We start from the raw sequence: 57671 nt of genomic DNA, 5'->3' as shown, positions 1-57671 counted from the left end.
GTTAAGTTTTGCGATCGCCCATAGTCATCCAGCAAAACCCTGGCGTAACGTGTGGACAGCCTGGATTAAAGCTTGGCTTCAAGCCTGGATTCAGCAGTTCACCCAGCATTCACCCAAGCATTTGAGGCAATTGCCCTATGCCCCGCCCCTCTGTGGTTTTGCCTTGCGATGACGGCGATCGCCATTTAACCAGGGCGATCGCCCCCGTGCATCAGCCAGCCGCCCCCGATTTTGAACGGCTGGTGCGGGATGACAGATCGACCGGCATCTCGCTGGAGAGCGCCCAGGGGTGTGCAGCACAGGCTCAGCAGGGACGTAGGACGGCGGTCTACGGCGGCGCGGCGGCAGCTAGAACCGCAGCGGCAACGCTGGCCACGCTCTTGCTGGTGGGGTCAGGTATTAACCAGGTCGTGCTAGCCCAATCAGTCTCCCAGTCCGTGCAGCCTGCTCGGAACACCCGCGTCACGCGCCAGGGCAATCGGCTGGATATCTCCGGCGGGCGGCGATCGCGCGATGGTCGCAACCTGTTCCACACCTTCCGCCAGTTTGGGCTGAGCCAGGGCGAAATTGCCAATTTCCTCTCTACGCGGGAGGTTCGCAACATCCTCGCCCGCGTCAATGGCGGCAGCGCCTCGCTGATCGACGGCATTTTGCGCGTATCGGGCAGCAATGCCAACCTGTACCTGATGAATCCGGCAGGCGTAATTTTTGGACGCAATGCGCGGCTGGATCTGGCGGGTTCCTTTACCGCCACTACCGCCAGCGGCATTGGCTTTGCCAACGGCTGGTTTAGCGCTGTGGGCGACGCGAACTACGATGCGCTAGTGGGGAGTCCACAAAACTTTGCCTTTGCCATGGCCCAGCCGGGGGCCATTGTGAATGCAGGCGACCTGGCCGTTGCACCGGGCAACCACCTGACTCTGCTGGGCGGCACTGTGGTCAATACAGGCACCGCCTCCGCGCCGGGGGGCATGGTAACGCTCTCCAGCGTACCTGGCCAAAACCGCGTGCGGATTAGTCAAGCGGGCAGCCTGCTCAGCCTGGAGATTCAGCCCAGTGCCTTTCGCAACGGCCCCAACCCGCTGCCCTTGACCCCCGCCAGCCTGCCTGCGCTGCTGACGGGCGGCAACGTGACCCACGCCACCGGGCTAACGGTCAACCCAGACGGCACGGTGTCGCTGACGGGTTCGGGGCTAGCGCTGCCCGCCGATCCGGGCACAACGATCGCCAGCGGGCGACTAGATGCCAGTTCCCCCCGTGGCACGGGCGGCGCGGTGAATGTGCTGGGCGATCGCCTCGCGGTCGTCAATGCCGAAATCAACACCAGCGGCGCGACGGGCGGCGGGCCAATCCAGGTGGGCGGCGGCTATCAGGGACGGGGAAGCGTGCCCAACGCCCGCCGCACCTATGTCAGCGCAGACTCCAGCCTGAATGCCGATGCGATCGCCACAGGCAACGGCGGCCCGGTCGTCATCTGGTCAGACGAGGCCACCGCCTTTTCAGGAACCATCCGCAGTAGAGGCGGCAGTCAGAGCGGCAACGGCGGTTTGGTAGAAGTGTCGGGCAAGCTCAGCCTGGGATTTGACGGCACGGTGGATGCCAGTGCGCCCAACGGGCGAGCGGGGACGCTGCTGCTCGATCCCTTGAACATCATCATCAGCGACCTGCCCAACTCTCCGGGGGTCGACGCTGCCCTGCCAGACATTTTTGCCAACGAGTTTCCAAACCAAACCATCAACGTCTCAGCCGATTCTCTGCTTAGTTTTGGCGGCGATATTATCCTGCAAGCCACCAACGATATCACCCTCATCGACGGGCTGGATTTGTTCCTCGACGATACGCCGGGCACCGGCACGATTCAGTTTGTTGCCGATGCAGATAACAATGGCGCAGGCAGCTTTAGCATGGGCACCAGCAATACCCTGACAACAGGGGGACGCAACTTGCTGATTTCTGGTGCATCGATTCGGGCCGGAAATCTCGACACGGGCGGATTTCTCTTTGAGACTACAGGTCAAATCAGCCTCCGGGCATCAGGCGACATTACCGTAGCACGGCTGAGTACGCAGAACTCGCTGGGCTTTGGCGCGGGCCCAGTAAACGTCATCAGCGAGTTGGGCAATGTCACGGTCGAGTCGATTGATACTCGCAGCATCCCAGGGCCCGAAATTCCGTCTGCGGAGGGCGCAGGCGGGAATGTCACGCTGAGGGGCGATCGCGTCCAGGTGACAGGCATTATTGCAGACGAGAGCCTGTCCGAAGCAACCAGTATCGCCACCCAGGGCAGCAACCCGCTGAATAACGGCACGATCACAATCACCCACGCAGGCGGCCCCGACAATTTCGATTTTGTGGTGGGCGTGGCGGGAACCCCCAACGGCACTCGCGGTAGCCTCTCGACCGGGAACAGCAGCATCAGCAGCAGCCAGTTTCCAGTCGAGTTCAACGGCAGCATCAACACAACCACGCCTGGAATCACTATTAATTCTGTCAACAGCGCCCCCAACCTTGACATTATCAATTCCAACCAAGGGGCGGGGCAGCAAGGGCAAACGATTCAGATTTTGGTCAGTAACTTAGGATTGTCGGGGAGCGATGCTGACCGAGATACGATTGGTTTTCAAATTGCGGCGATCGCCCCCGGAGTCAGCATCACCCGCGACGGGTCGCCCGTTGGCGTGGGAACCGTGATCAGCCCCAGCGACAGTCTAGACGTGACGCTGCCCAACACGGGCACGGATCTGACTTTTTTGCTAGATGTGTTTAGCGTCGTCGCAACCGACCCCAATGGCCAGGGCGGTGTCCTCAGTCGCTCCCCCGCTCGCCCGGTGCAGGTTAGTGTCCAACCCAGGCCGAATAATGGCGGTAATGGTGGTGGTAACGGCGGCGGTAACGGCGGCGGTAATGGCGGCGGTACGGTACGTCCGCCTCAGCGCAACAGCACTGACAATGAATTCAACGAGGGCGAGGACGACTTTGGGGACGGCTTTGAGGACATCGGCGTGATTGGGGAACCCTGGTTTCCTAGCATCGAACCCGATATCTACTACTTTGAGGATGAATTCAGCAGCGAGTTTATTGAATTTCTGGGACTAGAGGCGACGCGGCCGCTGTCGCTGGCCGATGGACGGGCGATCGCCTATGCCATCGAACAGGCCACCGGAGTCCGCCCTGGTTTCGTTTATATCAGCTTTGTGCCACCCCAGTCGGGGCTTTTGCGCGAAAGCGTGCCACCCCAAGACACCGATCAGCTTGAGCTAGTGGTCGTCACGTCCCAAAATAACCTGATTCGCAAGCGCGTCGAGGGCGCAACCCGGGCCCAAGTGATGGCGATCGCCCAGGAATTTCGCAACGAAGTCACCAATCCCGCAAACGTGCTGAACACCCGCTACCTGCGGTCGTCCCAGCAGCTATACCAATGGTTTGTCGCGCCCATCAAAGCCGAGCTAGACGAGCGCGAAGTCGAAAACCTCGTATTCTTGCCGCCGGCCGGTCTGAGAGCCTTGCCCTATGCCGCACTCCACGACGGCGAACAGTTCCTAGTGGAGCAATACAGCGTCGGCCTCATGCCCAGCCTCAGCCTCACCGACACACGCTACGTCGATATTCGCAACACCCAAATGCTGGCAATGGGCGTGTCCAAAAGCACGCAGGGTCAGGCCCCCCTGCCGTCGGTGCCAGTCGAGCTAAACGCGCTGGTGCTAAAGCTTTGGCGCGGGCAGATTTTTCTAGACGAGCGCAGCACCCTAGCCAACCTCCGCGCCGCCCGCCAGCAGCAGCCCTTCGGCATCATTCACCTCGCCACCCACGCCGACTTTGTGGCAGGCAACATCAGCGCGTCCTACATTCAGTTCTGGGATGAGCGGCTGGGGCTGGATCAGGTGAAACAACTTGGCTGGAACGACCCACCCGTCGAAATGCTGGTGCTGAGCGCCTGCCGCACCGCGTTGGGCAATGAACAAGCCGAACTGGGCTTTGCCGGACTGGCCGTGCAAACGGGCGTAAAGACCGTCGTCGCCAGCCTGTGGTACGTCAGCGATGCTGCCACGACTGCCCTGATGACCCGCTTTTATGAAAACCTGGCCACCTCGCCGATCAAGGCAGAGGCGCTACGCCAAGCCCAGGTCGCGATGGCGCGGGGCGAAGTGGGCATCGACGAAGCGGGTCGCCTGCGCGGACTGGGCAGAGTCGGCGACCTGATCTTACCCGCCAGCAGCATTAGCGAACTGCGTGGGCAAGCCCTGTCTCATCCCTACTATTGGGCCGCCTTTACGATGATCGGCAGTCCCTGGTAGCAAGGTAGATTTACGATTTGCAGCAGACTCCGGCTAGTTCTGCTTCAGGCTGCGCGGCATGGTCGATGTCGATTGCCAGACTCCGGCTAGTTCTGCTCTAAGCTGCGCGGCATGGTCGATGTCGATTTGCCGTTGCGGCGCACCACGGTAAATTGCTGCAAGGGCGCAAGCTCAATGCCGCGTTCATAGCACTTGCCTTGAATATTTCGCCGCAGATCGGACTCGATGATTTCGTCATCCCGAAAGTTGTTTGTGAACACGTTAATTTCGTAAATCACACACTGCTCTGCGAACTCAATGTTCCGCACAAACGGCTCTGGTTCGGGCAACACGTCCTTCGTCTCTTTGGCTGCCTCAACCAAAATTTCGTAGGCTATTTGCCAGGGCACATCATATCGGAAACCAACTTCTACAAACACCATTGGCGGCTCGTCTTCTTCGTTTCTCATCGAACCGCCTTGGCGAAAATTGGTCACCGTCGTACCCAGAACTTCTGCATTGGGAATACTGGCGTAATAGTTTTTGTCAGTGAGGATTCGAGTCACCAATAGCCCCTTTTCAACCACTGTCCCCGCCACGTCACCAATTTCCACTTCATCACCGAGCTTGAAGGCGCGAGTATAGGTCAACAAGATGCCTGCGATGATGTTAGCAATTGCTGAACTAGAACCCAGCGAAATCAGAATACCCAAGAAGATTGAAATGCCCTGAAAGGCATCGCTGCCCGCTCCTGGCAAGTAGGGAAATGCAATGACTGCAAACAGCGCCAGAATCAGAATTTGGGCAATGCGCTCGGTGGGAATCGCCCAATCTCGATCAAAGCCTGGAATGCTGAGATCGCCCTTGTCTATTTCAGAGAAAACAAATCTGGAGAACCGCATTAAGTAGATAGCGGCATATCCTAAGATGACCAGAAAAATCAGCTTGGGCAGGTATCCCAGAAAGCCAAAAAATAGTTGACTGAAAACCGAAAAAATAGACGAGAAAATGCCGATCGAAACAGATTGCGTTGCCGGAAAAAACGAGAGAACCGTATTGACAAAAATCGAGATTAGCGTCAGCAGCACTATGATTTTAAGCAGCCCAGAGAACCGAATTAGATAGTTGGTTAACTGCTGTGCAGATAGAACTTCTCGCCTGCCCAAGTGCAGAGTGCGAATGCGAAATCGATCGGAAGATTCTATCTTTTGATCAATCCCCTTAAATAGACGATTAATCAGAGAGAACAGCAGCGCGAAGATGAGCGTGGCGATCGCCGTTTTGCCGAGTCCTGCTAATAGCTTTTGGGGCGATCGCGTGTTGCGATACTCAATCACGCCGTCTTTAATTTCTTCAAGATGCTGTCGCGCTAGGGCTTCTCGCGACATCTCAGCAACATTTGCATCTGCTTGGGTAACAGCTATCAGCAAATCTTCGCCTGCCAGAATTTGCGTCACTCCATTATTGGGTAGATCATTCAACCGAAAATCTTCTAGCGGAATCTGAGAATTCGTTGCCGCCGACCGAATTGCTCTGGAGGCTTCGGCGGCTCGTTCCGCGCGGGATTTTGTGCCGATCGAGGCTTCCACGTTAAACAGGGTTTTGCCGCCCAAGGTCACGGCTGCACCCTGAGGCACTCTAGACGCATCCTGTTGCCCAGTCTGCGGCTCGTCCGCAGGTTCCTCTGCTTTCGGCTCTGATCTGGGCGCAAAGATTTCTAGACCATCAATCTCCAGCGCATGGCTCGATGCATGAATCAGATGAACAGGCGCAACCTGACTATCAGCCAGCGGACTACTCGCCAGCGGACTACTAGTTAGCAAACTACCAGCCAGCAAACTGGGAGCAGCAGCCCAAAGCAGCGTTAGAAGCAAGATGCTAAGCGCTTGCATCCCAGTTTTGAGCCAAGAAGATCGGGCGTGCGATCGCCCGTTCCATGAACCCATTTTCCTAGAAGCGCTCCAGGGTTTCTTCCTTAAAGTCAGTTTTTGAAACAAACTTAAATTTCGCATCTGAATCGCATTTTGATGAAACAACCAGGCTGTAAATTCAAAAAAGTATTCTAAAAAGCCAGGGATAAAAACAACTTCAATACGGACTAGAACCATACAGACTAAAACTTTGACAAAATATCCTCTTTAGCCGCATCTTATGCAACATAATTCTGTGCAACATCTGCTGTAACATCTGCAACATCAAGTTAACCTTCAGAACCTTCCAAATCGCCCTGAAGTGTTACCTGGATTACATCAATCGCTCACAGATTGCGCGTTTAGGGATGCCCTGAGTCACGTCTGGGTTCAGTTTTTGTAGTGTATCAAGTTATTATGCTGCGCGATCGCCTCCTGCCAATTTTACTAACCGCGCTGACCAGTCTTTTGTTTGCAGGCAGCTTCATTGCTGGAAAATTTACAACAGTTGAACTCAGCCCCATCTTGACAACGTTGCTGCGTTACCTGATTGCCCTAGTCTTTCTCTCTAGCCTGCTGATTCACTACAAACAATCATCGCTGTTTGTGCAAAAAAAGGATGTTTTCCTACTGGCATTGCTGGGCTTATTCGGCGTGGTCGGCTATCACTTTTTCTTCTTTCTCAGCCTGCGCTATACGGCGATCGCCAACACTGCCATCATCAACGCCTTCAATCCTGTCATCACGGGCATCGCGGCGGCGCTGTTCCTTCGAGAAAGGCTGACGCTGCAAAACTACTTCGGCGGGGCGATCGCCCTGGTGGGCGTGCTGGCGCTGCTGTCCAAAGGCGACCTCGGCAACTTGGTCAAGATGCAAATCAACCGGGGCGACGGGCTGATGCTGTGCGCGGTGCTGAGTTGGGTTGTGTACTCACTGCTGATCAAGGTGCTGAGTCAGCGCTATTCCGGCTTCACAGTCAGCTTCTATGCAGCCGGGTTTGGCGTGATCTGGCTATTGCTGCTGAGCCTGCGCGAAGACTGGGCCACGGTGGCGCGGCTCTCTCCAGCGGCGATCGCCTCCCTCAGCTACATGGGCGTGGGCGCATCGGGCCTGGGCTATTTTCTCTACAACCTCAGCGTCAAAGCCATCGGCCCCACCCGCGCCTCCAGTTCGGTCTACAGCCTCGTTCCCATCTTCGTAACGCTGCTGGCCTTTGCCTTCTTTCGGCAGCCCATGACCGTCCTGATGCTGTTCAGCATGAGCCTGATTATCCTGGGGCTGCATTTTGCCCTGAAGTCTCAATCACGCAGCTGACTGGCGAAACTGCCCCGTGCCCCGGAGCGCGTCCAGAAACACAAACACAGCGGGCGGATGCAGCACGTTTGCCAAGACCGCAGCACCGATCACCCGCTCCAGCGGCACCGGGAGCGATCGCACCTGCACGCCATCTGGAATCGGCAGCGCCGCTAGTCGGGGCAAAATCGCTGCGCCCAAACCCTGCGCCACCATGCTGACAATTGTGGAATCTTCTTTGACCTCGTAGGCGACCCGCAGCGTCTGCCCCCAGCGCTCCCAGTGATCGCGCACGGCAGAGGTACATTCGGCGTAGTTGTACAAAATAAACGACATCCGCGACAGCACCTCCCAGGTGATCGGCTCCGGCACAGATCTGCGGCCAGGCGGCAGCAGCACCACAAACTCATCTCGCCCGATTTCCCAGGTGTCGAACTCCTCAGACCGGGGCAGTGGCACCAGCCCAATATCCACCGCACCTTCTCGGAGGGCCTGCTCCACCGCCAGCGGGTCGTCTTCCGTCAGCGTCACTTCGATCTGAGGAAAGCGCTGGCAAAACTGGGCAATTCGCGGCGGCAGCAGGTGGGTCGCCGCACTGCGAAAAGAAGCCAGCCGAACGCGCCCGCCCTGCAACCCCCGCGCCAGGTTCACTTCATAGTCAATCCGTTCTCGCGCTTGCAAAATCTGCTGCGCCTGCACCAGCACCCGCTCACCAAGCTGCGTCGGGTGTGCCCCAAACCGTCCGCGGGTGAGCAGCGACACGCCCAATTCCTCCTCCAGCGCAGCGATCGCCCGACTCACAGAAGATTGCGACACATCCAGCTTGAGCGCTGCGGTCGAAAAGCTGCCCAGTTCGGCCACGGTCACAAACACGCGCAACTGGTCAATGTTCATAAAAATTCGTAAAAGTTCACGAAAACCGTCCACCGCTCTGCCCCTAATCTGACACACGGTGAAATGGTATAGCACGGGAAATTTGACACATCCATCCGCTTTTTGCATAGATGCAACCCGCCTTAAGTTTTGTATCTGTCAAAAGCCCTGCGTTAGGGTAGCCGAAACGCAGCGTTGCAATGCAACAGCCCTTCTTCATCGCTAACCCACCATGTTTGACCTGATTTCCTACCAAAAATTCCGCGATACGCCCAGCGTTCGGTTTTTCGACATCACCATCGCTAATTCCAACGCCCGCGACCTCGTGTTTCATGAGGGCCCCGCCGTCAGCCCCAACAACAGCGACGACGGACACTGGCAGTTTTACATGCATCCCAACCAGGAAGACAACTTGCTGGCGCTGTCGGGGGGGCGCACGTTCTATCTGGTGAACTTTTCCTGGGATTACCCATTCCATATCGTGCGGCTAGAGGCCAACGGCGAGATTTTGCGGATTCCGCCGGGGACGTTTCACCGCTCGGTGTCCGATCCCAGTGGCTCCCTCGTGCTAAACCAGGCCGTGCGAACCGCCACTGCGACGGTGGAGAGCGAGTTTCGGGTCTACAACAGCGGCGATATTCCCCGGCTACTGCGCGTCACGTCACAGTCTGCACCACCCCCCAGAATGCACGGCTTTGACCGGGTGCAACTGCGGGTCGCCTAGCTCAAAAGGCGACTACGGCTACTGCTATGACCACTAAGGGCGATCGCGGCTGATGTGTTGCCCGTGGATATTGACCATGTAGGGCACGATGTAGGTAAACAGAGCCGCAGCCCAGCGATCGCCACTCATCCTCTGGTTCACAGTTGACTTTGATTGAACCAGCCTCAAGTCATCAGTTCACTATGCACCGATACCAAATGCTCAGCCAGCTTGCTGAGGCGCGACTCTAGGTCGTTCTTGCGGGTCACCAGTTGGCGCACCTTCTGGCAGCGGGCGATCGCCAGACTCACCTGGGGCACGCGCTCCGGCGGGCACTCCCGCGACCACACCTTACCGTCTGCATCCAGCCCACAGAGCCGATAGCCCGCTCGCGGAGACTTGTGAATCATGCCATCGGGCGCAGCGTCGCAAATCGTTTCCACATAGCCCATCAGCGCGTCGATTTCTGCATGGCGGATAAACTCGGCCTCTGGCGGCGGTGGGGTGGTGGGCTGCGACTCTAGCCAGCCGTCGATAATCGGTCCCTCCATATGCAATTCTTGAATTTCAAGCTGAAGCCGCTGGAGTTCTCGCTGCCAGCTCAGCAGCGTGCCCTCGATCTCCCGCAAAATGCCCAGCGCCAGAGCGGGGTCTGTGGCGTGGCGCGGCGCAGCTAGGGGCGCAAACGGAAAACCCGGCAGGTCAGGCGTAGCAGGCGCGGCGGGTGATGAACTGGTTTGAGCGCGGGTCGGGGAAATGGGCGCAGACCCGCTTGAGGAGGCATTTGGGGACACAGTGGGCGCAAGTCCCTGGGAAAGGCGGGAAGAAATGGTGTAAGAAACCGTCGGCGCAACAGGATGGGGGCTGGGGGCTACGGCGGGGCGATATGGCTCCGCAACGCCAGCGTGACCACCCTGTGATGTAGACGGAAGCTTGCCGCCAAACGGTAGTTCTAGCAGCACGGGCGCGGCGGGCTGGGTCGCAGGTTGCGCCACCGATTGCGCGACCGATTGCACTACAGACTGCGCCACCGATTCCGCTTCTGGGGAAACCGTGGACTGCGCCCCTGGCTGATCCGCTCGTGGTTCTGCCTCTGGCAGCGTGTCGAGCTGATTCAGCGTGGCTTCAATCCGTTGCAGTCCAGATTTCATAATGGGCGGGGGGAAAGCGGCTGTCGCCATTCTATCGAGGAATTTTGGCAACGGAATATGCTAGAAAGATTCTTCGCAACGTTTGCACCCTTTTTCTCGCGTTTTTCCGTCCTCTCATCGCAGAGAATATGCCCATTACGCTGATCACGGGCCCTTCTCGCTCCGGCAAGAGCGAATGGGCAGAGCATTTAGCGCGATCGCACGCCGGTTCCGTGATCTACGTTGCTACTGCCCAGCGCCGTGCAGACGATGCCGAGTGGCAGGCCCGCATCGATCAGCATCAGCAGCGTCGCCCCGCCGACTGGACGTGCCTTGAGGAACCCGTGGATCTGGCTGCCCTGCTGGCGACTGCCGCTGCTGGCGAGTGCTGGCTGGTGGATGCCCTGGGAACCTGGCTGGCAAATGTGTTGGAGCAAGACGAAGACACCTGGCAGAGTACGGTTGCCACGCTGCTGGCTGTGCTGCGATCCAGCCCTGCGGAGCTGATCTTGGTGGCGGAAGAGACGGGCTGGGGCGTGGTGCCGGCCTATCCGCTGGGGCGCATCTTCCGCGATCGCCTTGGTTCTCTGACCCGCCGCATCGGGGCGATCGCCCAGTCGGTCTATCTGGTCACGGGCGGCTACGCGCTAGATCTGACGCAGCTTGGGGTGCGGCTGCCGGAGCCTGATGGGGCAACCGAGTGATTGTTAGTAGGATCATCCCGAAAACCTTAAGGAACGCTTCGGTTTTACGACTCCTGTCGGCTGATGGATGCCGATAGGATGGACGTATAGAGACAATGGAATTCAGGCAACTAAGGTCAGGCCATTAAGGCCATTAGTGCATTAAGGCCATTAGTAACTAAGGCCATTAGAATCGCAGGCTACTTCATCCAGTCGGGGCGATCGCAGTTTCAAGGACTTTGCCCCAGGAGGGCGCTATGGCTTCTCTCGAGCAGGTTAGAGATTATTTGGGTTCCTGGTTTCAGCTTGGCAAGCGCGTAATTCTTCCGGGCAACGCAGAGCCGCTGCTGCCCAAAACCGTGTTGCAGGGCGATCGCTACAGCTACGACTTTGCCCTCGCCTGGAAGATCCTGATGCAGCATGACCTTTCTCAGTGCTATCTGGAAGGCACGACGCAGAGCATCGCTGACCTGCTCTCGCCCGCCTGGGTGATCGAGTCCTGCGCCCGCTGCAATATGCCCGTGCCGATGCTGGATCTGGGACAGCGCAAGGAACTTTCCTGCCCCTGCTCTGATCTGGAACTGTGGCCCAATACGGAACTGCCGTCGCCGCGATCGCCCGTCAGCAGCCAAGATCAGCTTGAGCAAATCCGCGATCGCCTACGGCAAAACACCCCCAAATCCCGCCGTTAGCGTTTCGTTGCTACTGAATAACACTACCAATTACCGATATTAGCGATTATTAGCAATTATTAGCGATTAAGAGATGCAGGCAAAATCCGATAGGATTGCCCGAAACCGATGTCTTCCCCTGCCGCCCCTCCCCCTGCTACATATTTTCCGTTCGCCGACGGGCGCTGGCAGATGCGGCTGGGGCTGCGATCGCTCTCCCTCGACCACTGGATAGAAATCGACGACCAGTACGAACGCTACTTGCAACGGAAGCGCGAACTGCTGAGTGAACGCCATGCAGAAGTCTTTGCCGCACTCCCCGGCAGCGAAGCAGCCCAGCAAGACGTGTTGAATTTACTAGCTGATCATTTACCGCGGCGATTTCCCCAATGGTTTACCCGGATGGGCGATCGCCTGATCAACCACCTCACAGGCGAAACCTGGACAGTGGGCGACGGAGGCGATACAGATCCGCAATCCTGGCGCGAGTGTCCGCTGGATCTGGCGGGGCGCTGGGTGCAGGAAGATCTGCTGGTGCTGCTGCCGTCGGCGGAGGGAACCTATCGCCTGGTGGCAGGATCGCTGTGCTTCCCGCTCTACTGGCGCTTGGCCGATAAGCTGGGGCGACCGCTGGGGCAGATTCATGCGCCCGTTCCTGGCTATGACAAAACGCTGGAGCAGCCGATGGATAACTTCTTTGCGCGGCTCCAGCCCAATCATCCCGGCTATCGGTTTAACTGGAGCATTGTCGATACGCCGGAGCTATTTCTGGGCGTTCAGCGGAGCCATCCGGTTCCAACCGACCTCACGCCAGACAACGCGGGCGATCGCCTGTGGATTCGGGTAGAGCGACAGACCGTGCGGCGCTTGCCCCAGAGCGGCGGCGTGCTGTTTACGGTACGCACCTATACCTATCCGCTGGCCATGTTGCAGCAATACCCAGAAGCAGCGGCGGGGCTGGTCAGGGCGATCGCCCAGATGCCGCCCGATATGCAGCGCTACAAGAGCCTCGCGCCGATCCGTCCAGCCATCGAGGGCTATCTACAGGGCAATCTCTGGGGATGGCAGATCCGCCCAGCACAGGCGACAGACATCGAGGCCCTGTTTGACATCCGCACCAGCGTTGTGGAAAATCACCAGTCCCGCGAGGAAATTGCCGCGCTGGGCATTACGCCAGCCTCCGTCGCGCACATGCTAGACACCGACTGCTGCGCTTGGGTTGCCGAGATGAATGCCGAAGTGAAGACCAAGATGAATCCTGGCAGCCCAAACCCGCCCGCGCACCGTCTAGCCGGGTTTGCCATTGCCAATGCCACCGAGAAAACGATCTTTGGGCTATTTGTGCTGCCAGCCTATGAAGGACACGGCATTGGGCGATCGCTCTTGCAGGCAGCCGAAGACTGGCTGTGGTCGGCAGGGTGCGCGGAAATCTGGCTAGTGACGGGCAACGACCCAACCCTGCGGGCCTACGGGTTTTACCTGCACCTGGGCTGGACGGCGGTGGGGGTTGAAACGGCGGGCGAGTTTCAGGGCGAAATGCGGTTCATCAAGCGCTCTCCGAAGCAGGCAGGCTGATTGGAGCCTGTTTCTTCGCTGGGAGTGCCTTTGTCATAAAAGCACTGTTGGGATCATCCGCATAGTCGGCAAAGGGTCCGCACGGCTCGAACCCGTAGCGGGCATAGAGCGATCGCGCCGCAGCAAATTCCGCCAGTGCCCCCGTTTCCAGATACAGACGGCCATAGCCCCGCCGCTCTGCTTCCGCGAGAATATGCTCCAGCAGCTTTGAGGCAACGCCCTTACGATGGTATGCCTGAACCGTCCGCATGGACTTGATTTCACCGCTGGTGGCATCCAGGTGCCTGAGTGCGCCACAGCCCACCAGTTCGTCTCCCTGCCACGCACTCCAGAAGGTGATGTCAGGCGATCGCAGCCGTTCCAGATCCAGCGCATGAACACTCCCTGGCGGCGTAATTTCGTGCATATTATCCAGATGCTCTTGCAGCAGCGCCGCAATCTTGTCGCTCATCAAATCATCTTCCCGAATTTGCACAATTTCCCTCTTCAGCACTGGTTTTATAGCAGGAGTCAGGAGTCAGGAGTCGGGAGTCAGGACACAACGTTAAGCTGCTCAGAGCCAACCAGATTTCTTGTTGACCTAACTTTTCCTTCGGCTGCTGCACAATAAATTTTTTCTAAGTCTAGCCAGCAGCAACGATAAAAGCGCAACGCGAAACCCCTTACGCTGTCTCAACTCTCCTAAATGCTGCCACCAATGAAATTGCTGGAAGCCTCGCAAACGCCCGACTTGCAATCCAAAATCGCCAATCCAAAATCCAAAATCAATATTAGGGATAGGATCGCAGCAGCAAGAGCATCTGGCTAGATTCCTAACCCCTGACCCCGAACCCCTCCCATGCGGCACACCCAGATTCAGCAGTTTGTCGTTTCGGCCAGCCAGATGGCGGCCATCGAGTCGCGGGTGTTTGCGGCGGGGATGCCCGTGGCGGCGCTGATGGAAAAGGTGGCGGGGCTAATTACCCGGCGCGTGTGTGAGCTGTATCCCGATGTGCGAACGACGTTTGGCATCCTGGTCGGGCCGGGGCACAATGGCGGCGATGCCCTGGTGGTGGCGCGGGAACTGCATTTTCGCGGCTATGGCGTGAAACTTTTTGCGCCCTTTGCCAGTCTCAAGGAGCTAACGGCTCACCATGCCCGCTACGCCGCCAGTTTGGGCATTCCCCAGGTGGCGCTGGCTAATTTAGCCGATTGCACCGTGCTGATTGACGGATTGTTTGGCTTTGGGCTGACGCGGCCGCTCTCTGGCGACATCGCCGCCGCCGTTGACCGGATTAACACCTGGCAGAAACCCGTGCTAAGTATTGACCTGCCCTCTGGACTGCACACCAACACTGGCGCGGTGCTGGGAACGGCCGTGCGGGCAACGCGCACCTTTTGTCTGGGGCTGTGGAAGCAGGCGTTTTTGCAAGACCAGGGGCAAGACTGGATCGGGCAGGCGGAACTGATCGACTTTGACCTGCCACTGGCGGATATCGTCGAGGTGCTGGGAACCCCGCCTGATCTTTGCCGTATTACGCCGCAACAGGCGATCGCCGCTCTACCCATTCCCCGTTCCGTCACCACCCATAAGTATCGCGAGGGGCACTTGCTGCTGGTCTGCGGATCGCGGCAGTATGCGGGGGCGGCCCTGCTGGCGGCCCAGGCGGCCCGGGCCAGCGGCGTGGGGATGCTGTCGGTGGCCGTGCCAGAATCGTTGCGGCTGATGGTGGTGGCGCAGGTGCCAGATGCGCTGGTGTGGGGCTGTGGGGAAACGGACGATGGGGCGATCGCCCAGTTGCCTGAAGACCTGAACCTGGCAGACTACGCGGCGATCGCCTGCGGTTGTGGGCTGACCCGCGAGCCAGTGAGCCTAGTCAAGCAACTGCTGGAAGCAGCCACGCCGCTGCTGCTGGATGCCGACGGGCTGAATATTTTGGCGACGCTCGACCCAGTTCCCACGCTACGGAATCGGCCCGCCCCAACCGTCCTCACGCCGCATCCGGGCGAGTTTCGCCGTCTGTTTCCCGATCTGGGGGCAGCGTCGGGCAGGGAGGAACAGAGCGATTCGCAAAACGATCCCTGCGGGAATCGCATCGACGCAGCACGCCGCGCCGCCCAGCAGTCTGGGGCGATCGTGCTGCTGAAGGGCGCAAAAGTGGCGATCGGCACAACCCAACATCCGGCTGTGTGGCTGAATCCAGACAGCACGCCTGCCCTGGCGCGGGGCGGCAGTGGTGATGTGTTGACAGGGCTTTTGGGGGGGCTGCTGGCCCAAGCAGCACGGCGGCATCTGCCCCTGGAGCCAGTCGTAGCCGCCGCTACCTGGTGGCACGCTGCCACTGGGCGACTCGCCGCCGCCGCCCACAGCGAACTGGGCGCAGATGCCAGCACGCAGATCCGCTATTTGCCGCGGGTATTGCAATCGAACGATTTTAACGATTCTAGCGATTTTGGATTTTAGGATTTTGGATTTTAGTTTGACAATTCCAGCGATTTTGGATTTTAGATTGGCGATTTTGGATTTTTGGCAAGCTTTTCAGTCCGCACGTCTCACGCCCGGCCGCCGGATACCTGCTGCGTACCCTGCGATCGCCCGCTCCGTTTAGATTCCTCAAGCGCCGTTCTGTCAAATGCTACACCCTCAAACTGGTTTGCTTCGGCTGTTCCAAAATGCGATGAGGCAGACGCGATTCGCAAAGCGATCCCTGCGGAAATCGCCGCACCCAACCCCACGACATCGAGCGATTCGCGAAGCAATCCCGACGGGAATTGCCCTGGCGCTGGCCCTCTTGGGCGGGCTGGCGATGCCGCTGAAGGGTTTGGCAACCCGCCTTGATGCAACCCATCTCGATGCCCGACCAGGGGCAGAACCCAGCACCCGCCAAGCGCCTGAACTGGCGCAGCGAATCCTCATCCGGCGGCGGGGCGATCGCCCTGATCACGATGAGCGCGCTCCCTACGACTGGCGCGACAATGCGGACTGGCGGGATGACTATCGGCACGATTCGCGAAGCAATCCCTACGGAAATCGCCTGCCCCGCTGCTATCCGGGCTACGACTGCCATCCCCGCTACGACTATCGCCCGCGTCGCCGACCAGAGCCGCCCAATCCTCTGCCGCTGGTGTCTACGCAAGACTGCACCGATCTGACCGTGATGGCGCGACTGTCCTATATGTGGGATGCAGGCAGTTCCCTCAGCGATGCCGTCACCGGAGCGCAACTGGCGGTATGCAGCAGCGGCGGCGTAGCCACCAGTCTTAGCCGCTGGGGAAATGGACAGGTTGCTCGCTTTGGCAACGGCTGGAACTATCCCAACGGCGTGGCGGGTCGGTTTGGCTCGTCCTGGCAATATCCCAATGGGCAACTGCTCATGTCTGGCTCGTCCTGGTTTTATCCCAACGGGCGATCGGCTCGGTTTGGCGCAAACTGGTTCACGCCCAGCGGCCGCCCAGTGTCGCAGCAGGAGTTGCTGAGCCTGGCCTGTGGTCAGTTGGGGACGCGGCAGTGTGGCGATCGCCTCCAGCAGGTTCCGGCAAGCTCCGGCTTTTGGTATGACCTGACGGTGGTTGAGCTAGCGTGGCTGTCGGGTCGATAATCTGGCTTGCCACACCAGCGCAAAACCCTCTAGAGTGAAGGGTGAAACCTTTGCTGGTTGAGCCGATCCCCCTAAATCCCCCTTGATAAGGGGGACTTTGAGCCTAACCCCTAATCCCCAACTTCTAACCCCTTGGATCTCACCGCTGGTTCCCAAGCTGACCGTGATCAGGAAAAGGCCATCCGACGGCGATCGCTGCTCAAGGCCCGTCAGACGATGCATCCTGATCTCTGGCGAGAAAAGAGCGATCGCCTCTGTGCCCGGTTGCAAAGCTGGGAGGGATTTGCTCAGGCGCGGACGGTTCTCGCCTATTTCAGCGTGCGCCAAGAGCCTGACCTCAGCCCGTTGTTTCATCTGCCCAAGCGCTGGGGCTTCCCCCGCTGTGTTGAAAAAGAGATGGTCTGGCATCGCTGGTCGCCCAATGGAGCCGGGATGCCCCGTGCCTACCCGCTGCAAACGGGCGCGTTTGGTATCCCAGAACCCCATCCCCTATCGCTCCAGCTCAGCCCAGCAGAGGTAGACCTGATCCTGGTTCCGGCGCTGGCCTGCGATGTGCAGGGCTATCGACTGGGCTACGGCGGCGGCTTCTACGACCGGATGCTGAGTGCGCCCCAGTGGCGGGGCAAACCCACAATCGGCATTGTGTTTGAGTATGCCCGTGTGCCCCGCCTGCCAAGAGATCCCTGGGATCGCCCGCTACACGGCATCTGCACCGAAACAGGGCTATTCCTGGCAGACGGCTAACGGAACGGGTTGCGTTGCATCAGAACGCTAGATCCCTTGGGCAGCAAGCTGCTGTTCCGGCAACTCGACCGACTCGCCCACAATCTTGCGGAACTGTTCCCCATCAATGGTTTCCTGCTCTAGCAAAATCTCTACCAGCTTGTCTACTAAGGCGCGGTTTTCGCGGATGAGGCGACGGGCCTCGCGGTGGCAGCGGGTGGCAATATCCCGCACCTGATGGTCGATCTTGACGGCAATTTCTTCAGAATATTCCGACCGCGACATCAGATCTCGCCCCAGAAACACCTCATTGTTGCCGCTTTCCAGCGCAAAGGGGCCCAGGTCAGACATGCCGTAGCGAGTCACCATTTCGCGGGCCAGGTCTGCCACCACGCGGATGTCGCCGCTCGCGCCGACTGTCACCTCCGGATCGCCAAACACTTCTTCCTCGGCGGCGCGGCCGCCCAGCGCAATGGTGATGCGGTCGAGCAGCCAAGCGCGGGTGTAGAGGCCGCTGTCGATCATCTCTTCGTTGAAGGTCTGCTGGGCAAAGCCGCCCACGCCGCCGGAGCGGGGGATGATGGTCACTTTGTTCAACGGATCGGAGTTTTTCAGCAGGGTCATCAGCAGCGCATGGCCGACCTCGTGATACGCAATCAGCCGCTTTTTCTTGCTGTCGAGCAGCGGCGTTAGCGTCATGCCCGTGGTGATGCGGTCGATGGCATCGTCGATTTCCAGCGCCGTGATTTCTTCCTTGCGGCGACGGGCGGTGAGGATGGCGGCTTCGTTCAGCAGGTTTGCCAGGTCGGCCCCAGAGAACCCTGGCGTGCGGCGGGCGATCGCCTCTAGCGATACCTCCGGCGACAGCTTCTTGTCGCGGGCGTGGACTTCCAGAATGCCTAACCGACCGTTGTATCCGGGCAAATCGACCTGCACCTGTCGGTCAAAGCGGCCCGGCCGCAGCAGCGCAGAATCCAGCACGTCAGGACGGTTTGTGGCGGCGATGATGATGATGCCCGTGTTGCCCTCAAAGCCATCCATCTCGGTGAGCAACTGGTTCAGGGTTTGCTCCCGCTCGTCGTTGCCGCCGCCGATGCCCGCGCCGCGCTGCCGACCTACTGCGTCGATCTCGTCGATAAAGATGATGCAGGGCGCGTTTTCCTTGGCTTTTTTGAACAAGTCGCGGACACGGGATGCACCCACCCCCACAAACATTTCCACAAATTCTGAGCCAGAAATGCTGAAGAAGGGAACGCCTGCTTCTCCGGCGATCGCCTTGGCCATCAGCGTTTTCCCAGTCCCCGGCGGCCCCACCAGCAGCACGCCCTTGGGAATCTTCGCCCCCACAGCGGTAAAGCGTTCCGGCTTCTTCAGGAAGGTCACCACTTCTTGCAGTTCTTCCTTGGCCTCTTCGATGCCCGCTACGTTGTCGAACGTCACGCCCGTCTTGGCTTCCATCATGAAGCGGGCGCGAGACTTGCCAAAATTCATTGCCTGACCAGAGGCATTGCCAGAGCGGCGCAAAATCATCAGCAGCCCCGCAATCAGCAGAAACGCCAGCAGCGCATTGGTAATAAACCAAGACACCGCATTGCTGTCTGCCGAAGACTGGGCCGCAACATCGACTTTGTTATCTCGCGCCGTTTCAAATAGCGCCTGGTTATCGCCTGGATTGCTGAAGAGAATGACTTCCTGTGGCGTATTGCTGCGATCCTTCAGGTAAACCTGCGCCACACCCCGCGCAGAATCGACCTCGATCCTAGACACCTGCCCTGCTTCAATTTTTTCTATCAGCCCCGTGTAGCTGAGGCGTTCCGGGGAACGGGCCGTGCTGGTTTGCGACAGAGCGGGCGGAGCGACCAGCACGGCTTGCAGCGCCAGCCAGACCGCTGCCACTGCACCTGTCGCCGCGGTACGGACAGTTCGAGTAGTGCGGGTGCGGGGTAGGGAAGTGTTTGGGGTCAGCGGGCGGGGTCGAGAATCACGCATACCTTAAGCTTTCAGTCGTGCCAGAACACAGGATCTTTGGATAGCACTAGTGTAACTTGCTGACTCAGCAGCGGGTGTGGTTTCAGCCTGCGGCCTTACAATTCGGAGCAGGCTGGACTGAAACTTTACGTCCAGTTCACAGGCTGCTGAACCTCTGATTTATCAGGGGATGGGTCGGGCTAGAGAGGAGAAAACCCGGATGAAAGCTGTACTGATGACTGCGCCAGGTGTGCCGGAGGTGCTGCAACTGCGCGACGTTCCTGAACCCCGCCTGACGAGCGATACTGCGCTGCTGGTGCGCCTGAAGGCGGCAGGCGTGAACCCGATTGACACAAAGCTGCGGAAGCGCGGCACGTTTTACCCGGATCAGATGCCTGCAATTTTAGGCTGCGACGGGGCGGGGGTCGTTGAGGCAGTTGGCGCTCAGGTGAAACAGTTTCATATTGGTGAGGCGGTGTATTTTTGCCAGGGCGGGCTGGGCGGAGCGCCGGGAACCTACGCAGAATTTGCCGTGGTAGAAGAACGCTGTGTTGCGCCCAAGCCCGCCACGCTGAGCTTTGCCGAAGCGGCTGCTGCGCCGTTGGTCTTGATTACCGCTTGGGAAGCCTTGTGCGATCGCGCTCGGCTCCAGGCGGGGCAGACGGTGATGGTGCAGGCGGGCGCGGGCGGCGTGGGGCATGTGGCGATTCAACTGGCGCGGCTGATGGGGGCGCAGGTTTACACCACCGTTAGCACTGAGGAAAAGTCGGCACTGGCGCGAGATCTGGGAGCCGCCGCCACGATCGATTATCGAACCACCGATCCTGTGGCTGAAGTGATGGCGCTGACCCAGGGCGCTGGGGTGGATGTTAGCTTTGATACGGTGGGCGGCGGTGTGCTGTCGCAGTGCTTCGCGATGACGCGGGTGTATGGCGATGTGGTATCGCTCCTTGCGCCCGATCCGCAGACGGATTGGAAGACGGCCCGCGATCGCAACTTGCGGGTCAGCTTTGAACTCATGCTCACCCCCATGCTCCAGGGCTTGGACTCTGCCCAAGCGCACCAGTCAGAGATTTTGCACCGCTGCGCCCAGTGGATTGACCAGGGCAAGCTCCGCATCATCCTCAGCCACACGGTTCCGCTGGCAGAGGCAGCAGCGGCGCATCGGCTGCTGGAAGCAGGTTCCTGCCTTGGAAAGATCGCGCTGGCGATCGCCGATTGAGGCCCCTGCCAAAACCCCGTGCCGCGATTCCAATCCCGCCTCCAAAATCCCCCATCCAAAGTCCCCCAGGACTGACCCGCCTGCAATGATTTTTCTGAATCTTGGAGGATTTCTCGCGGGCTGCGCCCAGAGCAATCCTCCAAATGCACAAGCCCCAATGCAAAATCTAAAAGTCCCAATCCAAAATCTTTTGCACAAGCCCCAATCCAAACTCTAAAAGTCCCAATCCAAAATCCTTCTACTGGGCGATCGCCCAATCCAAAAACCGCTCCACATGGTAGAGCGCAATCTGGCCACCAATGCCCCGAAAAATCACATCGAAGGCGTGTTCTGCCCAGGGCAGGCGGATCAGGGCGGCGGTGTTGCCATTGGCGCGGAGTGCTTGGTAAAGCTGCTGGCCGAATTCCGGCTTGACCACATGGTCGCGATCGCCGTAGATCAGCAGCACAGGCGGCAGACCGGGGCGCACATAAGTAATCGGCGAGGCGGCGCGATATTCGGCGGGTCGGGTGTCTGGCGTGCCGCTCAGGAAGTCTTCTAGCAAAGCGCGGGTGTTGATGGGGTCGGGGCGCGGCGGATTGCGATAACCCTCCGCTAGGTCTACCGGGCCGTAGTAGCCGACGATTCCCCGCACGGGCACGGCACCGGGCTGGAAGGCGACCAGGCTGGCCAGGTGTGCGCCTGCCGACCAGCCAAGCAGAGCAAGGCGATCGCCCGCAATTCCCCACGCTGCGGCCCGCTGGCGAATCAGTTGTAGCCCCTGCTGCACATCCTGAAGCTGCGCCGGGAAGGGATGCTCCGGCGCGTGGCGATAGTCCAGCGCGATCACCGTATAGCCCCGCGCCGCCAAGTATTGGTTGAAATGGGCATTATCGTCAGCATCCCCCGTGTGCCACGCACCGCCATAGAGCGCAACGATGGCCCCCATCGGCTCCGGTGGCCGCACCACAGGCTGATACTTCACCAGGCGCAGCGGCGTGCCATCCGCAGCAGCATACTCGATGGATTCAGCAGAAACGTCCGCCGGAATCGGAATGCCCAAGAGCAGGTCAGAAAACACAAATGGGCGCGATCGCCCGCGTCGGGATGCATTTGGGGACAGATCGTAGGAGTCTCCCAGGGCTGCTCGCATCGCCTGGTCTACCTGCTGCACCGTGCCCCGCAGTTGCAACAGCGGCAGGCTGCTGAGCAGGAGGGCAACTAGGCTGAGGGCGATCGCGCTGCGGGCCATGCGCCGAGCCGCAGGACGACGGCTGGCGGAAAAGAGAACGACTGCATCCAGCCCCACCTGCCCATTCACCAGCATCAAAAGCGGGCTGATTTCCGGCGCTCCCACCCCCAGCGGCAGCAGCGCAAAAGTCGGCGCAGGCACGACCGTCCACAGGCTGAGAAACAACCCCACCCCGCTGAGCAACAAGATCACCAAGCCTGCGACACGACTCATGGCGCAACGGGTTCCGGCGTAGAGACGGGAGCAGAACTGGCAGCAGACTCCAGCCAACGCCTAGCCCGCTGCGGCTGTCCCCAAATCACCCGCTCCTGTTTGTAGATCACTGTGCCGGGTCGTGCGCCCTTGGGTTTATACACATGACGCGGCTCCGTGTAGACGACGGGAACCTGCTCACTTTGGGCAGCGCGGCTGTGGTAAGCAGCCAAGTCAGCCGTAAATTGCAGGTCGGCATCCTCTGGCACTACGCCCGCCGGAAGCCGCAGCAGGACATGGCTCCCCGGAATTTCCTGACTGTGAAACCAGAGATCGTAGTCGGTCGCGGTGCGCGAGATTAGCTGGTCGTTCTGGTGATTGTTGCGCCCGATCAGCACCTCAAAGCCGCTGGGTGTGGTGTAGCGGCGGAAGTTCATGTTGGTTGCCGCAGTTCCTCGATAGCGCTGGTCGGGGTCATCGAGATAGCGCTGCTGGATGAGCTCATTGCGAATATCTTCGAGCGCGTCTAGGTCGTCTGGCAGGGTGTAGGTGTCTACTTGCAGGACGGCAACCTGCACCTGTTCCAGGTAGGTGATTTCTGCCTGCACCTCGGCCAGCAGCGGTTCAAGAGCCTGGCGTGATCGCCGCAATTTTTGGTGTCGCTTGTAAAGCGCCTGGGCATTCTGCACGGCGTTCTTTTCAGGATCAAGGGCAATGTTGACAGGTTCGCCCGTCTCAAAGTCCGCTAGCTCAATGGATTTTAGCCCCGGCTGCCATTCGTGCAGGTGCGCCATGAGCAAATCCGCCTGCGCCCGATAGCGATCGGCCTCGTTGGACTGGGCCAGCCGGGTCTGGAAATCTTCGGCTTTGGCGTAGAGCTTGTTGAGCAGATGGGTCAGCCGCTGGTTGAGCTGGTGGCGGAGTTGCGAGAAGACCTGGCGGTTTAGCTCGTCGGTGTAATAGCGGCTGAGCAGCGCTTGTACTGACTCAGCCGGAAGCGCATCGTCCCAGCCCAGCACGGTGTAGCCATCGGACAGCCAGCCGGGGGAAAACTGCTCGGTTCGCAGCGCCGTCAGCCACGCCCGCCAGCGATCGCCCAACCGTTCCCACTCCGCCAGACTCAGCGAATCTGTCTGGCGCTCCGGATCGAGTCCTGCCGCCGCAATCAGCCGCAGCACCAGCGCCGAACTCAGCCCGCGATAGGCCTTCAGCAAGTTGCGCTTGAGCGGGCCAGGAATCAGCGCCACCCGCTCCTGCCAGCGATCGAGCGGCTCCTCTAGGCTGGGCATCGATTCGGTCAAGCCGGGGGGAAACTCGTAGGGCTGTCCCGTCAGCACCGGGCGCACGCTGGACTGCTGAGCGCTGACCTGATGCGCCACGGTAACGATTTGATTGTCAGCATTTGTTAACACTACGTTGCTGTATTTGCCCATGATCTCCACATAGAGATGCCATAGAGCAGGGTCGCCGGGTCGTCGAGCAAACTGAAAATCTAGCACCCGCTCCCAGGGGGCGATCGCCTCTATCGCAACCAGCGCCAGTCCGCTAAGCTGATGCCGCAGTTGTTGACTAAAGGTGAAGGTGTCGGGGCCTTTGGGCGGCGGCGGGTCGATGCACACTCTGGCCGCTTGCGGATGCCAGGAGAGCGTAAGCCAGCCGCGCCGATCGAGCGTGCGGAGGCAGAGGGCAATCGTGTGGCGATCGCGCTGCACAACCTGCTCCAGCCGAGCCGGGAGCCAGGTCACTCGCAGTTCAGCGCAGGTCGCCATCAGAGTCGTGTAATCAACGGGTTGCACAGATTTTCTGGAGATCTACTTCTTTTCTTTCTATGAAGATCCGCATTCACCGAATTCCTGAAATCTATTTTTTATATGAAGAAATACTAGATTTTCTTAGCAATGGCGGATTTTCTTAGCATAGTTGGCGGATTTTTCTCTAACATTCACACTGTTGCAAAAAAACTCACCCAATTGGGTGAAGCAGGGTAAGTCAAGGTTCGTGCTACACAGAAATCACAGGTAGGCCCTGAGCTACAAAATTACGGAAAAGTACCACCAGATTTGGTTTTAACAAATTGAAAATATATACGTAAAACATCCTATTATTGGTCAGAATGATTACCATTGACTTTGAATCTGGGGTGACAACTGTAACCTCTAGAACCAAGCACTTTGAGGATTTCTACCGAGTGCATCACTAAAACCAAGAACTATTTGAAAGTCACTAGACGTACTGCTCTTTGCCAAGCGGCCAAGGTGCCGCCTGCTTTGGGGTGGTATCCAGATTTCACGCATCAGTTCTGCTCACTTTCTATTCCGCATGGATTTGTATGGACATCCGGCTCATCAATATCGGCTTCGGGAATATCGTGTCTGCAAATCGGGTGATTGCCATTGTCAGCCCCGAATCAGCCCCCATCAAGCGTATCATCAGCGATGCCCGCGATCGCGGACAGTTAATTGATGCCACCTATGGTCGTCGCACTCGTGCTGTCATTGTGACCGATTCTGGACATGTGGTGTTGTCAGCGATTCAGCCCGAAACAGTCGCCAACCGCTTCATGGTGAGCAAAGACAACAGTGATGACTAGCTCCACCCCGAGATGACTAGCTCCACCCCGAACAGACGCAGCGCAAGAGGCGGCTGATATCAAGACGGATCAGATCTTCAACTGCATATAGAATGAAGATCCTAAAGATTTTGGTTGCAGTTGTTATATGCAAGAGCGTTGGTCAAGTGGCAGGCTAATTGTCCTAACTGGGCCGAGCGGGGTTGGCAAGGGCACGCTCTTGAAAGCCTTGATGACACGGCATCCTGAGCTTTATCTCTCGATCTCAGCGACGACTCGTGCGCCGCGTCCCGGAGAGGTCGATGGTCAGCACTACCTTTTTCTGAGTCGTGCCGAGTTTCAGGCGCTAGTTGACCAGGGGGAACTGTTGGAGTGGGCTGAGTTTGCAGGCAACTGCTACGGCACGCCCCGTCGTCCTGTGGAGGCAGCAGTTCAAGAGGGGAAGTGGGTCATTTTAGAAATTGAGCTAGAAGGGGCACGGCAAATTCGGGACACCTTCCCGGAGGCGCTGCGGATTTTTGTGCTGCCGCCTTCGCTGCATGAGCTAGAGCATCGCCTGCGGGGTCGGGGGCAAGATTCGGAAGAGGCGATCGCCCGTCGGCTGGAGCGGGCCCGCGCCGAAATCAATGCGGCTGACGAGTTTGATGTGCAGGTCGTCAACGATGATCTGGGTCTAGCCCTAGACCGCATTGAGCGAATTCTATTCCCAGCCGCAGATACCCTGCCAGACCCAGCGATCGCCCTCAGCGAAAGGGTCAAAACGCCCTGAGGACTGGCGATCAGTGGCTCTGTCTGCCAAGCAAACCAGGAATTCTAGACAGGCTGAGACTCTTCTGAAGGGCTTTGCAATGAGGCATCTTTGCCCGCGCTGTGGTTGTGTTTTACAGGAGCAGCCGCAATAGTTTCTTCAGCATGAGAACCTGCGCTGGGGTCTGCATTGAGGCGTAGCGCATTTGCCATCATCTCAATCTGCTTTTTTTCGCGCTTTAGATTTTCCTCCAGCTCCTGGATCTGATCCCGCCAGGCCTCAACCTCTAGCGCCCGCCGTCCAATCTCCTGCTCTTTCATGGTGTAGGATTGCCGCCACTGCTCAGCCCTCTGCGCTTCTTCGTGGAGCAGCGCGGGTGAAACCCCGGCGGTCAGATAATCCTGCACAATTTCCAACACCCAATCTTTTGCATCTTGCAACTGCTTGATCTTCATCGAGCTGCTTAGCTCCACGAGAACCAACATGCCTGTTGCATAATGTTCGGATGCCTCGGCCCACACAATATCTCCAGACTCACAAACTGCCCATACGTAGTCAGCACGCTTTTGGGCAAGCAACTTTAGTCCCGCCTTCCCTTCAGAATCTCGCGTTGTCACCTGAGCCAGGTAGAGCATCAGAATCGAGCCGTGATTGAGAAGATTTGTGAATCCTTAAGAGTTAAGTATACCGCTGGCCCCGTTCAGAGTCTAAGGCGATCGCAGCCGAATTGCATGAAGATTCTGAACTGTCACAGTAGATAGTGTCAAAGACTACCAAAACTATCAACGTATGAGTCAACGTATGAGTCCACGGAGAGTGCATCTAGTAAATTGCGATAGCAAAGTCAACATCACCCCTAGATGCAAACCCATAGGCACCCCGTCAGGACTCTAGCCCAAACTCGGGAGAGTCCTAAAGTCGGGAGAGGCGATCGCGCAGAATAGCAGCCTGTGTTTCCGCCTCTGCCAAAGCATCCCGCACCCCCTGAACCACCTCTGCCGGAGCGCGATCGACAAAATTGGCATTACTCAAGCGCGATCGCAGGCTCTCGGCTTCTGCCGTGGTCTTGGCCAGATTCTTCTCCAGCTTAGCTCGCAGGGCAGCAACGTCCACCACACCCGCCAGCGGCACCGACACCTGCACCGTCCGCACCACGCCCACCATCGCCTGCGGCGTTCCCCCAGGCGGAGTCGGCACTTCCTGCACTTGGGGCACAGGCAAAGGCTTTGTCGATTGCGGCGACGGAATTTTGGGCATCGTCGGCCTGGCATCAGAAGGCGACGCTTCGCCCAGAATATCCGTCACCACTCGATTGACCAACTCCCCAAACTCACGGCGCTTCTGAGAAGTCGAGAGATAGCGGATGGCAAACCAGATCGTGTATCCAAAGCCCAGCAGTTTCAGCAGCGGCGTGACCAAAATCAGCCCATTCAGCGAATGCACCGTCGCCAGCAGCGTCCGCGACACTAGCACCAGCGCCACCACCAGGCCCAGCGTTACAATCAGCTTGCGATAGCGCTCCAGAGAGCCAAAGTTCACACCTTCGACCGCTTTGTAGGCAGCTTCGGCGGCTTCTTGAGCCAGGTGCAGTGCCTCTGCCTCAAACTCGTTGGGTGCAGGCAGCGAGTCGCTGGGCGTAGTCGGCACAGACACGGGTTCTGGAATAGACAGGCTCTCAATCTTTGCCAAATCTTTAATATAGGTCTGCCCCGCAGTGAGAATGGCTCGTTCCTGGGCGTTGTCCGTTTGCAGGACGGTGCGAATCTTCACGCCCGGTTTGATGTCTGCCTCGGCCCGCAGGTTCCGCACCGTGCGAATGGTGTCGAAGATTAGCCCAAACTGATCCTCCAAATTAGAGTTGATGCGCTGGGGATCGGCTACGGGATAGGGCTGGAGCGCCAAAGTTGCCTCTTCGCCCGTTTGCGTCAGCGTATGCCAAATTTCCTCGGTAACATGCGGCATAAACGGGTGCAGCAGGCGCAGCGTCCCCTCTAGCACCGTGGCCAGGGTTTGCTGAGCTGCACGACGGCGATCGCCCGCGCTGGTATCCTGAAGCCGCGATTTGACTAGCTCAATATACCAGTCGCAAAAGTCACCCCAGATGAACTCGTACAGCCCCTTCGCCGCTTCGCCTAGGCCGAAGTTATCAATCTGGTGGCGGGTCTGCTGAATCGTCTGGTGATAGCGGGAGAGAATCCAGCGATCGCTCATCTCCAGCCCTTCTGATCCCGGTTCTCCCAGTTGCGCGGGGGTCTGTCCGTCCAGGTTCATCATCACGAACCGAGAGGCATTCCACAGCTTGTTGGTAAAGTTGCGCGAGGCCTCCACTGAGGGCGATTCATCGGTCTTGCGGTTATATTCCAGGCGAATGTCTTGCCCCGCACCCACAACCTCTTTAACCAGCGTGTAGCGCAGTGCGTCGGTGCCGTACTTGTTAATGAGCAGCAGTGGGTCGATGCCGTTGTTGGCCGACTTCGACATTTTCTTGTTGTTTTCGTCCCGCACCAGACCGTGAATGTAGACATACTGGAACGGCATTTTGCCCGTAAAGTGCTGCGCCATCATGGTCATACGGGCGACCCAGAAAAAGATAATGTCGAACCCTGTGACGAGCGTTGTCGTGGGATAGTAGGTCGCCAGGTCAGTTGTCTGATCCGGCCAGCCCATCGTAGAAAAGGGCCAGAGTCCTGAAGAGAACCAAGTGTCGAGTACGTCGGGATCTTGCTGAATCTGCACACTATCGCCGTAGCGGGCCAACAGGTGCGATCGCGCTTCATCTTCCGACATCGCCACCACAAAGGGCGTATCGTCCGTAATTTCGCCGCCCGTCTCGCTGACGGCGTAGTAGGCAGGAATCTGATGGCCCCACCAAAGCTGCCGCGAGATGCACCAGTCGCGCAGGCTCACCAGCCAGTCGCGATAGACCTTCTTCCAGCGTTCGGGGATAAATTCCGGTTCGTTATAGTTATCCAGGCGATCCAGCGCTGCATCGGCCAAGGGGCGAATTTTCACAAACCACTGGGTCGAAAGCAGCGGCTCGATGGGCACTTTGCCGCGATCGCTGTAGGGCACGGTGGTCTTGTAGTCCTCAACCTTGACCAGGAAACCCTCGTCTTGGAGCCGCTGCACCACCTGCTTGCGGGCCTCGAAGCGGTCGAGGCCCTGGAACGGCCCGGCGACTTCGTTCATCGTGCCGTCTTTGTTCATCACGTTGATGAACGGCAGGTTGTGGCGCTTGCCCATTTCAAAGTCGTTGGGGTCGTGGGCGGGCGTAATCTTCACCGCACCGGTGCCAAAGCTGGCATCCACGTAGTCGTCGGCGATGATGGGAATTTCGCGTCCGGTGATGGGCAGGCGAATCGTCTTGCCAAGGAGATGCTGATAGCGCGTGTCTCCTGGATTCACCGCCACAGCCGTATCACCCAGCATCGTCTCTGGGCGCGTCGTCGCGACTTCGACAAAGCCAGACCCATCCGTCAGCGGATAGCGGAAGTGCCAGAGGTGGCCGTTCACTTCCTGGTTTTCCACCTCCAGATCCGACACCGCAGACTGGCTGGCGGGGCACCAGTTCACCATATACTGCCCGCGATAGATCAAGCCCTCGTCATAAAGCTGCTTAAAGGAATGCAGCACCGCCCTAGACAGACCCTCATCCATCGTGAAGCGCTCGCGGCTCCAGTCTACCGACAGCCCCAGGCGGCGAAGTTGTCCGACGATGGTGCCGCCGGATTCTTCTTTCCATTCCCAGGCGCGTTTGAGGAACGCCTCGCGCCCCACATCGTAGCGGGTTTTGCCCTGCTGTCGCAGTTCCTTTTCCAAAAGCGTTTGCACGGCGATGCTGGCGTGATCGGTGCCAGGGAGCCAGAGTGTGTTGCGACCGATCATGCGGTGATAGCGCACCAGCACATCGATCAGCGCGTGTTCAAACGCATGGCCCATGTGCAGGCTGCCCGTCACGTTGGGCGGCGGAATCACAATGCAGTATGGCTCGCCCGGAGCGTTGGGGTCTGCCTTAAAAACTTGCCGCTCTTCCCAATATCGTTGCCATTTGGGTTCGGCGATCGCAGCGTCGTATTGGCTGGGCAAGTTGGGGATAGTCGCAGTCATGACTGGCGCAGAATTTGGCTGGATTACTCCTTACCACGTTACAAGAATTTTGCAGTTAGATGTCAGAGTTTGGGGATGGGCTAGTGAAGGGTTAGACACGTCCCCAACTCTGCGGGACGCTGGATGCAAATCGAGCCTGCGTGTACACTGCATACAGGGCACATGGTTTAGACGACCCTGAGGTCTATGTCATTGCCATCCTAAAGGTTGCTTAAACTTGCAATCTCTAAGCTTCTTCTTCATCCGTCCTTTCCTCAGAGCTAATTTACGAAGCAAATCTTAAGAAGCCTGAAACTCTTGGCATGTGTGGCTTTGAGGTCATGTTTGCCCAGGAAAAGCGGTTTCTCGGAAATCCTTGATTAACAAGGCTTTCAGGCTCCTTTACAAATTAGCTCTCAATCAGGGTAGTTTTGAGTAGGGCTGCTGTAAGCTGCATCTGGGCGAAGTAGCCTAAATTCTGAACTTAATTCAACATTCGACTATTTACTCATTACTTATTTACTGATTTAACGCGAAGGATCTTCTCGTTTTGACTCTCTCTTCCCTTTCGGTTCAACGTAGTAAATCCCTCTACGAGCAGACCTACGAAGCGCTGCGGGCCAGCATCTTGTCTGGAGATCTGGCTCCTGGGCAGCGGCTAGTAGAAACGCAGCTTGCCGAGCGACTCCAGGTCAGCCGCACGCCGATTCGCGAGGCGATGCGTCAGCTTCAGCGGGACACGCTGGTGACGGCCGACAGCAGCGGTGGGCTGCGGGTGGCCTCGCTATCGGTCGAAGACGTAATTCAGCTTTATGACTGTCGGCTGGCGCTGGAGCAGTTTGCCGTGCAGAGAGCCTGCCAACACGCCACACCAGAGCAAGTGCGATCGCTCGAACAGTTGGTGGCCCAGTCCGAAACCCTGAGCAAGTCCCAGACCGAATACAGCCCCGAAATGCTCGATCTGGACTATCGGTTTCATCGGCTGATTGCCGAAAGCTCTGGCAATCGCTGGCTGGTGTCGCTGCTGGATCAGGTGTTTGACAAGATGGCGCTACTGCGGGTGCAAACGACGCGCCGCAATCCCCGCGTACTGGAAATTCGGCAGGAGCATCGGCAGATCTTCGAGACGATTCAGACGGGCTGGCGATCGCGCTCTGAGGCCGACATCACCGCCGCCGTTGCTGCCATTCGGACGCACCTAATCGCCAGCCAAGCCCGCGTGACACAAGAAGTAGAGAACTTGCAGCACGGCGTAGACGGATGAAGTGATAAGGGACAGCACGATAATGCCATGATGAGATGATGTGAGATTTTGTTCTATCCATCCATTGTTCCATCCACGTTCCATTCACGTTCTATCCAACTGATATGACCGAAGCCACGACTCGCCACGTCTTTATCTGCGGCTCTGCTCTGCGCGGCCAGCCCGACCACGGCAACCTGCAATCCGCTACGTTTGTGCGGGAAGCCAAAACCAAACCCATGTATCGCCTGCATTCGGTGCAAAACGGCTGGCATCCTGGCATTTATCCCGTCGAAGAGGGCGGCATCTCGATTCCGGGCGAAGTGTACGAGATGACGGCCGAACAGTTCGACTACCTGGCCAGCAACGAGCCGCCCAATATGCACCCCAAAGACGTGTACCTGGAAGACGGCAGCGTAGTGACTGCCTTCCTCTACCCCAGAGAACTAGTAGAACAGTACGGCTGGGAAGACGTGTCGCACTACGGCGGCTGGATTGCTTATAAGGCGGCCACCGCATCCACCAGCAGCTAAGCGGCTCATCGAAACGGGGCGGACACAGGTTACGTCGGGTAGGCGGCGCGAGTAAATTGCATGATTCACCCCAAGCTGCGCGATTTTAGGCGTGTGCCTTACACTGGAGTAGTTCCCATTGCCCTACAGCTTCCATCGCTAGAGTCTGGGCAATGTTTTAGGCAGTGTTTTACCAGTGCCCGTTGCATACGCCTAATACAGATACCCATCGCGAGTCACCCATCGCGAGTCACCCGTCACAGACGACCATCGGAGAGTTCAACCTATGTCCTGGCGCACATCCTCTGCTGGCCCGCTCGATCGCCTGTTTGCCTGCCTTCCCTACATCCTGCCGATGCTGGAGGCGCTACCCTTTGGGGTGGGGCTACTGAGGGAGTTTCCGATGCTGCAACCGCTGCTGCTGCCGCTGGCTCCCTTCGCCTTTGTCTATAGTCTGGTAACGGGCATCTTTTCGTTTGGCGGGTTTGGCATTGGTGGATTTCTGGTCTTCCTGGCGCTGTATTTTCTGGTCGTCCGCAACGAAAGCATTTCTCATTTCATCCGGTTCAACACGATGCAATCTATCCTGATTGGCATTGCGCTGAGCCTGTTTGCGCTGGTGATCAGTCCAATTTCCGAGGTGCTACCGCCGCTGTTTGTGCAGAGCCTCTTTACGGCGCTGTTTTTGGGGGCATTTATCCTCTGCATTTATGCGATTGTGCAGTCGGCGCTGGGCCGCTATGCCGAGATTCCGACGATTTCTGACGCGGCAAAAATGCATGTGTACTAAATCTCCGCACCAGCTTGCTGTCAGCGGGCTAGCCTAGATCATTATTGAAAAATTGCTAAGAATTGAGGGCAGTTGAGCCAGCGGGGGTCAGGCGATCGCCACTGATTCTGCATTTCTGGCGGCAATTGTGTTTTCTAGTGCGCCAATGCCTTCGATTTCCACCCGAATGCGATCGCCCACTTGCACAGGCCCAATCCCTTCCGGCGTGCCCGTCAGCACCACGTCCCCCGGCAGCAGCGTCATTACTTGGCTGATGTAGGACACCAGCACCTCTGGCGCAAAGGTCATTTCGCTAATCAGCGCCGACTGCACAGGCTTGGGGCTATCGTTCAAAAAAGTTTGCAGGCGGGCGCTGGGGTTCAGTTCTCGCACGATCCACGGGCCCAGCGGACAAAAGGTATCAAAGCCTTTGGCGCGAGTCCACTGACCGTCTTTTTTTTGCAAGTCGCGGGCGGTGACATCGTTGGCAATGGTGTAGCCCCAAATCTTGTTCTGGGCAGTTTCGGGGGAGCAATCACAGCAGCGATCGCCAATCACCAGCGCCAGTTCGCCTTCATAGTCCACCCGCGCCGACTGGGGCGGATAGAAGATTGGGTCACCCATTGCAATCAGCGTCGTTGAGGGCTTGAGAAACAGCAGCGGCTCTTTCGGGGCTTCGGTACCCATTTCGGCAGCGTGCTTGGCGTAGTTTTTGCCCACGGCGATGATTTTTGACGGCACGCAGGGGGCCAACAGCCGATAGCTATCCGGCTCAATCAGCAGATCGGTCAACTGCCCCTCCAGCCACGGCGGCGCATCCAGCACCTGCACCTGGCGGTTGAGCTGCAAAATGCCGTAGTAGAGCTGACTGGAGGTGGTTTGAACCCGAACGTAGCGCTGCGCCATAGCAAAAACTGAAATCCAGGGAATGAGTGATAGAATGTTATTTCCTTGCTTCTAAGCCAGAATGCCCGATTGAACGAGCGTCCGCAAGGCGTAGACTTACCCATTGTCCGGCAAGACCTGCCTGAAGCACTAGGGCGATCGCCACGGGCATGGGTTTCTTTAAGGTTCGTCGTCCTGACGTTCGTTCGCTCAGCGCATCTGCCTCTAGAGGCCGTCTGTCCACAAGGAGACTCCTTAAACCCATGAATTACGAAACGATGTACATCCTCCGGCCCGACCTGGGGGATGACCAGACCGATGCGGCGATCGCCAAATACCAAACCATCCTGAAAGACCAGGGCGCAACTGACATCGACACCCAGCACCGGGGCAAGCGCCGCCTCGCCTACGACATCGGCAAGCATCGCGAAGGCGTATATATCCAGATGAACTACGTCGCCAGCGGCAATGCAGTCGCCACGATGGAGCGGGCCATGCGCCTCAGCGAAGATGTAATCCGCTATCTCACCATCCGCGTTGAAGAGCCTGCTGCGAAGGAGCCTGCCTAGCGGTTCCACCAGGCTGAATCAACGCGCAAATTTGGCTGTAGATGATCCCTGTGAAGTTCGCCACTTTGCAGGGATTGATGCTTTAACGCCCTAGAGCAAGCCCCTTGCAGCAAGCTAAAAATGCCCGTCCGCCCTGACTTCCTCTGCGTCAGTTTGGTCTGTCTGAAGTGCTGCTCCCTGATTTCTAGCGCTAGGCATCCTCTAGCAACCGCTTCAGCGTTTGTTCGCGATGAATCAACTGCTCCGTGAGCCGATGGAGAACAAATCGGTGAAACGCGGCCGCCAGCGTCGGAGCTTCGTTCTCCATCCGGCCAAGTGCCTGGGCAGATAGCCAGTACAGCGTGCAGGGCTTTTCAGCCACCGCAGAACTGGTGTGGGGTATGCGGGCATAGAGCGATCGCTCTCCCACAATATTTCCCGCGCCCACGGTCTGGAGCCGCTGGGTAGTGCCATCAGCCAGTTCCAAAATGATGCTGATCTGCCCGCTTTCTATAAAGAAAAGTCCATCTGGCGCATCGCCGTGGCGAAATAGCAGATAGCCAACCTCGCCGGAAATCTCTTCCAAGTAATCCATCAGGGCCGAAGCGTCATCGAGATGGGGAAACCAATTTTGCAACTGGAGCGCCAGCGGCAGCGATCGCTGTCTTCGGAGAGGAATCGTCAGCAGGATCTGATTTTCGCACCATTCTACGCCGCGATCGAGTTCGGCAAAGAGATGACAAACCAAGTCTTCTTCTTCTAAACACCCCCCCTGCCGGAGTTGGCGTTCTAGGGGCGATCGCACCTCTGAAAACACCAACTGAAACGAGTGCTGAACTGCCAATTGCCGGAGCTTGACAAAGCTCAGCACCGCAGAGGAGTCCATGCCGCTGACCCGGCGAAAATCCAGCACCAAAAATCGCAGCGGCATTAGGTCAGGATCATCTGCGCGTTGGCGCACTTGCGACAGCAGTTGGGTGGTGGTGCCAAAGAACAGATATCCCTGGAGCCGCAAAATTTCGATCTGTTTGCCTTCGGCTTGCAGGATTTGCTGAAGCACGGGCGATCGCTGCACGCTGCTGGGATGGTCTGCGCCAGAAAGCCGATAGCGCTCTGCCTGAACGCGGCTGTAGTTGACGACAAAGACGACGCAGGCCGCCAAAATGCCCAGGCCAATACCCGGCAAAAAATCGACTGCTGAAATGACTAGAAAAATTCCAAAAACCAGCCCGTATTCCATTCGAGATAGGCGAAACCAGCTTTGGTAGAGCCATTCCACTAATAAATCTAGTCCAGCGAGAACTGTCAGCGAGAAGACCACAAACGTCGGCAGGTAAGCCAGCAGATTTCTGGACAGCAGGGCAAGCAGGATGCATCCCGCCGCAACGAGTCCCGCAAGTCGCAAGGTCGCGCCCGCTTTTTGATGAATCAGCGTGTTGGCCAGGTCAAGATGCGAGAGCGATCCGCCACCCAGCCCAATGAGCATATTGGCGATGCCGTTGACCTTCAAGGTTTGGTCAATGTTGGTTTCTTGCTTGAGCGCAAGTTCAATGCCAACCGCCTCAAACATCAGCACCAGCGGCACCAGCAGCACGATGCCGACCAGCGCTCCACTGTGTTGCATTAGGGTCGGCAGATGGATCTGGCTGAGAAAATTTCCCTCGGCGTTCTGGATCACAAAGCTATCCCGGAGCGGAGAGAGAAACCAACCGTCGGCGATCGCCGCTTCCAAAGGAACGCCCAGCCCCAGCCGAACCCCGTGCGAGAGGGCGATCGCCCCCAACAAACAAAGCGGCAGCACCAAAAAATGGTCGAACCACCGTTCCAACGCCATCAGCACAGCCATCAGCCCCAGCCCTGGCAATAGCTTGAGCAGAGTCTCTGACTGAAGGACTTGATGCACCAAATCCATCCCCTCTGCACCGTTGGCAACTAGGCTAAAACCCACCTGCACCACCAGCCAGCCAATCCCTGCCAAAAAGCCACCCAGAACGGGATAGGGAACAAATTGCAAAAATCGGCTCCACCGAAACCGACCAATGCTCCAAAGCGCGAGTCCTGTCAGCACACTGCTCAGACCCACCAGCGCCCACACCGTCGGCAGACTAGAGCCACTGGCTCCCGATTGCGATAGTTCTCGATGGATTGCGCCTGCTGCGACGGACAGAATAGCCGCCGCCTCCACAGACGGGCCCACAACCGCAATCGGGAGCCTGCTGCCCAGCGTTACCACCACCCCCGTTACCGCCGTACTCAAGAGCGCCATCAAAATGCCAACACTCTGCGCCCCAGAGGGCAAGCCCGCCATCAAGATCAGCCCAACGGCGATCGCATCCGTAGTTAGCACCAGCCCCATCAACAGTCCCGCGGTCATCTCAGACACAAGGACTTGCATCGGCATCGTCCTCAGCCGTTCAAGCAGGGGATTCATCAGGTTCCGCCGCAAAAAAAGTAAGTCGGGTTGCAGGGATTATACTCCGCCTATCCGAAAAACGGGGGAATCTCCAACCGATCCCTGAAATTCTTGCTAGGCTTGTCTTGCTGGGCTTAGACTGTGGCCAAAATGCAGGACTGCAAGCCGCTAAACGCCCTGCCCATCTTGTACCCCAATACGCCATGAAGCTGAGTAAAAAGAACCTGGGCGATCGCCTCAATCACGTTTACGATGTCATCATTGTGGGCGGCGGCGCGGGGGGGCTTTCCGCAGCGATCTATCTTCAGCGCTATCGCCTCTCGTGTCTAGTCGTCGAAAAAGGCAGGGGCCGCTCCTTCTGGATGCAGGATTTGCGGAATTATCTGGGGCTACCACCCGACACACCCGGCCGCGACCTGCTGCAACAGGGACAAGATCACGCACTGTCGCTCGGTGCAGACCATCTGCGCGGCTATGTGGAATCGGTCGAAGACGAGGGCGACACCTTTGCGGTGAAAGTGAAAGTCGGCAAGGCCGACAGCGTATATCCCGTATTTCGGAGCAGGTATGTCATCGCCGCCAGCGGCATCATCGACCACTTGCCGCATCTGGAAAACATGCAAAACGTGTACGACTACGCAGGCTATAACCTGCACGTTTGCATGATTTGCGACGGCTACGAAATGGCGGACAAACGGTGCGGGCTATTTGTCAACTCCGAAGGCAATATCAACACCGCCTTTGTGCTGAACTGGTTTACCCCCTACATCACCGTGTTTACGCAGGGCTTGTTTGAGGTGAGTGCAGAAATGCGTAAAAAGTTGCGCGATCACGGCTATCCTCTAGTAGAATTGCCGATTAAGCGCTTCCTCGGTCATGATCACGAGATGACAGGCGTTGAGCTGATCGACGGTTCTATGGTCCCGCTGGAAACGGGTCTGGTCGCAATGGGTTCCCACTATTTCAACGAATATCTGCAAGGGTTGGACTTGGAATGGAAGGGCGACAACTTGGTGACTGACGGGATGTGCCGCACGTCTCACCCTCGCATTTTTGCCCTGGGAGATCTAAAAGAGGGAATCAACCAGGTGGCGATCGCCGTTGCAGACGGTGCGCTAGCTGCGACCGCCATCTGGCGCGAAATCCGACGAGCCTCGCCACCCCGCCGCTGGGAAGCCCATTTAGATAAATCCCATTCCGACTCCGATTCCGACATCCTACCCCCTGAGTCCTTCCCCCAGCCCATCGAAGCCGCTTCCTAACTCTAGTCTTCAGCCATTTCGCCAATCCCCAAAATCCAAAATCTAAACTCCAAACTCCCCCTCTACCACAATTTACCCTTAGCCCTTTTCCCGTTCCTGCTAGATCCACCGAACCGCCAGTCGGAGTGATATGACTCATTCTCTAACCATCCCAGAACTCCAGGCAGAAGTCGCGCACCTGCGCGAAGAACTCCAGATGCGCGACCAGCTTGTGCAGCAGTTGTCGCAAGAGCTATTTCGACTGGTTAAAGGCCAGTCCAATCAGGCTCCTTCGGCGGCGCTGTCAGAGCGGCATCAAAACGAGATGCGGGTGCTGAGAGAGCAGCTTCAAGCCGTCGAGCAGCAGGTCGGGTTCTATCAAGAGCAGATCGCCAGCCGCGACACCGAGGTCTATCAACTGCGCCAATCGGTGCAGGAACTGACCGACCGTTCCCGGATGCTGGAGCAGGTGGTGCAGGAACTGCCCCATATCTACCGTCAGAAATATCTGGAGCGCTTGCAGCCGATCAAGGAAAAGGTGGCCCAAATTCAGCAGGAAAACCGCCGCCTCCACGCCGAGTTGCAGAGCGTCAGCTATCGCCTGGCCGTTCGCACCCGCCGCGTCACGCAGATCGACCTGCCGAGCTTCCCGCGTGCTGGTGCGCCCGTGCCCGTGTCGGTTTCGTCCTATGGCGGTGCCTAAGTGGCTCAGGTCTGGATTGTTGCAGAGTCCAATCCATTTGCAGAGCAGGCGATCGCCCAACTGAAGCAGGCGATCGCCCAGTGTCCTACAAGCTCCACCCCCGATACCGTTCGAGTCGTCGCGCCCGCCGACCTGCCGCCCGTCGTAGCCCCAGAGGACATTTTCTGCCCGCTGACGCTGGCGCTGCCAGAGGCTCTGGCGTTTCCAGGCGCATCAGTGTTTCGCGCCTGTGCCCAGGTAGACAGCCTGCGCCAGTCGGTGGCAGACCGCTTTGGCGTGAAACCCGGCGATGGTTCGCTCTGGCTGCCCATTGCGCTCACGGCTAAAGGGCCGCTCTACGGCGAGGCGATCGCCCTCGCTGCCCACACCCCAGAGCAATACCGCCAGCCCCACCACCTGAGCGATCGCCAGCGCCAGCCCCTCTATGCCCTTGCCTTTCGCCTGCTGGACTGGCTGAATGCACCCCCCGCTGTCTACTTATTACAGGTTGCGCTGAGCGACGAGGGCGTGGTGTTTGATCGGCTCTGGCCCTATCCGGCCGCAGGGGCGATCGCCAGCCTATCGGTTCAAACGCCCGATCTGTTTACCGCCCACTGGCTCTGCCTCAGCCACCAGCCCCTCCTCGACCTCAGCATCCCAGGCGAATCGGCCAAAATCTTATAGAACTGATAAGTTTCGCCCTTGCAAAGGGTAAGTATAAATGCCTATACTAAGTGTCGTCAGGACAGTTTTCTGACGCAGATCCGCTTAAGAGTTTTGATCCTCGATGCCTTAGCGCTCGACCTGATTTCCTTGAGTGGTGAACTCTTAAAAGTGTATGATCTGTTTCAACATTGGCGAATATCTAGTGTAAAGAGGGCAAGACGCAGTGATTAGAGTAGCAATTAACGGCTTCGGGCGCATTGGGCGGAACTTTATGCGCTGCTGGCTGGGGAGATCCCACAGCGATTTTGAAATCGTTGCCATTAACGATACCTCCGACCCCCGTACTAACGCGCACCTGCTGACCTATGACTCAATGCTAGGCAAGCTAAACGCAGACATCAGCGCCGATGAAAACACCATTACTGCAAATGGCAAGGTCGTTAAGTGCGTCTCTGATCGCAACCCCCTCAACTTGCCCTGGGGTGAATGGGGTATCGATCTCGTCATTGAATCAACGGGTGTTTTCACGAGCCGCGAAGGCGCTTCCAAGCACCTAGAAGCTGGAGCCAAGAAAGTCCTCATCACTGCGCCGGGGAAAAATGACGACGGCACCTTTGTGGTCGGTGTCAATGAAAAAGATTACGACCACAGCAAGCATACGATCATCAGCAACGCAAGCTGCACCACCAACTGCCTTGCGCCTATTGTGAAGGTCATCAACGACAACTTTGGCATCATCAAAGGCACGATGACCACCACCCACAGCTATACAGGCGACCAGCGCTTGCTGGATGCCAGCCACCGTGACGTGCGTCGGGCCCGTGCCGCCGCGCTAAACATCGTCCCCACCAGCACAGGCGCAGCCAAGGCAGTTGCTCTAGTCATTCCTGAAGTTGCGGGCAAGCTGAATGGGATTGCGCTGCGGGTTCCCACGCCCAACGTCTCCGTGGTGGACTTTGTGGTGCAGGTCGAGAAGCAGGTGATTGCGGAACAGGTCAACGAAGCGCTCAAGAATGCGTCTGAGGGCAACCTGAAGGGCATCCTGGGCTACAGTGAGCTAGAACTGGTGTCCTGCGACTATCGCGGCACGGACTTCTCCTCTGTGATCGACTCGAAGCTGACGATGGTGCTGGGCGGCGACATGGTGAAGGTTATCGCCTGGTACGACAATGAGTGGGGCTATAGCCAGCGCGTGGTTGACCTGGCCGAGGTTGTGGCGCAAAAGTGGGCTGCCTGAGTCCTGCCTAAGTGAGCAATCGGCCCTGAGCCTGTCATCTTTGAGCCTGTTATCTCGCTAACGAACTGCTTTTCCCCCTCTAGAAAAGGGCTGTAACTCGGTTGCAGCCTTATGCTAGAGGGGGCTCTTAATGTTGTAAGAGAGTTGTTAAGAGATCAGAAAGTCCAGAACACCACATGACCGAAAAGCAAGACCAGCAGCATCCCCAGTGGAGCGGCGATCGCCAAATTACCAACGCGCTCCTCTCCGGCGACCCAACGGACTATAACCTCAGCGAACTGGCCCGGCTGCGGATTCGCTACAACGGGTTTCCGGGTGCGAGAGACATTCAGGCCGATCTGGACAAAGTTCTGCAACAGTGGGGGCTGACGGAAGAGGAACTGTTTGAGAAAACGCGGCAAATTCACCAGACCAGCCAGATTTATCAAGGGCGCAATAATCAACGAGAAGATTGGAGCTAGGGGTAATTTGGGATTTTGGATTGGCGTAGGACTTACGCAGTTGGACGATTTCTCGCGGGCTGCGCCTGCGAGAAATCGTCCAAAACCCAGAAAACTTATCGCAAGTGCGTCAGTCCTGTGGCGTTTTTGGATTGGCGTTTTTGAATTTTGAATCTGAGGGCTTGGAGGGTTTCTAGCCAATTTACAGCTATTTTTTACAGCTATCTTTTCTAGGGAGGATTGACAGAACGAGCGTGGAAATTAATCGACCCGATGTGGTGGCGGAAGTGACGGCCGCCTTTGAACGCTACGAGCAGGCCTTGGTGAACAACGACGTGGCGACGCTGGATGAACTGTTCTGGCAAAGTCCTCACACGATTCGCTATGGCGCGACAGAGAATTTATACAGCTATGAGGCGATCGCCGCCTTTCGCGCCAGCCGTCCTACGGGCGACCTCCGCCGCGCCCTCCGCAACACCGTCATCACCACCTATGGCAGCGATTTTGCCACCGCCAACACCGAATTTCGTCGCACCAGTTCTGGCAAAACGGGTCGCCAGAGCCAGGCCTGGCTCCGAACGCCAGCGGGTTGGCGGGTGGTCTGCGCTCATGTGTCCCTATTAGGGGGTTAAAATATGTAAAGAAATTCTTAAAGCAAGTCTGAAGGGATTGGCAGAATGCGCGTTGCAATCGTTGGGGCAGGATTGGCTGGGCTGGCGGCGGCGGTGGAACTAGTAGACGCGGGCCACGAGGTGTCGATCTACGAAGCCCGGACGTTTGTGGGCGGCAAGGTGGGAAGCTGGATCGACGCAGACGGCAACCATATCGAAATGGGGCTGCATGTCTTTTTCAACAATTACAACAACCTGTTTGCCCTAATGCAGAAGGTGGGCGCGTTTGAGGCGCTGCTGCCGAAGGAGCATGTGCATACCTTCGTGAATCGCGGCGGCGAGATTGGCAAGCTGGACTTTCGCTTTTTGCTGGGCGCACCGTTTCACGGACTGAAGGCATTTTTCACCACAGAGCAACTGACGCTGCTCGACAAGCTGCAAAATGCGATCGCCCTCGGCACCAGCCCCATCGTCCCCGGCTTGGTCAACTACGACCTGGCCATGAAGTGGATTCGAGCGCTCGATGCCATCAGCTTTGCCGACTGGTTTCGCAGCCACGGCGGATCGCAGCACAGCCTAGAACGCATGTGGGACCCGATCGCCCTCGCCCTTGGCTTTATCAACACAGAGGAAATCTCCGCGCGCTGTATGCTCACCATCTTTATGATGTTTGCAGCCAAGACAGAAGCCTCGCGGCTGAATATGCTGGCGGGTTCCCCCGATGAGTATTTGCACAAGCCGATTCTGAAATACATCCAGGAGCGCGGCGCACAGGTTTACACCCGGCGGCAAACGCGGCGAATTTTGTTTGAGGAGCAGGACGGCAAAACGGTGGTGACGGGGCTGGCGATCGCCAGTGGTGACACCGAAGAAATCGTGACAGCCGATGTCTACTTGGCTGCCTGCGACGTGCCCGGAATTCAGCGCCTCTTGCCCGCCGAGTGGCGCAAGTATCCCGAATTCGATAATCTCTACAAGCTAGAAGCCGTGCCTGTGGTGACAGTGCAGCTTCGTTTCGACGGCTGGGTCACAGAACTGCAAGACGCGGAACAGCGCAAACAGCTTGACCACGCCGCCGGACTCGACAACTTGCTCTACAGTGCCGATGCGGATTTCTCCTGCTTTGCTGACCTGGCGCTCACTAGCCCCAAGGACTATTACCGAGAGGGCCAGGGTTCGCTGATGCAGGTCGTGCTGACCCCCGGCGACCCGTTCATCAAAATGAGCAACGAAGACATCGCTCAGCACGCACTAAAGCAGCTTCACGATCTCTTCCCGTCCTCCCGCGACCTAACCATGACCTGGTTTAATGTGGTAAAGCTGGCGCAGTCGCTCTATCGCGAAAATCCGGGAATGGACCCCTACCGCCCGCCCCAAAAGACCCCCGTGCCAAACTTCTTCCTGGCAGGCAGCTACACGCAGCAGGACTACATCGACAGCATGGAAGGCGCAACGATTTCCGGCAAACAGGCAGCCGCCGCCATCCTCGAGCCGACGGGCTACAAGGTGCAGGGCACGGGACTCTTTAAGTATTGATGAGATTGATGAGCCTAGAGGGCAGACTCAGGATTGTATAGCCTTTGGAAGCAACCGCGGAAGCTTCCATCAGTATGGCGCAGCTTAGTATTCAATGCTGTCGTCGCAGGCCGAATCTGAACTGATTGCTCATTGTCTTATTTCAGAACTTACTTGGCTTCCGAATAAGACCTGTGGCTGCGATCGCCCTTCGGTTTCTTCTGGCACAGCCAAAGGCGGCGTGGGGAAAACGACTGCGGCGATCCACTTGGCGGCGTTTTTGCAGGCGCAGGGCGAAACGCTGCCGATCGACGCTGATCCGAATCGCTCGGCTACGGGCTAGGTCAAGCGGAGTAGCTTGCCCTAAAACGTTGTGGATGAGGGCGATCGCCCTGCTGAGATTTTCTTGTGGTGCCGATTTACAACACTTGCAGAATACTTTAGAGATGAGGTGTGCGATCGCCCTGAATCTTGCAAGCTGAAATGCGAATTTTGCTGGTGGAGGACGACAAGGAGCAGCTAGAGCCGCTAGTTGCTGCGCTGTCTCAGATGGGGCACTTGGTGGATAGCGTGTCCGATGGGGACACGGCCCGCTGGTTGCTCCGCGACAAAGACTACGACCTGCTGATTTTGGACTGGCTACTACCCCAAATCAGCGGCATTGATCTGTGCAAGCTATATCGTCAGTCGGGGCAAGGAGCGCCTGTGCTTATGCTAACGGCACGAGACACCACCGCTGATAAAGTGGCAGGGTTGGATGCTGGAGCTGATGATTATCTTGTAAAGCCCGTCGATGTACTAGAACTGCTGGCGCGAGTGCGGGCGCTGGGACGGCGATCGCCTCTGTGGATTGGCGATCGGCTAACCTTGAGCGACCTCATTCTAGATCTAGCCACCATGACTGCCCATCGAGGTGAGGCCAAAGTTGTCCTCACGGCCCGCGAGTTTCAACTTTTGGAATACTTTTTGCGCCATCCTGGGCAGGTTTGTACTCGTGACCAGCTTGAGTCCAATCTTTGGGAATGGGATAAGCAACCTGAAAGCAATGCTGTAAGCACCCAAGTGCGACGATTGCGACAGCGCCTCAAGTCGCTAGGCATTGAAGACTGGATTGAGACTATTTATGGTGTGGGCTATCGGCTGCAAATTCCCAAACCAGGATGCCAATGAGCGACTCTAGTGTGCCAGCAAAAAACCAGAAATTACCGCCAGCCAGCTATCGGGGCGCGATGATCATGTCTATTCCCATCGTGTGCTTGCTAAGCTGCGTTGGAATACAGGCATGGCTGGATCATGGGATTGCCCAGCATGAAGCGCAGGTACAGCATACGCAGAAGGTACGCTTAGAAACCCAAGCCTTGCTCAATCACTTAGTCGATGCCGAGACCGGAGTACGCGGCTTTGGGCTAACCTATCGCTCGGAATTTTTACAACCGTACTATATTGCTCAGATCGAAATTCCTAAGTCCTTACAAAAGCTGGAAACTTTAGTTAGTGATAACCCCCAACAAACTCAGCGACTGACAATCATTAAAGGATACGTCGATGAGAGTGTAAAACTCTTGGAAAATAAGCTGCGGCTCAAGCGCCAGATCCAGGAGACCACTCCACCGCCTCGACAAACCGCTGCTTCACTGGAGGATTTTTATGCGTGGCTGGAGGAAGGGAAAGAACTTATGGATAACACACGCTACAGGATTGACGCTTTTGCAGTTGAAGAAGAAAATCTTCTGCGCGATCGCCAACGGCAGCTAGACCGCTATCGTCAGATTAACACATTTGTATTGCTGATCTCCGTTTTAGTCGGCATTATTAGCGGCGGCTTTGCGATTCACTTGTTCCTTCATCTGAACCGAGAGCTAGCAGCACGAGAAGGTTGCTTGCAAGCAACTAATGTCGAGCTTGAGCAAGCGTGCGATCGCCTCGAACGATTTACAGCCAGTGCCTCCCACGAACTCCGCGCTCCAATTGCAGCAATCCTCAGCAATGCCCAAGTTGGGCTAATGGCTCGAGACGGCGATTCAACGCAGCCCCGCCAGCGGCTAGAAAAGATTGTGCAGTTAGCCAAGTCGATGAGTGCCTTAGTAAACGATTTGCTATTTCTGGCGCGGCACGAAGGCAAGCTAGATGAGGAATCGCTCCAGCCCTTTGACGTGCGATCGCTCCTAGCTACTCACCTCAACGATTTGCAATACCAAACAACTCTCAATCTTCAGATCACCAGTGACCTGCCGGATGATCCAGTTATTCTGCGGGGCGATCTTGATCTAGTTCAGCAAGTAATCACGAATTTACTCAGCAACGCCTGCCGCTACACACCGGCAGGTGGGTCTATTACAGTTCGCCTGCGGACAACTGAGGAATCAGCAATTTTGGAGGTGATTGATACAGGGATTGGCATTGCCCCCGAGTCCTTACCCTATATCTTTGAGCAGTTTTATCGCGAAGACCGTGCCCGCTTCCAAGAAACAGGAGGCTTTGGACTAGGGTTGGCGATCGCCCAGCAAATCGTGCAGGCCCACCACGGCACAATTTCCGTGACCAGCGAGATTGGCAAAGGGTCAACCTTTACGGTGACGCTGCCGCGCATTTCCAAGCTGAATTTAACTAGCTTACCTTACTCAGACGTTGGCTTGTGGCAACGGGCAGGAGACAAGGCTAGAAAACAGCCGTCATGATTCCGTCATAATTCCTTGTTAGATTAAGCGCAAATCCTCACAAGGGGGAAGCAAATGCAACCGCTGCTTAGCTACTGCTTTAGGTATGGCAGGGGTTGCACAAGTAGAAGTACACTCGCAGGAGTCACTATGATGAAGCATCTGTTTCTGAAGCTTGCTCCGGTTCTAGTGGTGGGGGCTAGTTTGGTCAGCATTAGCCCACAGGTCACAGCCCAGAGCGTCCCCATTGGCAATTTGCGTCGTCATCAGGGCATTACGATTACTGGAACTGTGCAAAGCATCGTTGGTAACGAGTTCTTGCTGCGAGACAACACGGGCGAGATCATTGTAGACGCAGGGCCGCGCTGGTATCACCAGATCAATCTATCTCCGGGAGAGCGCGTTACGGTTGTAGGCGAGTACGATGACTATGACTTTGACGCATTTCGGATTACCCGCGAGAACGGCGAAGTGATTGTGATTCGCAATGGCCCGGGCCGTCCACCGTGGGCAGGTGGCCCGCGCGGTGCTGGTCGGCCGTATCGCGGCAGGGGCGATCGAGCATGGTGATGCAAGGGCTATCTTCCTAACTCCATGCCTCCTTCCCTTCGCTGTAAAACCTGCTCCCAGCGCGATAGAATTCCAGTACTAGGGCAGGGGAAGATTCAGCGCGCGGGTGATTATCACGGTTGCCAGTTTCAAAGGAGGCGTGGGGAAAACGACTGCGGCGATCCACTTGGCGGCGTTTTTGCAGACGCAGGGCGAAACGCTGCTGATCGATGCCGATCCGAATCGCTCGGCTACGGGCTGGGCCATGCGGGGCAGCTTGCCCTACGAAGTTGTGGATGAGTGGCGATCGCCCCAGCGAGTCCGCAACTTTAGCCATGTGGTGATTGACACCCAAGCGCGACCCGTGCAGCGCGATTTGGAACTGCTGACCGACGGCTGCGACCTGCTGATCTTGCCGACTACGCCCGACGTGCTGGCGATGGATGCGCTGGTGCTGACGCTGGAATGCCTGCACACCATCGGCGCAAACCGCTATCGCATCATGCTCAACATCATTCCGCCCAAGCCCAGCCGAGATGGGGAAACCGTGCGATCGCTCTTGCAAGAATCGGGAATGCCTGTGTTTGCGGCGGGCGTGCGGCGGCTGGCGGCATTTCAAAAAGCAGCACGAGCGGGCATTCCGGTGTATGAGGTGAAAGATCCCCGCGCCGCCGACGGCTGGCAAGATTATGTATCCGTGGGTGAGGAAATGCTAGAGGTCTTTGGCGGATGACAACTGACACAACAGGCTTTGCGAATCCTGACAATTCCAGCCTGAAAAGTCGGCTTTGGGGACACTTGCAGGCCATTGCGCGAGAGCGCGACCCTTACCTTGCTAGCGAAGGACATTTCTACGTCCAGCAATATATCCAAGCATTCCTGACGCAATTTGGCGCAGTCGAAACGCAGCCGTTCACCATTCGCGGCCAAACACATCACAATCTTCTGCTGAAGTTGCCGGGACAGCAGATGGCCCGTCCACCCATCCTAATTGGCGCACACTACGACGCAATACCCGGTTCGCCCGGGGCAGATGACAATGCATCGGGGGTGGCGGTGCTGCTGGAACTGGGGCGATCGCTCTTTGCTCAACCCGCCCGTCATCCCGTCTGGCTGGTCGCCTTTGACCTGGAGGAATTTGGGCTATTGGGCAGTCGCCACTGTGCCGAACAGTTCCACGCCCAGGGGCAGCGGCTGCGGCTAATGCTGTCGCTGGAAATGCTAGGCTATTGCGACCCACAGCCCGGTTCACAGCGCTATCCCGCCGATTTTTTCTATCAGCTCTATCCCAGCCACGGCAACTTCTTGGGGCTGGTGGGAAGTCCCACAACCTTCCTGGATATGCAGCGCCTCAGCCGCAGCCTGCGCCAGGTCGGCCAAGTGCCTGCCCACTGGTTTCCTGCCCCCAATCGCGCCAGCGCCCTGCCCGACCTGCGCCGCAGCGACCACGCCCCCTTTTGGGATCTGGGCTATCCCGCTGTGATGCTCACCGACACCGCCGATCAGCGCAATCCCCACTATCACCAAGCCAGCGATCGCCCCGAAACCCTCGATCTGGATTTCCTGACGGGCGTTTGTCGGGGTCTGGTGGATGGGGTTCAGGGCTTGTAGGGAGGGTTGATTTTGGATTGGGGATTTTGGATTAAGGGGCCGCAGGGTTTGCAGCGCATCTGGCGATTTGGCAGACCCTAGCCGCCTAATTCGCGCGATCGCCCGGCGGCGGCTTTGACCGCTTCGATCAGGGCAGCGCGGAGCCCGGCTTGTTCTAAGGCAGCGATGCCTGCAATGGTCGTCCCGCCGGGGCTGGTGACGCGATCCTTCAATTCGCCAGGGTGGAGGCCGGTTTCCGCCAGGAGTTGGGCTGTGCCGCGCACGGTCTGGATGGCAAGCTGAGTGGCGATCGCCCTGGGCAGACCAGCCGCCACGCCGCCATCGCTCAGCGCTTCTACAATCAGCGCCACATAGCCCGGGCCAGACCCAGACAGCCCCGTGACGGCATCCATCAGCGACTCAGGCACGTCTACGACTTCGCCCACGGCCTGAAAGATTTGTCGAGCCTGCGCCAAGTGGCTGGGCTGGGTGTGCCGACCTGGGGCGATCGCCGTCATCCCTGCGCCCACGGTGGCCGGCGTGTTTGGCATGGCTCGCACAACGGGGCAATTGGGAAAGCCAGCCTCCAGTTTATGCAGCGGAACCCCTGCCAAGATCGACAGCACCAGCATCGACGACGAGGTCATGGGGAGCGCCTGAACCACAGAGTCAAAGACCTGCGGCTTGATTGACAGCAGCAATACGTCGGCGTGTTGCATTGCATCGGCATTCTCCGCCGTCACCTGCACACCGTATTCTTCTGCCAAATACTCGCGCCGTGCCGCCGCAGGTTCCCCAACCGTCACCTCATCCGACGCGCACACGCCCTGATCTAGCAGGCGAGACAGCAGAGCCTCTGCCATTACGCCGCCACCAATTATTCCCAGCTTCACGACTGCCTCCTTTCTTGCTGTGGATGTCTCGCTCTGGGTATGCTGCACTGCTGCAAACAGCACAAGACCCAGACAGCACAAAACCCCCTTCAGCCAAGCTCCAGAACGGCCGGATTGAGCAGCCGTTGCAAAGCAGCCAAAAGGGGGAGATTGCGAGTGCGACCTCTGAAACTTAAGCCATACGAGCTTGCGGATCTGCGCCCCAGGTCGGAGCGGGGGAGGTCATCGGGCGACCGGGACGCATGGGCTGCTGGAGCGGGATGTCCGCAGGCGGGTTGAGCTGGGTGCTGACCTGGACGCAGTTGGGCGTAAACAGGAAAATGCTCTCGCCGATTCGCTCCTGGTGGCCGTCGATCGCATAGGTGCCGCCGGCCAAAAAATCGACCGCTCGCTGTGCCTGATCGGGGTCCATGATGGTCAGGTTTAGCACGACAGACTTGCGCTCCCGCAGGGCGCGAATTGCCTGGGGCATTTCTTCAAAGGTACGGGGTTCCATAACCACGACTTCAGACATGCCGTTTACACCGGGCATTCCAATCACGTTGCTCATACCGGAGCCAACATCAGTGGTCATCAGCGGGCGATCGCGCATCCGGCGACGGCGCGGTTCTTCTTCGACGAGCGGCTGGACGTTCTCTTCTTGATAGAGATTCTGATATTCCTGTCCGTCCATTTCGTCGTACTCATATTCATAGTCGGCCGGATCATTCAGGCCCACAAAGTCACGCAGCTTAGAAAAAATGCTCACAGGTCACGCTCCATCACATAACGTTAATTGGGTTAATTTTTGACAATCCCATCTGACAATCAAAATCTGACAACCAAATCTGACAAATCCGACAAATCTGACAATCATGCCAGGGCAAACTCTAACATCGAGTGGAGATTTCAAATCGAGACTTCACACACTCAGGCGAGAGTGCCCTATTAACCCGACCGCGATAAGGCTTAAGCATAAATTAATAATCTAAGCGCTTACCCAACGGGCTTGAAATTCCGCTCAAGTTACTTGTTTTGAGTTATCAGTATATAACAGATTTAGAAAATCAATCCCCAATTCGGAATTGATTCAAAAAAATTGCCAATGGCACAAGGCGCGATCGCCCTCACAGTTTATCTAACCAATCCAGAATTCTCAAGTCATGGCAGCCTGGTTTAATTTGGCATTTGATCTTATCCCCAGGTTGCACCGATCAGGTTTGTTAATCAATCGAGCAGCCTAGCCGATCTAACCATCCTAGAATGCTGCGATCGCCTGCTTGGATGTCAGTCTTTAAACTCAGGAGCGATCGCCCAAGCGGTAATTCAGCCTGAATTCTAGACTGGGATCCATGCACTTGGGTCAGGTTTGATCAGGAAAACCTATTAATGGCGATCGCGCGTCCCGGTCTGCTGATCAATCCCCTGCAAGATTGGCAGCCATCCTAGAAGCAGATGAGACAATTTCCCTATCAGAATTGGCTACGGATCAAGCCCGCTCCACTCAGCGATTTTTCCCGATCGGATCGCAGAAAGCAGGGGTTTACAAAGCCTGCTCACAAAATATCGGGATGCCGAATCGCAAAACCCCACTGCCATAGCTGGAGTGGGGCCTTTGAGCAGCCGCCACTGCGGACGAACCCAATAATGAATCAGTTAGGACTTACGCAGTTGGACGATTTCTCGCGGGCTGCGCCCGCGAGAAATCGTCCAAAACCCAGGAACTTCAATCGCAAGTGCGTAAGTCCTATCAGTAATAAATCAGTAATGAATCAGTCGCTGCACCTCCAATCCTCGCTAGCATGGCGGAGGACTGTTTTAACTAGAAGGTTTAACTAGAAGGCGGAGGGCTGTTTTAACCGGAAATAGAGTTGGCCCAGTCCTTGGCCCAGTGCAAGTTTTGCTGCACACGCTCTGGGGTAGCGGCTTCCGAATAGAGGCGTAACACGGGTTCTGTGCCGCTAAAGCGGATCAGCAGCCAGCTTTGATCTGCCAGACGAAACTTGTAGCCGTCGATATCCAGGATGCTCAGCACCGACTGTCCGGCGATCGCCTGGGGGGGCTGGGTCTTGAGCTGGTTCAACAAGCGCGATCGCACGTCCATGCTGGCCAGGGGCAGGTCAATGCGGTCGTAGGCAGAGGTAAAGCCCGTTTTGGCTTGCAGCGCGGCGTATTGGTCGCTCAGATCCATGCCGCTGTCTACGACGGCTTCCAGCACATACAGGGCCGACAGCAGCGCGTCGCGTTCGGGAATGTGGTTGCCGTAGCCGATGCCGCCGGATTCTTCGCCACCCAGAAAAACCTGACTTTCCAACATGCGGTCGGCGATGTATTTGTAGCCAATCGCAGTTTCATAGACGGGCAGGTTGTGCAGCTTGGCAACCAGGGGCATCAGATCCGAGCCACTGATGGTTTTGACGATTTCACCTGTGAAGCCGCGATGGGTAGCGAGGTGCTGAATCAGCACCGGAATCAGCACTTGAGAACTCAGGAAATTGCCTGCGCCATCGACGGCGGCAATGCGATCGCTGTCTCCATCAAACACCAGCCCCACCACTAGCTCATCGGGCGATCGCCGCTCATAGGTTCGGATTTGGTGGAGCAGGTCGGGCAAGTAGCGGGGCAGGGGTTCTGGTGCGCCGCCGCCAAACAGTGGATCTGCGCTGCCGTTTAGCTCATGAATGGGCGTGCCCAAAAGCTGCTCTAGCCCGCCCGACGCTGCACCGTGCATCACATCGGCAAACACGGTGAGCTTGCCCGTGGCGATCGCCTGCCGCAGTTTTTCCACATCCACCTTGGCCCGCAGCCCTTCGCAATAGCTCGTCCACGGGTTAAAGGTTTGCAGCGTCCCCGGCTGCTCTACGGAGGGAAGTTCCTGTCCCAGCAGCGTCTCAATCTTTGCCGTCACCTCCGGCGGAATCGACCCGCCAAAGCCTGCCTTCACCTTCAGTCCCGAATAGGCCGCAGGATTATGGCTGGCAGTAATCACCACGGCCCCCAGGGCGTTTTGCTGCTTTGCCGCCCAGCTAAAGGCCGGCGTTGGCGCAAAGGATTCCGACAGCAATACGTCATAGCCCGCTTTTTGTAGCGCCTCTGCCGCCACCTGAGCAAACTCCGGCGACAAAAAGCGGCGATCGTAGCCCACAATCACTAGGCGATTTTGGGTTTGTTCACCATACGTCTGCTCTAGGGCGATCGCCGCCCGTGGCGCAACCTGCATCACCCGCTCAAAGGTAAAGTCTGCTGCGATCATGCCGCGCCAGCCGTCTGTCCCAAAGGAAATGGGCCGCTGGACAAACGCAGAGGGAGAAAGTTGACCTGCCATAGGATGTCTAGGAATTGGGGGACTGCAAGGAACAGGAAAAACCTGAGCGCATTGAGCCAATCTGCACGCTGCCGTTCCAGCAGCACATTGCAAACTGCCACTCAGAGCAATTCTATGCAGGAAATCCCGTATCCGCCAGACCGTTCTCCGGCATTCACTCCAATTTTACGAAGATTTTCAGAGCAATTTCACCCAATCTCGCCAGTGAGCAAATCCTTAATGAGCAATCCTTAAATGAGCAATCCTTTTGTCAATTCGCCTGAGTCGCCTGAGCCACCCCATGAATGAAACTGAATGAAACTGCTAAAAGCCCTGCAATCCAAAAATCGCCAATCCAAAATCCAAAATCAATATGCCTTCCCTAATCAGCGCAATAGCCCCGTCCACACTGCCTGGGTTGGGGGCTGAAATCCAGGTCGGTTCAGGAGCGGAGCTATTGCGGTTTGGGGGCTTGAATATTGTTTCAGCCCTTGCCCCAGAAATTACGCAAACCCAACCCAAAAACTACACAAAGTGATAAGGCGGCAGCGCCTCACTCAGCGCCATGTGCCAGCCAGGACAGCGCGATCGCCACTCTTCCAGTTGCGCCCGCAGCGCAGGCTCCGCCTCTCGACTGAGCAATAGGTGCAGCCGCTCTACGCCATCGCGGGGTGCGTCGATCTGGAGCATGGGATAGGCCTGGGCGATCGCCCCTTTAATTGCTTCCAGTTCTGCTTGCTGCTGCCGCTGGCGATCAAGCTGCTGTTGAAATTGCTGTTTTTTTGCTAGAAAATAGTCGCGTCCGGTTCCGGCAGTCGCCAGCGGGCTTGGGGCAGAAGATTCGGGCGATCGCGGCGATAGTTTTAACGTATATTCAGCCTGCCCCACCAGCCGCGTCAGGGTTGCCTGGTAGCCAGCCGCATTGACGTGCAGATGCTCCAGCAGCTTTTCCTGCGACACAAACTGCGTGCCAAACCGCAGCGGCAGCACAGGAACCTGCTCAAACACCTCACGAATCACCTGGTCATGGTGCAAGACTGCCCGCATCAGCCGCTCGTCGCTCTGCTCCAGCATGGCCAAGTCCAGCCCCGGCTCCACGACCGCGCCCACCCCCAGTTCGTACAGCAGCATCAACTCGCCGCTAATGCCCGCCGGTAGCACAATCGACTCGGTTGACTGAAGGACAAACGCATAGGTGTACATCAAAACCTTATTGCCCCAATGGAGAGACGCTGCTTAATACTCCATTAATACTCCATTCTATAAGGGCTGGGACGGATGCCATTCCATTAGTTTTCGTGAACGCAACTTGCAAGCGGCAAGCGGCGTTGATGGCGTTAATATTGTGGGTGAGCATTCTCATCAAGAGCCACCTAGCAAGCGTTACCAAGCATCACAATGACGACCCGCTCAATGAAGCCGATTGCGAAAGAGGAAGTTCTGGCTCAGTTGAAAGCGCTCAAGCCCGAACTCGCTCAACGCTATGGGGTAGGTCAGATTGGGGTCTTTGGCTCTGTCGCCAGAAATGAAGCCCATGAGGAAAGCGATATTGATGTCGTGGTGCAAATGCTGCCCGATATTCTGAAACGCGCCAGCCTAAAGGCAGAGTTGGAAGAAAAATTTGGCAGAGATGTAGACGTGATTCGCTATTGGCACGGCATGAATCAATTCCTCAAAGCCAGGATCGATCAAGAGGCGGTGTATGCGTGATCGATCGATACTCTTGGAGCTATTTCTTGAAATTGAAGAAGCGATCAGAAGAATCGAGCGGCGCTTTATAGGAATCGATTCTCCGGGGGACTTTTTGCGCGATGACGCGGGTTTGGATCGGCTAGATGCAATTGCCATGATGCTCATTGCAATTGGCGAGAATGTTCAAAGAATTGATAAGCGTGCAGATAGAGATTTCTTTAAACAGCAACCGAGCATCGATTGGGAAGGAGTCAAAGGAATTCGGAATCTACTGGCGCACAACTACTTCAATGATGCAGAAGAAATTTACAAAATCTGCTCTCAAGATATTGAGCCGTTGAAGCGGGCAATTCAAAAAATTCGCAGTGATATTTTCTAATTCAGACAGAACCTACGCGCTTTCGATGAATTTTTCGGATTTTGGATGATTTCTCACAGACAAGGCCCACCAGAAATCATCCAACTGCGTAAATCCTGCCGGAATCAGTTTTGCCAAGGGTTGTCTCAGACGCGGGCTAGATCAGGACAAGCGCCCTACACGTTTGCCTCTTCCTTGACCAGCTTGTCCCAGCCCAGATCCTTCAGCGAGGTATTTCGGCGCAGCGGGCGGGTCGCCAGTTCCAGGATGTCGCGGGCGTTGGCAAAGCCGTGAATCTGGGCAAAGGTGAACTCCACCGACCACTTAGTATTAATGCCCCGCGCCTCTAGCGGGTTGGCGTGGGCCATGCCCGTGATCACCAGATCAGGATTCAGGTCATAAATCCGCTGAATCTGGTTATAGTTGTCGGGCTTTTCCACAATGCGGGGCAGCGGCACGCCCATTTCGGCACAGGTCTTCTCTAGCAGCGCCAGTTCCGCCGCCTGGTAGCGCTTGTCCATATAGGGAATGCCGATTTCGGGGACAGTCATGCCGCAGCGAATCAGGAAGCGGGCCAGGGAAATTTCCAGCAGGTTATCCCCCATGAAAAAGACCGACTTGCCGCGTAGCAGAGAAACGTAATCCTCCAGCCCTTCCCAGATTTTGGTTTCGCGCTCTTCCAGTCCCTTCGGCTCAATGCCAAACACAGAGCAAATTTTCTCCACCCAGGCGCGGGTTCCGTCTGGGCCGATGGGGAAGGGTGCGCCGATCAGCTTGCACTTGCGGCGGCGCATCAGCGTGGTGGCGGTGCGAGACAGGAACGGGTTCACGCCGCAGACGTAATAGCCTTCTTCGATCACAGGCAGCTCCGTAAACCGCTTGGCCGGTAGCCAGCCAGAAACCCGGATGCCCTGCTTCTTTAGTTCTAGCGTCAGTTGCGTGACGACCGGATCGGGCAGGGAGCCGAACAGCACCAGCGGCGGATGGTCTACATATTCCGATTCTTCCGCCTTCACGTCTTCCTGCTTGCGGCCAAAGTTCAACAATCGCTGCACGGCGTTGCGCTCGGCTTTTTCGGACTCCAGCACGGGTGCTTTGTCGGGGCAGCGGGCCGCCATTGCCGCCAGCACGGTGTCTTCGCCTTGGGTAAAGGCGTAGTCCAGTCCGTTGGCGCGGGCCACGACAATGGGAATGCCGATCTCTGCCTCCAGCTTGGGCGCGAGGCCTTCCAAATCCATTTTGATGATTTCGGTGGTGCAGGTGCCGATCCATACGATGACGGACGGATTGCGATCGCGCTTAATCTGTTCACACAGCCGCTTTAGCTCTTCGTAATCGTTTAGCTGGGCAGAAATATCGCCCTCTTCCAGTTCTGCCATTGCATAGCGCGGCTCGGCAAAAATCATCACGCCCATCGCGTTTTGCAAGAAATAGCCGCAGGTCTTGGTGCCGATGACCAGAAAGAAACTGTCCTCAATTTTTTGATAGAGCCACGCGACGCAGCTAATTGGGCAGAAGGTATGATAGTTGCCCGTTTCACAGTCAAAGTTCAGCGCTTGGGGTTGAGTATCGGCGAGGGTCATGGCGAGTATTGGAGTGTTGGGATGTTGAAGAGGGAAGAGAAGAATTGGGGATTGGGGGCTGGCGTAACGTGAAGTAAACTAGCCATCACTCCGGGCGCTCCGTTAATCCCGCTCTCCCACGCCCGTACAGGCTTCGTCAATTTTGGAAGACAGGCGGACAGCGGGAACCTTGCTAGCGGGCTTGGTTTCGGGCAGGTCGAGGGGCGTTTCGGAGGCGAGGGTGCGGCTGGGGAGCATTTTGGGAGCGTCGTCGTCCAGTTCGTCGAGTTCGTCGTCGGGGTTGAAGTTGAGCCCTAGCGCCAGGATGATGCGGTCGGGGTCGTTGCTGAGGTCTACAATCAGCGGCAGCAGGCTCGTCAACTGTGGCTCTAGGGTCGAGAGCGTTCCCAAAATGAATCCAGAGGAGGGTCGCCGCTGTCCGGTACAGTCTACCCAAACGCCCAGCCGCGCAATCCACTCTCGATTTTCACGATAGTAGGTGAGCCAGGCGATTTTCAGGGACTTGCGGAGGTATTGAACGTTCATTAGGGGTCAGGGTTCGGGAGTCAGGGTTCGGGGATTCAAACTACAGAGTTTAGAGTATCGGGTGGCGATCGCCCCTTCTGTCATCTTCCGCAAAGCTAAAGAATTGCAGGCTTTTCCCCGACCTCTGACCCCAACTCCTGCCCCCTTTATCTATCACTAGACCATCATCAAGTCCAGTTCCTCTTCGGCCCGCTTCGGCGCTTCTTTAGGATTCAAGTAAAAATCAGACAGCAGGCTAAACAGGTCGCGGTCGGGTGCATCGCTGGGCACAACCCCTTCGGGACGAGCCAAAATTTGGTCGGCAATATTGAGGTAATAGTCGCAGACGTAGTTCAGCGAGGGGTCTTTTTCCGCCATCTCGAACAGCGTTTTGCCTTTGACGCGAGACACACGGATGTCTTCGATCAGGGGCAGCACCTCCAGGACAGGCATGGGCACGGCTTCGATGTATTTATCAATCAGGTCGCGCTTGGCGGTGCGGTTGCCGATCAGCCCAGCAAGGCGCAGCGGGTGGGTGCGGGCTTTTTCGCGGACGGAGGCGGCGATGCGGTTGGCGGCAAACAGCGCGTCGAAGCCGTTGTCGGTGACGATCATGCAATAGTCAGCGTAGTTTAGCGGGGCAGCAAACCCGCCACACACCACGTCCCCCAGCACGTCGAATAAGATCACATCGTACTCATCAAAGGCATTTAGCTCCTTGAGCAGCTTCACAGTTTCGCCGACAACGTAGCCACCGCAGCCCGCCCCTGCTGGCGGCCCGCCTGCCTCTACGCAGTCCACGCCGCCGTAGCCCTTGTAGATCACGTCTTCGGGCCACACATCTTCGTAGTGATAGTCCTTTTCTTGCAGCGTGTCGATGATGGTGGGAATGAGGAAACCCGTGAGGGTAAAGGTGCTGTCGTGCTTGGGGTCGCAGCCGATTTGCAGCACCTTTTTGCCGCGACGGGCAAGGGCAACTGAGATATTGCAACTGGTGGTGGACTTACCAATGCCACCTTTTCCGTAGACCGCAAGTTTCACGGGCAAGCTCCTGGTGAAGGGATGAAAACTGGAGAGAGGAGAGAAGTAGCAGCGGCAATCGCGGCTACTGTGTGAATTATGAAGAGCCAAATGCCCAAAGGAAAGGGTCTGACAAATCAGTTCACGTCTCTAAACGGTTCTACACAGTCTAAAAAGCATCCTGTATTTTCTTTCAGAGCCAGACTGCCTTTGATGTCTTCAAAAACCTTCTCAAAGACTTTTGAAAACTCTTTTTTATAAAAAGAAGAACAAAATACAAAAAGTGCCTGAACCACTGGACGGGATTGCTTTTGGCGATCGCCCGCCTCTCCCAATCCTCCCAGCCGCCCACCAGAACCGCACCCTGTCGCAGCCTCAGGGCGATCGCCCCCTCTGAACCCCTTGCTCCCACGGGCGCAGATTCCTCCGAAAATAGAGGAAGCCGCTGGATTGATAATTATCGTGAATTTTTTGGAAAACCCTGCCCTGCCGCTGGCGATCGCCGCCCTGCTGGACTTTTTGATTGGCGACCCGTGGAACTGGCTGCATCCGGTGCAGGTGATGGGCTGGGCCATCGGTCGCTATAGCCACTGGGTGCAGGACGGGCTGCATCTGACGACGGAGCCAGAATCCGTGCAGCAACGGGTGGTCTGGCAGCGGGCGGCAGGGGTTTTGCTGGCGATCGCCCTCGTCCTCGGCAGCGGCTTTGTTGGCTGGCTCATCGTTGACTTCAGTCGCACGGTTCATCCATTCCTGGGACTGGCGATCGAATCGATCCTGCTGGCCAGTTGCTTTGCAGGGCGCAGCCTGCGCGATGCGGCAGCAGACGTGCTGCGTCCCCTAGCAGCGGGCCACTTACCCGAAGCGCGATCGCACCTCAGCCGCTACGTAGGGCGCGATACAGAAAGCCTGCCAGAATCCGAAATTCTCCGCGCCGTGCTGGAAACCGTGACCGAAAACGCCACCGACGGCGTAACGGCTCCGCTGTTTTGGGCGATCGCCGGATCGGTTACCCCCCTTGGCCCCGTGCCGCTAGCCCTGGGCTACAAAGCCGCCAGCACCCTCGACTCGATGGTGGGCTATAGAGCCGCCCCCTACACATACTTGGGCTGGGCCAGCGCTCGCCTGGATGACCTGCTGACCTGGCTACCCTGTCGCCTCACGGTGGTGACGATTGCGCTGCTCTCTGGCAGACCCCGCCATGTGCTAGAGCGCTGCCGCCGCGATGCCCCCCAGGACCCCAGCCCCAACGCCGGATGGAGCGAATGCGCCTATGCCGCTGCGCTGGATGTGCAGGTCGGCGGACAAAACACCTATCGCGGCAACCTCACCCACAAGCCGCTGTTGGCAG

At 57.3% G+C, this 57671-nt stretch carries 50 protein-coding genes and 2 pseudogenes (1 of these 52 only partly in view); 33 read left to right on the top strand and 19 right to left on the bottom strand.

Going from position 1 to position 57671, the window contains the following annotated elements; genetic code table 11:
• Positions 1 to 137: 137 nt before the first annotated feature.
• Entirely contained in the window at positions 138 to 4295 is a 4158-nt protein-coding gene (locus HPC62_RS02775) for a CHAT domain-containing protein (RefSeq protein WP_172353650.1), read from the top strand.
• A gap of 86 nt (positions 4296 to 4381) precedes the next feature.
• Here the strand turns inward: HPC62_RS02775 and HPC62_RS02770 are convergent, their stop codons facing one another.
• Entirely contained in the window at positions 4382 to 6097 is a 1716-nt protein-coding gene (locus tag HPC62_RS02770; protein ID WP_172353649.1) for a mechanosensitive ion channel family protein, read from the bottom strand.
• Between the two features lie 489 nt (positions 6098 to 6586).
• Between HPC62_RS02770 and HPC62_RS02765 the strand changes: the two genes are divergently transcribed.
• Entirely contained in the window at positions 6587 to 7498 is a 912-nt protein-coding gene (locus HPC62_RS02765) for a DMT family transporter (protein WP_225906728.1), read from the top strand.
• On the opposite strand, the gene HPC62_RS02760 is transcribed toward HPC62_RS02765, so the two are convergent.
• Positions 7487 to 8371: a LysR family transcriptional regulator gene (locus HPC62_RS02760; protein ID WP_172358750.1), complete on the bottom strand. Its 885-nt coding sequence runs from the start codon at positions 8369 to 8371 to the stop codon at positions 7487 to 7489. The two genes, HPC62_RS02765 and HPC62_RS02760, sit on opposite strands and share 12 nt — an antisense overlap.
• A gap of 211 nt (positions 8372 to 8582) precedes the next feature.
• Here HPC62_RS02760 and HPC62_RS02755 point away from each other — a divergent pair, with 211 nt between their 5' ends.
• A complete protein-coding gene (locus tag HPC62_RS02755) occupies positions 8583 to 9074 on the top strand; it encodes a redox protein (protein WP_172353648.1) in 492 nt (163 codons plus the stop codon).
• A gap of 33 nt (positions 9075 to 9107) precedes the next feature.
• Here the strand turns inward: HPC62_RS02755 and nrtS are convergent, their stop codons facing one another.
• Together nrtS and HPC62_RS02745 are read right to left on the bottom strand one after the other, a co-directional pair.
• Entirely contained in the window at positions 9108 to 9215 is a 108-nt protein-coding gene (gene nrtS / locus HPC62_RS02750) for a nitrate/nitrite transporter NrtS (protein ID WP_205370357.1), read from the bottom strand.
• Positions 9216 to 9238: 23 nt separating this feature from the next.
• On the bottom strand, positions 9239 to 10204 hold the full coding sequence (locus HPC62_RS02745; RefSeq protein ID WP_172353647.1) for a hypothetical protein: 966 nt from the start codon (positions 10202 to 10204) through the stop codon (positions 9239 to 9241).
• A gap of 128 nt (positions 10205 to 10332) precedes the next feature.
• Between HPC62_RS02745 and cobU the strand changes: the two genes are divergently transcribed.
• From cobU to HPC62_RS24100, 4 genes and pseudogenes are all read left to right on the top strand, one after another.
• On the top strand, positions 10333 to 10887 hold the full coding sequence (gene cobU, locus HPC62_RS02740; RefSeq protein WP_172353646.1) for a bifunctional adenosylcobinamide kinase/adenosylcobinamide-phosphate guanylyltransferase: 555 nt from the start codon (positions 10333 to 10335) through the stop codon (positions 10885 to 10887).
• Between the two features lie 236 nt (positions 10888 to 11123).
• Complete coding sequence (locus HPC62_RS02735; protein WP_172353645.1) at positions 11124 to 11558, top strand: hypothetical protein; 435 nt, start codon at positions 11124 to 11126, stop codon at positions 11556 to 11558.
• Positions 11559 to 11666: 108 nt separating this feature from the next.
• Positions 11667 to 12506: pseudogene (locus HPC62_RS24105) on the top strand (heme-dependent oxidative N-demethylase family protein); the annotation flags it as partial.
• 99 nt (positions 12507 to 12605) lie between these two features.
• Entirely contained in the window at positions 12606 to 13112 is a 507-nt protein-coding gene (locus HPC62_RS24100) for a GNAT family N-acetyltransferase (RefSeq protein WP_225910662.1), read from the top strand.
• On the opposite strand, the gene HPC62_RS02725 is transcribed toward HPC62_RS24100, so the two are convergent.
• Complete coding sequence (locus HPC62_RS02725; protein WP_172358748.1) at positions 13084 to 13563, bottom strand: GNAT family N-acetyltransferase; 480 nt, start codon at positions 13561 to 13563, stop codon at positions 13084 to 13086. The two genes, HPC62_RS24100 and HPC62_RS02725, sit on opposite strands and share 29 nt — an antisense overlap.
• A gap of 387 nt (positions 13564 to 13950) precedes the next feature.
• Between HPC62_RS02725 and HPC62_RS02720 the strand changes: the two genes are divergently transcribed.
• From HPC62_RS02720 to HPC62_RS02710, 3 genes are all read left to right on the top strand, one after another.
• Positions 13951 to 15555, top strand: a complete 1605-nt coding sequence (locus HPC62_RS02720; protein ID WP_172353644.1) for an NAD(P)H-hydrate dehydratase — start codon at positions 13951 to 13953, stop codon at positions 15553 to 15555.
• Between the two features lie 214 nt (positions 15556 to 15769).
• Entirely contained in the window at positions 15770 to 16690 is a 921-nt protein-coding gene (locus tag HPC62_RS02715) for a hypothetical protein (protein ID WP_172353643.1), read from the top strand.
• Between the two features lie 132 nt (positions 16691 to 16822).
• The gene (locus HPC62_RS02710) at positions 16823 to 17434 is read left to right on the top strand and encodes a 5-formyltetrahydrofolate cyclo-ligase (RefSeq protein WP_172353642.1); all 612 of its coding nucleotides are present in this window, start codon (positions 16823 to 16825) and stop codon (positions 17432 to 17434) included.
• Between the two features lie 27 nt (positions 17435 to 17461).
• Here HPC62_RS02710 and ftsH read toward each other — a convergent pair whose 3' ends face one another.
• Entirely contained in the window at positions 17462 to 19402 is a 1941-nt protein-coding gene (gene ftsH, locus HPC62_RS02705; RefSeq protein ID WP_172353641.1) for an ATP-dependent zinc metalloprotease FtsH, read from the bottom strand.
• 199 nt (positions 19403 to 19601) lie between these two features.
• On the opposite strand from ftsH, the gene HPC62_RS02700 reads away from it, so the two are divergent.
• Positions 19602 to 20603, top strand: a complete 1002-nt coding sequence (locus HPC62_RS02700) for a zinc-dependent alcohol dehydrogenase family protein (protein ID WP_172353640.1) — start codon at positions 19602 to 19604, stop codon at positions 20601 to 20603.
• Positions 20604 to 20841: 238 nt separating this feature from the next.
• On the opposite strand, the gene HPC62_RS02695 is transcribed toward HPC62_RS02700, so the two are convergent.
• A complete protein-coding gene (locus HPC62_RS02695; RefSeq protein WP_172353639.1) occupies positions 20842 to 22047 on the bottom strand; it encodes an alpha/beta hydrolase in 1206 nt (401 codons plus the stop codon).
• Positions 22044 to 23822: an Rqc2 family fibronectin-binding protein gene (locus HPC62_RS02690; RefSeq protein ID WP_172353638.1), complete on the bottom strand. Its 1779-nt coding sequence runs from the start codon at positions 23820 to 23822 to the stop codon at positions 22044 to 22046. The genes HPC62_RS02695 and HPC62_RS02690 overlap by 4 nt, the downstream gene beginning before the upstream one ends.
• 533 nt (positions 23823 to 24355) lie before the next feature.
• Here HPC62_RS02690 and remA point away from each other — a divergent pair.
• Both remA and gmk read left to right on the top strand, forming a co-directional pair.
• The gene (remA, locus tag HPC62_RS02685) at positions 24356 to 24616 is read left to right on the top strand and encodes an extracellular matrix/biofilm regulator RemA (RefSeq protein ID WP_068510970.1); all 261 of its coding nucleotides are present in this window, start codon (positions 24356 to 24358) and stop codon (positions 24614 to 24616) included.
• 127 nt (positions 24617 to 24743) lie between these two features.
• A complete protein-coding gene (gene gmk, locus HPC62_RS02680; protein ID WP_172353637.1) occupies positions 24744 to 25364 on the top strand; it encodes a guanylate kinase in 621 nt (206 codons plus the stop codon).
• 44 nt (positions 25365 to 25408) lie between these two features.
• Here the strand turns inward: gmk and HPC62_RS02675 are convergent, their stop codons facing one another.
• Positions 25409 to 25978: a hypothetical protein gene (locus HPC62_RS02675; protein ID WP_216655319.1), complete on the bottom strand. Its 570-nt coding sequence runs from the start codon at positions 25976 to 25978 to the stop codon at positions 25409 to 25411.
• 277 nt (positions 25979 to 26255) lie between these two features.
• Entirely contained in the window at positions 26256 to 29450 is a 3195-nt protein-coding gene (locus HPC62_RS02670) for a valine--tRNA ligase (protein ID WP_172353636.1), read from the bottom strand.
• A gap of 529 nt (positions 29451 to 29979) precedes the next feature.
• Between HPC62_RS02670 and HPC62_RS02665 the strand changes: the two genes are divergently transcribed.
• From HPC62_RS02665 to HPC62_RS02655, 3 genes are all read left to right on the top strand, one after another.
• A complete protein-coding gene (locus HPC62_RS02665) occupies positions 29980 to 30693 on the top strand; it encodes a GntR family transcriptional regulator (RefSeq protein ID WP_172353635.1) in 714 nt (237 codons plus the stop codon).
• Positions 30694 to 30797: 104 nt separating this feature from the next.
• Complete coding sequence (locus HPC62_RS02660) at positions 30798 to 31205, top strand: allophanate hydrolase-related protein (protein WP_172353634.1); 408 nt, start codon at positions 30798 to 30800, stop codon at positions 31203 to 31205.
• 265 nt (positions 31206 to 31470) lie between these two features.
• The gene (locus HPC62_RS02655; RefSeq protein WP_172353633.1) at positions 31471 to 31974 is read left to right on the top strand and encodes a Tic20 family protein; all 504 of its coding nucleotides are present in this window, start codon (positions 31471 to 31473) and stop codon (positions 31972 to 31974) included.
• 87 nt (positions 31975 to 32061) lie between these two features.
• Here the strand turns inward: HPC62_RS02655 and HPC62_RS02650 are convergent, their stop codons facing one another.
• A complete protein-coding gene (locus HPC62_RS02650) occupies positions 32062 to 32859 on the bottom strand; it encodes a fumarylacetoacetate hydrolase family protein (RefSeq protein WP_172353632.1) in 798 nt (265 codons plus the stop codon).
• A 242-nt stretch (positions 32860 to 33101) separates the two neighbouring features.
• On the opposite strand from HPC62_RS02650, the gene rpsF reads away from it, so the two are divergent.
• The gene (gene rpsF / locus HPC62_RS02645; RefSeq protein ID WP_216655318.1) at positions 33102 to 33407 is read left to right on the top strand and encodes a 30S ribosomal protein S6; all 306 of its coding nucleotides are present in this window, start codon (positions 33102 to 33104) and stop codon (positions 33405 to 33407) included.
• Between the two features lie 190 nt (positions 33408 to 33597).
• Here rpsF and HPC62_RS02640 read toward each other — a convergent pair whose 3' ends face one another.
• On the bottom strand, positions 33598 to 35817 hold the full coding sequence (locus HPC62_RS02640) for a SulP family inorganic anion transporter (RefSeq protein ID WP_172353631.1): 2220 nt from the start codon (positions 35815 to 35817) through the stop codon (positions 33598 to 33600).
• Positions 35818 to 36002: 185 nt separating this feature from the next.
• On the opposite strand from HPC62_RS02640, the gene HPC62_RS02635 reads away from it, so the two are divergent.
• From HPC62_RS02635 to HPC62_RS02575, 13 genes and pseudogenes are all read left to right on the top strand, one after another.
• Positions 36003 to 37061: an NAD(P)/FAD-dependent oxidoreductase gene (locus HPC62_RS02635; RefSeq protein ID WP_172353630.1), complete on the top strand. Its 1059-nt coding sequence runs from the start codon at positions 36003 to 36005 to the stop codon at positions 37059 to 37061.
• Between the two features lie 130 nt (positions 37062 to 37191).
• Positions 37192 to 37743, top strand: a complete 552-nt coding sequence (locus HPC62_RS02630) for an Npun_F5560 family protein (RefSeq protein ID WP_172353629.1) — start codon at positions 37192 to 37194, stop codon at positions 37741 to 37743.
• The gene (locus HPC62_RS02625) at positions 37744 to 38406 is read left to right on the top strand and encodes a hypothetical protein (protein WP_172353628.1); all 663 of its coding nucleotides are present in this window, start codon (positions 37744 to 37746) and stop codon (positions 38404 to 38406) included.
• 205 nt (positions 38407 to 38611) lie between these two features.
• Complete coding sequence (locus HPC62_RS02620; protein ID WP_172353627.1) at positions 38612 to 39625, top strand: type I glyceraldehyde-3-phosphate dehydrogenase; 1014 nt, start codon at positions 38612 to 38614, stop codon at positions 39623 to 39625.
• Positions 39626 to 39801: 176 nt separating this feature from the next.
• Positions 39802 to 40086: a DUF3288 family protein gene (locus tag HPC62_RS02615; protein ID WP_172353626.1), complete on the top strand. Its 285-nt coding sequence runs from the start codon at positions 39802 to 39804 to the stop codon at positions 40084 to 40086.
• 233 nt (positions 40087 to 40319) lie between these two features.
• Positions 40320 to 40697, top strand: a complete 378-nt coding sequence (hpxZ, locus tag HPC62_RS02610; protein WP_172353625.1) for an oxalurate catabolism protein HpxZ — start codon at positions 40320 to 40322, stop codon at positions 40695 to 40697.
• Between the two features lie 45 nt (positions 40698 to 40742).
• Entirely contained in the window at positions 40743 to 42212 is a 1470-nt protein-coding gene (gene zds / locus HPC62_RS02605) for a 9,9'-di-cis-zeta-carotene desaturase (RefSeq protein ID WP_172353624.1), read from the top strand.
• Positions 42213 to 42432: 220 nt separating this feature from the next.
• Positions 42433 to 42531, top strand: a pseudogene (locus HPC62_RS24260) (nucleotide-binding protein); the annotation flags it as partial.
• A 143-nt stretch (positions 42532 to 42674) separates the two neighbouring features.
• The gene (gene rppA, locus HPC62_RS02595; protein WP_172353622.1) at positions 42675 to 43361 is read left to right on the top strand and encodes a two-component system response regulator RppA; all 687 of its coding nucleotides are present in this window, start codon (positions 42675 to 42677) and stop codon (positions 43359 to 43361) included.
• On the top strand, positions 43358 to 44869 hold the full coding sequence (locus tag HPC62_RS02590) for a sensor histidine kinase (protein ID WP_172353621.1): 1512 nt from the start codon (positions 43358 to 43360) through the stop codon (positions 44867 to 44869). The genes rppA and HPC62_RS02590 overlap by 4 nt, the downstream gene beginning before the upstream one ends.
• A 129-nt stretch (positions 44870 to 44998) precedes the next feature.
• Positions 44999 to 45418: a hypothetical protein gene (locus HPC62_RS02585; protein ID WP_228721691.1), complete on the top strand. Its 420-nt coding sequence runs from the start codon at positions 44999 to 45001 to the stop codon at positions 45416 to 45418.
• Between the two features lie 106 nt (positions 45419 to 45524).
• Positions 45525 to 46130 carry a ParA family protein gene (locus tag HPC62_RS02580; protein ID WP_172353620.1) on the top strand — a complete coding sequence of 202 codons (606 nt, stop codon included), beginning with the start codon at positions 45525 to 45527 and terminating at the stop codon, positions 46128 to 46130.
• Positions 46127 to 47008, top strand: a complete 882-nt coding sequence (locus tag HPC62_RS02575) for a M28 family peptidase (protein ID WP_172353619.1) — start codon at positions 46127 to 46129, stop codon at positions 47006 to 47008. Before HPC62_RS02580 ends, HPC62_RS02575 begins: the two co-directional genes overlap by 4 nt.
• A gap of 77 nt (positions 47009 to 47085) precedes the next feature.
• On the opposite strand, the gene proC is transcribed toward HPC62_RS02575, so the two are convergent.
• From proC to HPC62_RS02555, 4 genes are all read right to left on the bottom strand, one after another.
• Positions 47086 to 47850: a pyrroline-5-carboxylate reductase gene (proC, locus tag HPC62_RS02570; RefSeq protein WP_172358745.1), complete on the bottom strand. Its 765-nt coding sequence runs from the start codon at positions 47848 to 47850 to the stop codon at positions 47086 to 47088.
• 202 nt (positions 47851 to 48052) lie between these two features.
• Positions 48053 to 48628: a cell division protein SepF gene (locus HPC62_RS02565; protein ID WP_172353618.1), complete on the bottom strand. Its 576-nt coding sequence runs from the start codon at positions 48626 to 48628 to the stop codon at positions 48053 to 48055.
• A 1086-nt stretch (positions 48629 to 49714) separates the two neighbouring features.
• Positions 49715 to 51184: a phosphoglucomutase/phosphomannomutase family protein gene (locus HPC62_RS02560; RefSeq protein ID WP_172353617.1), complete on the bottom strand. Its 1470-nt coding sequence runs from the start codon at positions 51182 to 51184 to the stop codon at positions 49715 to 49717.
• 504 nt (positions 51185 to 51688) lie between these two features.
• The gene (locus tag HPC62_RS02555) at positions 51689 to 52366 is read right to left on the bottom strand and encodes a GvpL/GvpF family gas vesicle protein (protein WP_172353616.1); all 678 of its coding nucleotides are present in this window, start codon (positions 52364 to 52366) and stop codon (positions 51689 to 51691) included.
• Between the two features lie 195 nt (positions 52367 to 52561).
• Here HPC62_RS02555 and HPC62_RS02550 point away from each other — a divergent pair, with 195 nt between their 5' ends.
• A complete protein-coding gene (locus tag HPC62_RS02550; RefSeq protein WP_172353615.1) occupies positions 52562 to 52873 on the top strand; it encodes a nucleotidyltransferase family protein in 312 nt (103 codons plus the stop codon).
• A complete protein-coding gene (locus tag HPC62_RS02545) occupies positions 52866 to 53234 on the top strand; it encodes a HepT-like ribonuclease domain-containing protein (RefSeq protein WP_172353614.1) in 369 nt (122 codons plus the stop codon). The genes HPC62_RS02550 and HPC62_RS02545 overlap by 8 nt, the downstream gene beginning before the upstream one ends.
• 155 nt (positions 53235 to 53389) lie before the next feature.
• Here HPC62_RS02545 and HPC62_RS02540 read toward each other — a convergent pair whose 3' ends face one another.
• From HPC62_RS02540 to bchL, 3 genes are all read right to left on the bottom strand, one after another.
• Positions 53390 to 54796 (bottom strand): ferredoxin:protochlorophyllide reductase (ATP-dependent) subunit N, encoded by a 1407-nt coding sequence (locus HPC62_RS02540; protein WP_172353613.1) that lies wholly within the window; start codon positions 54794 to 54796, stop codon positions 53390 to 53392.
• 102 nt (positions 54797 to 54898) lie between these two features.
• A complete protein-coding gene (locus HPC62_RS02535) occupies positions 54899 to 55321 on the bottom strand; it encodes a DUF5331 domain-containing protein (RefSeq protein WP_172353612.1) in 423 nt (140 codons plus the stop codon).
• A 156-nt stretch (positions 55322 to 55477) separates the two neighbouring features.
• Complete coding sequence (gene bchL / locus HPC62_RS02530; protein WP_172353611.1) at positions 55478 to 56341, bottom strand: ferredoxin:protochlorophyllide reductase (ATP-dependent) iron-sulfur ATP-binding protein; 864 nt, start codon at positions 56339 to 56341, stop codon at positions 55478 to 55480.
• A 441-nt stretch (positions 56342 to 56782) separates the two neighbouring features.
• Here bchL and cbiB point away from each other — a divergent pair, with 441 nt between their 5' ends.
• Positions 56783 to 57671, top strand: partial view of an adenosylcobinamide-phosphate synthase CbiB gene (cbiB, locus tag HPC62_RS02525; RefSeq protein ID WP_225906725.1) — the 5' portion only. The gene runs 131 nt beyond the window's last position; only the first 889 of its 1020 coding nucleotides appear in the window; its start codon is at positions 56783 to 56785; its stop codon lies beyond the right edge, outside the window.

It is taken from the genome of Thermoleptolyngbya sichuanensis A183 (genome assembly GCF_013177315.1).
In the GTDB taxonomy this organism is placed as follows: domain Bacteria; phylum Cyanobacteriota; class Cyanobacteriia; order Elainellales; family Elainellaceae; genus Thermoleptolyngbya; species Thermoleptolyngbya sichuanensis.
This window is presented reverse-complemented; position numbering and strand designations above follow the sequence as displayed.

What these genes read in the sequence shown, in the direction of transcription:
- HPC62_RS02775 (WP_172353650.1), top strand. Translation starts at nt 138, where the DNA reads ATGCCCCGCCCCTCTGTGGTTTTGCCTTGCGATGACGGCGATCGCCAT.
- HPC62_RS02760 (WP_172358750.1), bottom strand. Translation starts at nt 8,371, where the DNA reads ATGAACATTGACCAGTTGCGCGTGTTTGTGACCGTGGCCGAACTGGGC.
- HPC62_RS02755 (WP_172353648.1), top strand. Translation starts at nt 8,583, where the DNA reads ATGTTTGACCTGATTTCCTACCAAAAATTCCGCGATACGCCCAGCGTT.
- HPC62_RS02745 (WP_172353647.1), bottom strand. Translation starts at nt 10,204, where the DNA reads ATGAAATCTGGACTGCAACGGATTGAAGCCACGCTGAATCAGCTCGAC.
- cobU (WP_172353646.1), top strand. Translation starts at nt 10,333, where the DNA reads ATGCCCATTACGCTGATCACGGGCCCTTCTCGCTCCGGCAAGAGCGAA.
- HPC62_RS02735 (WP_172353645.1), top strand. Translation starts at nt 11,124, where the DNA reads ATGGCTTCTCTCGAGCAGGTTAGAGATTATTTGGGTTCCTGGTTTCAG.
- HPC62_RS02725 (WP_172358748.1), bottom strand. Translation starts at nt 13,563, where the DNA reads ATGAGCGACAAGATTGCGGCGCTGCTGCAAGAGCATCTGGATAATATG.
- HPC62_RS02720 (WP_172353644.1), top strand. Translation starts at nt 13,951, where the DNA reads ATGCGGCACACCCAGATTCAGCAGTTTGTCGTTTCGGCCAGCCAGATG.
- HPC62_RS02715 (WP_172353643.1), top strand. Translation starts at nt 15,770, where the DNA reads ATGAGGCAGACGCGATTCGCAAAGCGATCCCTGCGGAAATCGCCGCAC.
- ftsH (WP_172353641.1), bottom strand. Translation starts at nt 19,402, where the DNA reads ATGCGTGATTCTCGACCCCGCCCGCTGACCCCAAACACTTCCCTACCC.
- HPC62_RS02700 (WP_172353640.1), top strand. Translation starts at nt 19,602, where the DNA reads ATGAAAGCTGTACTGATGACTGCGCCAGGTGTGCCGGAGGTGCTGCAA.
- HPC62_RS02695 (WP_172353639.1), bottom strand. Translation starts at nt 22,047, where the DNA reads ATGAGTCGTGTCGCAGGCTTGGTGATCTTGTTGCTCAGCGGGGTGGGG.
- remA (WP_068510970.1), top strand. Translation starts at nt 24,356, where the DNA reads ATGGACATCCGGCTCATCAATATCGGCTTCGGGAATATCGTGTCTGCA.
- gmk (WP_172353637.1), top strand. Translation starts at nt 24,744, where the DNA reads ATGCAAGAGCGTTGGTCAAGTGGCAGGCTAATTGTCCTAACTGGGCCG.
- HPC62_RS02675 (WP_216655319.1), bottom strand. Translation starts at nt 25,978, where the DNA reads ATGCTCTACCTGGCTCAGGTGACAACGCGAGATTCTGAAGGGAAGGCG.
- HPC62_RS02670 (WP_172353636.1), bottom strand. Translation starts at nt 29,450, where the DNA reads ATGACTGCGACTATCCCCAACTTGCCCAGCCAATACGACGCTGCGATC.
- HPC62_RS02660 (WP_172353634.1), top strand. Translation starts at nt 30,798, where the DNA reads ATGACCGAAGCCACGACTCGCCACGTCTTTATCTGCGGCTCTGCTCTG.
- HPC62_RS02655 (WP_172353633.1), top strand. Translation starts at nt 31,471, where the DNA reads ATGTCCTGGCGCACATCCTCTGCTGGCCCGCTCGATCGCCTGTTTGCC.
- HPC62_RS02650 (WP_172353632.1), bottom strand. Translation starts at nt 32,859, where the DNA reads ATGGCGCAGCGCTACGTTCGGGTTCAAACCACCTCCAGTCAGCTCTAC.
- rpsF (WP_216655318.1), top strand. Translation starts at nt 33,102, where the DNA reads ATGAATTACGAAACGATGTACATCCTCCGGCCCGACCTGGGGGATGAC.
- HPC62_RS02640 (WP_172353631.1), bottom strand. Translation starts at nt 35,817, where the DNA reads ATGAATCCCCTGCTTGAACGGCTGAGGACGATGCCGATGCAAGTCCTT.
- HPC62_RS02635 (WP_172353630.1), top strand. Translation starts at nt 36,003, where the DNA reads ATGAAGCTGAGTAAAAAGAACCTGGGCGATCGCCTCAATCACGTTTAC.
- HPC62_RS02630 (WP_172353629.1), top strand. Translation starts at nt 37,192, where the DNA reads ATGACTCATTCTCTAACCATCCCAGAACTCCAGGCAGAAGTCGCGCAC.
- HPC62_RS02615 (WP_172353626.1), top strand. Translation starts at nt 39,802, where the DNA reads ATGACCGAAAAGCAAGACCAGCAGCATCCCCAGTGGAGCGGCGATCGC.
- zds (WP_172353624.1), top strand. Translation starts at nt 40,743, where the DNA reads ATGCGCGTTGCAATCGTTGGGGCAGGATTGGCTGGGCTGGCGGCGGCG.
- rppA (WP_172353622.1), top strand. Translation starts at nt 42,675, where the DNA reads ATGCGAATTTTGCTGGTGGAGGACGACAAGGAGCAGCTAGAGCCGCTA.
- HPC62_RS02590 (WP_172353621.1), top strand. Translation starts at nt 43,358, where the DNA reads ATGAGCGACTCTAGTGTGCCAGCAAAAAACCAGAAATTACCGCCAGCC.
- HPC62_RS02585 (WP_228721691.1), top strand. Translation starts at nt 44,999, where the DNA reads ATGATGAAGCATCTGTTTCTGAAGCTTGCTCCGGTTCTAGTGGTGGGG.
- HPC62_RS02575 (WP_172353619.1), top strand. Translation starts at nt 46,127, where the DNA reads ATGACAACTGACACAACAGGCTTTGCGAATCCTGACAATTCCAGCCTG.
- proC (WP_172358745.1), bottom strand. Translation starts at nt 47,850, where the DNA reads ATGGCAGAGGCTCTGCTGTCTCGCCTGCTAGATCAGGGCGTGTGCGCG.
- HPC62_RS02560 (WP_172353617.1), bottom strand. Translation starts at nt 51,184, where the DNA reads ATGGCAGGTCAACTTTCTCCCTCTGCGTTTGTCCAGCGGCCCATTTCC.
- HPC62_RS02555 (WP_172353616.1), bottom strand. Translation starts at nt 52,366, where the DNA reads ATGTACACCTATGCGTTTGTCCTTCAGTCAACCGAGTCGATTGTGCTA.
- HPC62_RS02550 (WP_172353615.1), top strand. Translation starts at nt 52,562, where the DNA reads ATGACGACCCGCTCAATGAAGCCGATTGCGAAAGAGGAAGTTCTGGCT.
- HPC62_RS02545 (WP_172353614.1), top strand. Translation starts at nt 52,866, where the DNA reads ATGCGTGATCGATCGATACTCTTGGAGCTATTTCTTGAAATTGAAGAA.
- HPC62_RS02540 (WP_172353613.1), bottom strand. Translation starts at nt 54,796, where the DNA reads ATGACCCTCGCCGATACTCAACCCCAAGCGCTGAACTTTGACTGTGAA.
- HPC62_RS02535 (WP_172353612.1), bottom strand. Translation starts at nt 55,321, where the DNA reads ATGAACGTTCAATACCTCCGCAAGTCCCTGAAAATCGCCTGGCTCACC.